Source organism: Streptomyces sp. NPDC043176 (genome assembly GCF_056436715.1).
In genome coordinates this window covers 336,371-392,825 of the sequence record NZ_JBWKCA010000003.1, presented here as the reverse complement: position 1 = coordinate 392,825, position 56,455 = coordinate 336,371, and the positions used below count along the sequence as shown (strand labels likewise).

Annotated in this window: 52 protein-coding genes (2 of these 52 cut by a window edge); 27 read left to right on the top strand and 25 right to left on the bottom strand. The window is 72.6% G+C overall.

The window, feature by feature from the left end:
- On the top strand, positions 1-619 hold the 3' portion of the coding sequence (locus AC067A_RS06830) for an MFS transporter (RefSeq protein ID WP_478615478.1). The gene continues 602 nt to the left of window position 1, outside the view; only the last 619 of its 1,221 coding nucleotides appear in the window; its start codon lies beyond the left edge, outside the window; it ends in the stop codon at positions 617-619.
- On the opposite strand, the gene AC067A_RS06825 is transcribed toward AC067A_RS06830, so the two are convergent.
- Positions 580-1,575, bottom strand: coding sequence for a GlxA family transcriptional regulator (locus tag AC067A_RS06825; RefSeq protein WP_478615476.1), 996 nt, complete (start codon positions 1,573-1,575; stop codon positions 580-582). The two genes, AC067A_RS06830 and AC067A_RS06825, sit on opposite strands and share 40 nt — an antisense overlap.
- 70 nt (positions 1,576-1,645) lie before the next feature.
- Between AC067A_RS06825 and AC067A_RS06820 the strand changes: the two genes are divergently transcribed.
- Both AC067A_RS06820 and AC067A_RS06815 read left to right on the top strand, forming a co-directional pair.
- Positions 1,646-2,899 (top strand): MFS transporter, encoded by a 1,254-nt coding sequence (locus tag AC067A_RS06820; RefSeq protein WP_478615473.1) that lies wholly within the window; start codon positions 1,646-1,648, stop codon positions 2,897-2,899.
- 238 nt (positions 2,900-3,137) lie between these two features.
- On the top strand, positions 3,138-4,454 hold the full coding sequence (locus tag AC067A_RS06815; protein ID WP_478615470.1) for an MFS transporter: 1,317 nt from the start codon (positions 3,138-3,140) through the stop codon (positions 4,452-4,454).
- 163 nt (positions 4,455-4,617) lie between these two features.
- Here the strand turns inward: AC067A_RS06815 and AC067A_RS06810 are convergent, their stop codons facing one another.
- The 4 genes from AC067A_RS06810 to AC067A_RS06795 all read right to left on the bottom strand — a co-directional run bounded on the left by AC067A_RS06810 (position 4,618) and on the right by AC067A_RS06795 (position 9,313).
- A complete protein-coding gene (locus tag AC067A_RS06810; protein WP_478615467.1) occupies positions 4,618-5,316 on the bottom strand; it encodes a VOC family protein in 699 nt (232 codons plus the stop codon).
- A gap of 81 nt (positions 5,317-5,397) precedes the next feature.
- Positions 5,398-5,994, bottom strand: coding sequence for a flavin reductase family protein (locus AC067A_RS06805; RefSeq protein ID WP_478615465.1), 597 nt, complete (start codon positions 5,992-5,994; stop codon positions 5,398-5,400).
- 131 nt (positions 5,995-6,125) lie between these two features.
- Positions 6,126-7,082, bottom strand: a complete 957-nt coding sequence (locus AC067A_RS06800; protein WP_478615463.1) for an enoyl-CoA hydratase/isomerase family protein — start codon at positions 7,080-7,082, stop codon at positions 6,126-6,128.
- Between the two features lie 8 nt (positions 7,083-7,090).
- Positions 7,091-9,313: an acetate--CoA ligase family protein gene (locus AC067A_RS06795; protein WP_478615460.1), complete on the bottom strand. Its 2,223-nt coding sequence runs from the start codon at positions 9,311-9,313 to the stop codon at positions 7,091-7,093.
- A 208-nt stretch (positions 9,314-9,521) separates the two neighbouring features.
- Between AC067A_RS06795 and AC067A_RS06790 the strand changes: the two genes are divergently transcribed.
- Positions 9,522-11,201, top strand: a complete 1,680-nt coding sequence (locus AC067A_RS06790) for an FG-GAP-like repeat-containing protein (protein WP_478615458.1) — start codon at positions 9,522-9,524, stop codon at positions 11,199-11,201.
- 53 nt (positions 11,202-11,254) lie between these two features.
- Here AC067A_RS06790 and AC067A_RS06785 read toward each other — a convergent pair whose 3' ends face one another.
- On the bottom strand, positions 11,255-12,412 hold the full coding sequence (locus AC067A_RS06785; protein WP_478615455.1) for a flavin-containing monooxygenase: 1,158 nt from the start codon (positions 12,410-12,412) through the stop codon (positions 11,255-11,257).
- Positions 12,413-12,564: 152 nt separating this feature from the next.
- Here AC067A_RS06785 and AC067A_RS06780 point away from each other — a divergent pair, with 152 nt between their 5' ends.
- Both AC067A_RS06780 and AC067A_RS06775 read left to right on the top strand, forming a co-directional pair.
- Positions 12,565-13,014 carry a DoxX family membrane protein gene (locus tag AC067A_RS06780; protein WP_478615453.1) on the top strand — a complete coding sequence of 150 codons (450 nt, stop codon included), beginning with the start codon at positions 12,565-12,567 and terminating at the stop codon, positions 13,012-13,014.
- Positions 13,014-13,520, top strand: a complete 507-nt coding sequence (locus AC067A_RS06775; RefSeq protein ID WP_478615450.1) for a Zn-ribbon domain-containing OB-fold protein — start codon at positions 13,014-13,016, stop codon at positions 13,518-13,520. The genes AC067A_RS06780 and AC067A_RS06775 overlap by 1 nt, the downstream gene beginning before the upstream one ends.
- Here AC067A_RS06775 and AC067A_RS06770 read toward each other — a convergent pair.
- The 6 genes from AC067A_RS06770 to AC067A_RS06745 form a co-directional block, all read right to left on the bottom strand.
- Complete coding sequence (locus tag AC067A_RS06770; protein ID WP_478615653.1) at positions 13,500-15,437, bottom strand: serine/threonine-protein kinase; 1,938 nt, start codon at positions 15,435-15,437, stop codon at positions 13,500-13,502. The two genes, AC067A_RS06775 and AC067A_RS06770, sit on opposite strands and share 21 nt — an antisense overlap.
- A gap of 170 nt (positions 15,438-15,607) precedes the next feature.
- Positions 15,608-17,869 carry an FG-GAP repeat domain-containing protein gene (locus AC067A_RS06765; RefSeq protein WP_478615448.1) on the bottom strand — a complete coding sequence of 754 codons (2,262 nt, stop codon included), beginning with the start codon at positions 17,867-17,869 and terminating at the stop codon, positions 15,608-15,610.
- A 62-nt stretch (positions 17,870-17,931) separates the two neighbouring features.
- Positions 17,932-20,184, bottom strand: a complete 2,253-nt coding sequence (locus AC067A_RS06760; protein ID WP_478615446.1) for an FG-GAP-like repeat-containing protein — start codon at positions 20,182-20,184, stop codon at positions 17,932-17,934.
- Positions 20,185-20,362: 178 nt separating this feature from the next.
- Positions 20,363-21,319 (bottom strand): FG-GAP repeat domain-containing protein, encoded by a 957-nt coding sequence (locus tag AC067A_RS06755; RefSeq protein WP_478615443.1) that lies wholly within the window; start codon positions 21,317-21,319, stop codon positions 20,363-20,365.
- A gap of 190 nt (positions 21,320-21,509) precedes the next feature.
- On the bottom strand, positions 21,510-21,800 hold the full coding sequence (locus AC067A_RS06750; protein ID WP_478615441.1) for a hypothetical protein: 291 nt from the start codon (positions 21,798-21,800) through the stop codon (positions 21,510-21,512).
- Between the two features lie 255 nt (positions 21,801-22,055).
- Positions 22,056-22,907, bottom strand: a complete 852-nt coding sequence (locus AC067A_RS06745; RefSeq protein ID WP_478615438.1) for a LysR family transcriptional regulator — start codon at positions 22,905-22,907, stop codon at positions 22,056-22,058.
- Between the two features lie 95 nt (positions 22,908-23,002).
- Here AC067A_RS06745 and AC067A_RS06740 point away from each other — a divergent pair, with 95 nt between their 5' ends.
- Positions 23,003-23,734 carry an SDR family NAD(P)-dependent oxidoreductase gene (locus tag AC067A_RS06740; RefSeq protein WP_478615435.1) on the top strand — a complete coding sequence of 244 codons (732 nt, stop codon included), beginning with the start codon at positions 23,003-23,005 and terminating at the stop codon, positions 23,732-23,734.
- Positions 23,735-23,806: 72 nt separating this feature from the next.
- On the opposite strand, the gene AC067A_RS06735 is transcribed toward AC067A_RS06740, so the two are convergent.
- Genes AC067A_RS06735 through AC067A_RS06725 form a run of 3 tightly spaced genes read right to left on the bottom strand, consistent with a single transcriptional unit; the run spans position 23,807 to position 25,535 of the window.
- The gene (locus AC067A_RS06735; protein ID WP_478615433.1) at positions 23,807-24,433 is read right to left on the bottom strand and encodes an HAD family hydrolase; all 627 of its coding nucleotides are present in this window, start codon (positions 24,431-24,433) and stop codon (positions 23,807-23,809) included.
- Positions 24,430-24,675, bottom strand: a complete 246-nt coding sequence (locus AC067A_RS06730) for a DUF397 domain-containing protein (protein ID WP_478615431.1) — start codon at positions 24,673-24,675, stop codon at positions 24,430-24,432. The genes AC067A_RS06735 and AC067A_RS06730 overlap by 4 nt, the downstream gene beginning before the upstream one ends.
- Positions 24,672-25,535 carry a helix-turn-helix domain-containing protein gene (locus AC067A_RS06725; protein ID WP_478615428.1) on the bottom strand — a complete coding sequence of 288 codons (864 nt, stop codon included), beginning with the start codon at positions 25,533-25,535 and terminating at the stop codon, positions 24,672-24,674. The genes AC067A_RS06730 and AC067A_RS06725 overlap by 4 nt, the downstream gene beginning before the upstream one ends.
- 91 nt (positions 25,536-25,626) lie before the next feature.
- On the opposite strand from AC067A_RS06725, the gene AC067A_RS06720 reads away from it, so the two are divergent.
- On the top strand, positions 25,627-26,040 hold the full coding sequence (locus AC067A_RS06720) for an ATP-binding protein (protein WP_478615425.1): 414 nt from the start codon (positions 25,627-25,629) through the stop codon (positions 26,038-26,040).
- Here AC067A_RS06720 and AC067A_RS06715 read toward each other — a convergent pair.
- The 5 genes from AC067A_RS06715 to AC067A_RS06695 form a co-directional block, all read right to left on the bottom strand.
- Positions 26,030-28,252, bottom strand: a complete 2,223-nt coding sequence (locus AC067A_RS06715) for an FG-GAP repeat domain-containing protein (protein ID WP_478615422.1) — start codon at positions 28,250-28,252, stop codon at positions 26,030-26,032. The two genes, AC067A_RS06720 and AC067A_RS06715, sit on opposite strands and share 11 nt — an antisense overlap.
- Positions 28,253-28,364: 112 nt before the next feature.
- The gene (locus AC067A_RS06710) at positions 28,365-30,656 is read right to left on the bottom strand and encodes an FG-GAP repeat domain-containing protein (RefSeq protein WP_478615419.1); all 2,292 of its coding nucleotides are present in this window, start codon (positions 30,654-30,656) and stop codon (positions 28,365-28,367) included.
- A gap of 95 nt (positions 30,657-30,751) precedes the next feature.
- A complete protein-coding gene (locus AC067A_RS06705; RefSeq protein WP_478615417.1) occupies positions 30,752-30,994 on the bottom strand; it encodes a hypothetical protein in 243 nt (80 codons plus the stop codon).
- A 157-nt stretch (positions 30,995-31,151) separates the two neighbouring features.
- On the bottom strand, positions 31,152-31,661 hold the full coding sequence (locus AC067A_RS06700) for a mycothiol transferase (RefSeq protein WP_478615414.1): 510 nt from the start codon (positions 31,659-31,661) through the stop codon (positions 31,152-31,154).
- 71 nt (positions 31,662-31,732) lie between these two features.
- Positions 31,733-32,140 (bottom strand): DnaJ family domain-containing protein, encoded by a 408-nt coding sequence (locus tag AC067A_RS06695; RefSeq protein WP_478615412.1) that lies wholly within the window; start codon positions 32,138-32,140, stop codon positions 31,733-31,735.
- A 224-nt stretch (positions 32,141-32,364) separates the two neighbouring features.
- Between AC067A_RS06695 and AC067A_RS06690 the strand changes: the two genes are divergently transcribed.
- The gene (locus AC067A_RS06690) at positions 32,365-33,201 is read left to right on the top strand and encodes a M23 family metallopeptidase (protein WP_478615409.1); all 837 of its coding nucleotides are present in this window, start codon (positions 32,365-32,367) and stop codon (positions 33,199-33,201) included.
- A 101-nt stretch (positions 33,202-33,302) separates the two neighbouring features.
- Here the strand turns inward: AC067A_RS06690 and AC067A_RS06685 are convergent, their stop codons facing one another.
- Entirely contained in the window at positions 33,303-33,506 is a 204-nt protein-coding gene (locus tag AC067A_RS06685; protein WP_015035453.1) for a cold-shock protein, read from the bottom strand.
- Between the two features lie 262 nt (positions 33,507-33,768).
- Between AC067A_RS06685 and AC067A_RS06680 the strand changes: the two genes are divergently transcribed.
- Positions 33,769-34,641, top strand: a complete 873-nt coding sequence (locus AC067A_RS06680) for a menaquinone biosynthetic enzyme MqnA/MqnD family protein (RefSeq protein ID WP_478615407.1) — start codon at positions 33,769-33,771, stop codon at positions 34,639-34,641.
- Here AC067A_RS06680 and AC067A_RS06675 read toward each other — a convergent pair.
- Positions 34,607-35,722, bottom strand: a complete 1,116-nt coding sequence (locus tag AC067A_RS06675; protein WP_478615405.1) for an alpha/beta hydrolase — start codon at positions 35,720-35,722, stop codon at positions 34,607-34,609. The genes AC067A_RS06680 and AC067A_RS06675 overlap by 35 nt on opposite strands.
- A gap of 129 nt (positions 35,723-35,851) precedes the next feature.
- On the opposite strand from AC067A_RS06675, the gene mqnC reads away from it, so the two are divergent.
- The 4 genes from mqnC to AC067A_RS06655 all read left to right on the top strand — a co-directional run bounded on the left by mqnC (position 35,852) and on the right by AC067A_RS06655 (position 39,822).
- Positions 35,852-37,051, top strand: a complete 1,200-nt coding sequence (gene mqnC / locus AC067A_RS06670; RefSeq protein ID WP_478615403.1) for a cyclic dehypoxanthinyl futalosine synthase — start codon at positions 35,852-35,854, stop codon at positions 37,049-37,051.
- A 7-nt stretch (positions 37,052-37,058) separates the two neighbouring features.
- Positions 37,059-37,658 (top strand): imidazolonepropionase-like domain-containing protein, encoded by a 600-nt coding sequence (locus tag AC067A_RS06665; protein WP_478615400.1) that lies wholly within the window; start codon positions 37,059-37,061, stop codon positions 37,656-37,658.
- A 74-nt stretch (positions 37,659-37,732) separates the two neighbouring features.
- On the top strand, positions 37,733-38,428 hold the full coding sequence (locus AC067A_RS06660) for a demethylmenaquinone methyltransferase (protein WP_478615397.1): 696 nt from the start codon (positions 37,733-37,735) through the stop codon (positions 38,426-38,428).
- Between the two features lie 107 nt (positions 38,429-38,535).
- The gene (locus tag AC067A_RS06655) at positions 38,536-39,822 is read left to right on the top strand and encodes a geranylgeranyl reductase family protein (RefSeq protein WP_478615394.1); all 1,287 of its coding nucleotides are present in this window, start codon (positions 38,536-38,538) and stop codon (positions 39,820-39,822) included.
- Positions 39,823-39,835: 13 nt separating this feature from the next.
- Here the strand turns inward: AC067A_RS06655 and AC067A_RS06650 are convergent, their stop codons facing one another.
- Both AC067A_RS06650 and AC067A_RS06645 read right to left on the bottom strand, forming a co-directional pair.
- Positions 39,836-40,768, bottom strand: coding sequence for a hypothetical protein (locus tag AC067A_RS06650; RefSeq protein WP_478615391.1), 933 nt, complete (start codon positions 40,766-40,768; stop codon positions 39,836-39,838).
- Between the two features lie 36 nt (positions 40,769-40,804).
- A complete protein-coding gene (locus AC067A_RS06645) occupies positions 40,805-41,218 on the bottom strand; it encodes a hypothetical protein (RefSeq protein ID WP_478615389.1) in 414 nt (137 codons plus the stop codon).
- A gap of 255 nt (positions 41,219-41,473) precedes the next feature.
- Between AC067A_RS06645 and AC067A_RS06640 the strand changes: the two genes are divergently transcribed.
- Genes AC067A_RS06640 through AC067A_RS06630 form a run of 3 tightly spaced genes read left to right on the top strand, consistent with a single transcriptional unit; the run spans position 41,474 to position 44,900 of the window.
- Complete coding sequence (locus AC067A_RS06640) at positions 41,474-42,886, top strand: peptidoglycan-binding protein (protein ID WP_478615388.1); 1,413 nt, start codon at positions 41,474-41,476, stop codon at positions 42,884-42,886.
- Positions 42,883-43,653: an ABC transporter ATP-binding protein gene (locus tag AC067A_RS06635; protein WP_478615386.1), complete on the top strand. Its 771-nt coding sequence runs from the start codon at positions 42,883-42,885 to the stop codon at positions 43,651-43,653. The genes AC067A_RS06640 and AC067A_RS06635 overlap by 4 nt, the downstream gene beginning before the upstream one ends.
- Positions 43,650-44,900, top strand: coding sequence for an ABC transporter permease (locus AC067A_RS06630; RefSeq protein WP_478615383.1), 1,251 nt, complete (start codon positions 43,650-43,652; stop codon positions 44,898-44,900). The genes AC067A_RS06635 and AC067A_RS06630 overlap by 4 nt, the downstream gene beginning before the upstream one ends.
- Positions 44,901-45,022: 122 nt before the next feature.
- Here the strand turns inward: AC067A_RS06630 and AC067A_RS06625 are convergent, their stop codons facing one another.
- Positions 45,023-45,880, bottom strand: coding sequence for a C40 family peptidase (locus AC067A_RS06625; RefSeq protein WP_478615380.1), 858 nt, complete (start codon positions 45,878-45,880; stop codon positions 45,023-45,025).
- 658 nt (positions 45,881-46,538) lie between these two features.
- Between AC067A_RS06625 and AC067A_RS06620 the strand changes: the two genes are divergently transcribed.
- The 10 genes in view from AC067A_RS06620 to AC067A_RS06575 are tightly spaced (at most 17 nt apart) and all read left to right on the top strand, a layout consistent with a single transcriptional unit that may run on beyond the window.
- Positions 46,539-46,898, top strand: coding sequence for an NADH-quinone oxidoreductase subunit A (locus AC067A_RS06620; protein ID WP_019888619.1), 360 nt, complete (start codon positions 46,539-46,541; stop codon positions 46,896-46,898).
- A gap of 17 nt (positions 46,899-46,915) precedes the next feature.
- Positions 46,916-47,470, top strand: a complete 555-nt coding sequence (locus tag AC067A_RS06615) for a NuoB/complex I 20 kDa subunit family protein (protein WP_017239455.1) — start codon at positions 46,916-46,918, stop codon at positions 47,468-47,470.
- Positions 47,467-48,198, top strand: coding sequence for an NADH-quinone oxidoreductase subunit C (locus tag AC067A_RS06610; protein ID WP_478615376.1), 732 nt, complete (start codon positions 47,467-47,469; stop codon positions 48,196-48,198). Before AC067A_RS06615 ends, AC067A_RS06610 begins: the two co-directional genes overlap by 4 nt.
- Complete coding sequence (locus AC067A_RS06605) at positions 48,198-49,520, top strand: NADH-quinone oxidoreductase subunit D (protein WP_478615373.1); 1,323 nt, start codon at positions 48,198-48,200, stop codon at positions 49,518-49,520. The genes AC067A_RS06610 and AC067A_RS06605 overlap by 1 nt, the downstream gene beginning before the upstream one ends.
- Positions 49,517-50,257, top strand: a complete 741-nt coding sequence (gene nuoE / locus AC067A_RS06600) for an NADH-quinone oxidoreductase subunit NuoE (protein ID WP_478615370.1) — start codon at positions 49,517-49,519, stop codon at positions 50,255-50,257. Before AC067A_RS06605 ends, nuoE begins: the two co-directional genes overlap by 4 nt.
- On the top strand, positions 50,254-51,606 hold the full coding sequence (nuoF, locus tag AC067A_RS06595) for an NADH-quinone oxidoreductase subunit NuoF (RefSeq protein WP_478615368.1): 1,353 nt from the start codon (positions 50,254-50,256) through the stop codon (positions 51,604-51,606). Before nuoE ends, nuoF begins: the two co-directional genes overlap by 4 nt.
- Positions 51,603-54,086: an NADH-quinone oxidoreductase subunit G gene (locus AC067A_RS06590; protein WP_478615365.1), complete on the top strand. Its 2,484-nt coding sequence runs from the start codon at positions 51,603-51,605 to the stop codon at positions 54,084-54,086. The genes nuoF and AC067A_RS06590 overlap by 4 nt, the downstream gene beginning before the upstream one ends.
- The gene (gene nuoH, locus AC067A_RS06585) at positions 54,083-55,447 is read left to right on the top strand and encodes an NADH-quinone oxidoreductase subunit NuoH (RefSeq protein WP_478615362.1); all 1,365 of its coding nucleotides are present in this window, start codon (positions 54,083-54,085) and stop codon (positions 55,445-55,447) included. The genes AC067A_RS06590 and nuoH overlap by 4 nt, the downstream gene beginning before the upstream one ends.
- The gene (gene nuoI, locus AC067A_RS06580) at positions 55,422-56,018 is read left to right on the top strand and encodes an NADH-quinone oxidoreductase subunit NuoI (RefSeq protein ID WP_189800459.1); all 597 of its coding nucleotides are present in this window, start codon (positions 55,422-55,424) and stop codon (positions 56,016-56,018) included. Before nuoH ends, nuoI begins: the two co-directional genes overlap by 26 nt.
- Positions 56,015-56,455, top strand: partial view of an NADH-quinone oxidoreductase subunit J gene (locus AC067A_RS06575; protein ID WP_478615360.1) — the 5' portion only. It continues 387 nt past the right edge of the window; only the first 441 of its 828 coding nucleotides appear in the window; the start codon lies at positions 56,015-56,017; its stop codon lies off the right edge, out of view. Before nuoI ends, AC067A_RS06575 begins: the two co-directional genes overlap by 4 nt.

Here is a 56,455-nt window from a genome sequence, read left to right as displayed (position 1 = left end):
GCGCATGCTGCTGCGGGCCTGGCCGGTGTACGTGCTGGGGGCCGCCGGCCTCACGCTGCTCGCGCTGGCCGAACTGGTGCTGCCCGCCCTGCTCGAACAGCGGGGGATCGGCATCGGGTGGGCGGGGCCGCTGCTCGCCGGGTTCTCCGTCGGCTCGGCGGCGGGCGGGTTCGTGTACGGCCTGCGGGGTCACTGGCCGGGGTCGCTGTCCACCCAGTCGACGGTGCTCGTGCTCGCGGTGGCCTCGGGCGTCGCGCTGGTCGCCGTACTGCCGTGGACGGCCGCGATCGCGGTGGTGCTGGTCGCCGCCGGGCTCCTCCAGGCGCCGTCGGGCCTGGCCCGGAACCTCGCCCTGCGGGAGATCCTGCCGCCGTCCGCGCTCGCCGCCGGGTACTCGGTGATGTACGCGGCGCTGGGCGTCGGTTACGCGGTCAGCGGCACCCTCGCGGGCGCGCTGCTCAAGGTGGTGGCGCCGTCGACGGCGATCCTGTGCGGGGTGGTCCTGACGGTGCTGCTCGCCGGGGCCGGCGCCGTGGGGGAACGGCGGCTGATCCGCCGCACCGCGGCGGCGGGCGGCGTTCAGGCGGCGTCGGCGCCGGTGCGGAAGGTGCGGCGGTAGGCGGTCGGGGTCACGCCGATCGCGGCCATCAGGTGGACGCGCAGGGACTGGGCGGTGCCGAAGCCGGCGTCCTGGGCGACGCGGTCGACGGGGAGGCCGGTGGACTCCAGGAGGTGTCGGGCGCGTTCGACGCGCTGCTGGGTGAGCCACTGGCCGGGGCTGATGCCGACCTCGTCGCGGAAGCGGCGGGTGAACGTCCGCACGCTCATCGACTCCTTCTCGGCCAGGTCCCGGAGCTGGATCGGCTCGTGGAGGTGGGCCAGCGCCCAGGCTCGCGCGGCGGTGGTGGTGTGGGTGCCCGCCTCGGGGATCGGGCGCTCGATGTACTGGGCCTGGCCGCCGTCCCGGTGCGGCGGTACGACGGTCCTGCGGGCGACGTCGTTGGCGACGGCCGTGCCGTGGTCGCGGCGCACGATGTGCAGGCACAGGTCGATCCCGGCCGCGACGCCGGCCGAGGTGAGGACGTCGCCGTCATCGACGAAGAGGACGTCCGCGTCGACCCGTACCGTCGGGAAGAGCTGCTGGAAGTGCGCGGCGGAGGACCAGTGGGTGGTGGCCGGGCGCCCGTCGAGGAACCCGGCGGCGGCGAGCACGTATCCGCCGGTGCAGATGGAGACGAGCCGGGTGCCGGGCCGGATGTGCGCGAGCGCGGCGGCCAGTTCCCCGGTGAGCCTGCCCTCCTCGTAGACGGGCCCCAGCTCGTACGAGGCGGGTACGACGACGGTGTCGGCGGTCGCGAGGATCTCCGGTCCGTGCTCGACGTACACGGCGAAGTCGGCGTCGGTGGGGACGGCGCCCGCGACCGGGGCGCAGGTGACGATCTCGTACAGGTGCCGCCCCTCGGTGTCCTTGGCGCGGCCGAAGATCCGGTGCGGGATGCCGAGCTCGAAGGGCAGGAGCCCGGGCAGCGCGAGGACGGCGACGCGGTGGGGGGTGGGGCCGGGCTGCGGCGGCACGGGGGTGCTCCCTTCGACGGGCGACGGAGGAAAAGGAGTGGTGGTCCAGACCAATTTCCGGTAGTTCTGCTTGTCCGTGACGGACAACACGTACAAGTCTGAGGCCGCCGAGCGGATTCCCGCCCCGGCCGAGCCGCCCGCACTGTGGAACCGTAACTTCCGGCTCTTCTTCGTCGCCCGCGCGGTCGCCGTCTTCGGCGAGGGCATGATCCCGGTCGCCTTCGCCGCCGGACTCCTCGGCGCCGGCCACCCCGGCTCCACCGTCGGGTACGCGCTCGGCGGCTGGACGGCCGCCTTCGCGCTCTTCGTGCTCTTCGGCGGCGTCCTCGCCGACCGGTTCACCGCCCGCCGCATGATGATCCTCGCCGACCTCCTGCGGCTGCCCGGCGCCGCCGTCCTCGCCGTCTCGTTCAGCCTCGGCAGCCCCCCGCTCTGGGCGGTCTACGCCCTCTCCGTCGCCGCCGGCACGGGCGCCGCGCTCTTCCAGCCCGGCGTCGCCTCCACCATCCCCCGCATCGCCCCCGACGTGCAGCGCGCCAACGCCGTCCTGCGGGTCGTCGAAGCCCTCATGACGATGGCGGGACCGGCCGCGGCGGGCCTGCTCGTCGCGGTCCGGAACGCGGGCGCGGTCTTCGCCGTCAACGGCGTGACGTTCGCGGTCAGCGCCCTCTGCCTCGCCCTGCTGCGCATCGCCCCGCTCCCCTCCGACTCCGCCCGCCGCGACTCCCTCGGCGCCGAACTCGCCGGAGGCTGGCGCGAGTTCCGGTCCCGTAGCTGGCTGTGGGGCGTCATATCCATCTGGACGGTGTACGGGCTGACCGTCGCCGGCCCCATGGTGCCGCTCACCGCGAGCCTCGTCACCGAGGACCACGGCTCGGCGACGTACGGCGTGCTCATGGCCGTCAACGGCGCCGGCAGCGCGGCCGGCGGCCTGCTCGCCCTCCGGCTCCGCCCGGACCGTCCCCTGGCCTCCGGCGCGGTCGCCCTCCTCGGCCTCTCCGCGAACCTCGCCCTGCTCGGCCTCGGCGCACCCGTCGCCCTCCTCGGCGCCGGCCAGTTCATCGGCGGCGCCGCCTTCGCCTTCTGGCTGGTCATGTGGTCCACCGCCGTCCAGACCCACGTCCCGCAGGAGGCCCTCAACCGCATGCACGCCTACGACGTGGCCGGCTCCCTCCTCATGATGGGCGTCGGCCGCACCCTGTCGGGCCCGGTGGCGGTGGCCGTCGGCACCCAGCGGGTGCTGCTCACGGGGGCGGGCATCGCGGTCCTCGTGGTGGCGGCGCTCCTCGCCGTACGCCCGATCAGGACACTGCCGCGGGCGTAGGGCGGGCGGGTAGGGGCGCGGGGCGGGCGTAGGGGGCGTGGAGCGGGCGTAGGAGGTGCTGCGGGCGTTCAGGGAGGGCGCCTCCGGGAGGCGCGGGCGTTTCGGGAGGGGAGTCTTCGGAAGGTGCGGCCGTTTCGGGAGGCGCCTCCGGGAGCGGCCGGGGCGTGTCCCGATCCTTTGGAAAGATGTCGTTCGGGCCAATGGTGGGGGCGGTGGCCCGAACGGGATGCTCGGTGGCATGGCCCAGACAACCGAGCGCCCCGCCGGACCCGCGTCCGACCGTCCCCCCGCCCCCGCCCGCGCCCCCCGCCTGCACCGCGCCTGGTTCGTCGCGGCGGTCACCTTCGTCACGATCATCGGCGCCGCGGCGTTCGCCTCGCTGCCGGGCCTGCTGATCGAGCCGCTGCACGCCGAGTTCGACTGGTCGCGCGGGACGATCGGCTTCGCCGTCTCGGTGAACCTCGCCCTCTACGGGCTCACGGCCCCCTTCGCCGCCGCGCTCATGGACCGGTTCGGCATCCGCCGGGTCGTGGCCGTCGCGCTGACGGTCATCGCCGTCGGCTCGCTCCTGACGGTGTGGATGACCGCGGCCTGGCAACTCGTCCTCTACTGGGGCGTCCTCGTCGGCCTCGGCAGCGGCTCCATGGCCCTCGCCTTCGCCGCCACCGTCACCAACCGCTGGTTCACCGCCCGCCGGGGCCTGGTCACCGGCATCCTCACCGCCGCCGGGGCCTCCGGCCAGCTGGTCTTCCTGCCGCTGCTCTCCTGGCTGGTCGAACACCACGGCTGGCGCCCCGCCGCCGTGACCGTCGCCCTCGCCGCCCTCGCCGTCGTCCCCTTCGTGTGGCTGCTGCTCCGCGACCACCCCGCCGACGTCGGCCTCGCCCCGTACGGCGGGGAGTACGCCGAGAAGCCCGCACCCGTCACCGGCGCCGCCCGCCGCGCCGTCGGCGTCCTGCTCAAGGCGGCCCGCACCGGCCCCTTCTGGCTCCTCGCCGGCACCTTCGCGATCTGCGGCGCCTCCACGAACGGCCTGGTCAAGACCCACTTCGTGCCCGCCGCCCACGACCACGGCATGCCCGTGACCGCGGCCGCCGGACTCCTCGCCGTCATCGGCGTCTTCGACGTCGTCGGCACCATCGCCTCCGGCTGGTTCACCGACCGCTTCGCGGCCCGCCGCCTGCTCGCCGTCTACTACGCGCTCCGCGGCGTCTCCCTGCTCTTCCTGCCGATGCTCCTCGCCCCCGCCGTCCACCCCCCGATGCTGTTCTTCATCGTCTTCTACGGCCTGGACTGGGTCGCCACGGTGCCGCCGACGATCGCCCTCTGCCGTGAGCACTACGGGGAGGACTCCGCGATCGTCTTCGGCTGGGTCCTCGCCTCGCACCAGGTCGGCGCCGCCGCCGTCGCCTTCGCGGGCGGTGTCGCCCGCGACCTCTTCGGCAGCTACGACGTCGTCTGGTACGCCTCCGGCGCCCTGTGTGCGGCGGCGGCCCTGATGGCCCTGGTCATCAGGCGCCCCCGGACGGAGTCGCCCTCTCCTGCCGCAGTCTGACGGGCGGCGCGGTGCTGTCGGCGGCCTACGGGGCGCCTTGCCGATCAGGCCGAATCAGCAAGACACCCCTTGGCTCTGGCCCGGCCCGGCCCGGCCCGGCCCGGCCTGGAGTCCGGCCCGGACTGAGGTCCTGCTCGGGCTCAGGCGCTCTCGGACCGGATGTTCACGGGCCTTCGACGGCCGGCTCGGGCGGGCCGGCCACGCCGACGCAGGCCTCGTTCCCCTCGGGGTCGGCCAGCACCCAGTCGGACGGCGCGTCGGCGTCGCTCACCAGGCGGCCGCCGGGCGCGAGCGCCGCGGCGATCCGGGCCTCGGCCTGGTCGTACGGCACCCACACGTCGACGTGGACCCGGTTGCGCTGCGGGCGCGGCGCGTCCATCCGCTGGAAGTGGAACGGCGCCCCGCGGCGGTGCGGGTCGATCAGGTCCTCGTCGTTGCCGGCGCGGTCCCGGTAGCCGAGCAGGGCACGCCAGAACGCCACCACGCCGGGACCGGCGAGGGCGTCGACGGTGACCTGGACGGTCTGCACGGCGGACGGGTCGGCCGGTACGCCCAGCGCGCGGGCCGCGGCCGAGATCAGCCGGGCCGGCTCGACGTGCCGCCCGGTCAGCCCGTAGTAGTCGTCGGTGACCGTGACGAGGCGTACGAACACGCCCTCCTGCCGCACGTCGACGTCCGGGTGGTCGTCACCGGCTCCCGGGATCTCGCTGATCGCCTGCACGAGCCGGGCGCCGGCCGCGAACGACCCGGTGCGGAAGTACGCGCACGCGCCTTCGCCCATCACCCGCCAGTCCTCCACGCCGACGGCCTCGTGGAACTGCCGCGGTCTCATGCGCTCCGTCGTGCTCTCCGCCTGGGGCATCCGCCCAACGTAGCGGGCGGTTCCGACAACCCCGTGCGACCGTGCGGCCCTTCGGGTGCGTACGCGTCCGGCAAGACGCCCCTAAGGGGTGAACCGTCCGAACCGTCCCCGGTGGAAGAGCAGCGGGTCGCCGTCCTCGGCCGCGCCCAGGGCGTCGACCCGGCCCACCACGATCAGGTGGTCGCCGCCCGTGTGGACGGCGCTGATCGTGCAGTCGATCCAGGCGGGCGCGCCGGACAGCCGGGGGGACCCGGTGACGGGCGCGGGCGCCCACTCCACCCCCGCGAACTTGTCCGCGCCGCTGACGGCGAAGGACCGGCACAGGGCGCCCTGTCCGGCGCCGAGGACGTTGACGCAGAAGGCGCCCGCGTCCGCGATCCGCGGCCACGTCGTCGACGTACGGGCGACCATGAACGCGACCAGGGGCGGATCGAGCGACAGGGAGGCGAACGACTGGCAGGCGAAGCCGGCCGGTCCCTCCCCGTCGACGGCCGTCACGATCGTCACCCCGCTCGCGAAGTGCCCCAGGACGCGGCGGAACTCCGCCGGGTCGACCGGTGGCCGTTCGTCCTCCCGGACCGCGCGCAGTACCGGCCGGGGCAGTGGTTCCACGGCCGTCGGCGAACCGGCCGCTCTCAGGTGTCGGACGACGGTGGCCGCCATCCCCGCGTGTCCCATCACACCGTCCATTGAAACTGACGGTTCGTCAGATTGGAAGCCCTCGGGACACCGAAGAGGAAGCCCCCGGGGCGACGGTCCGACCGTCGCCCCGGGGGCTTCCGACGAGCGCCCCTCGGAGGGGCACTCCGCTAACGCCCCTCGTACCGCGCCTCCCGGCGTTCCACGAAGCTCGCCACGCCCTCCTGGGCGTCCCTGGTCGTCATGTTGAGTTCCTGTGCCGTCGCCTCCGCCGCGAACGCGGTGACGCGGTCCGAGTCCAGGGAGGCGTTCACGAGCTGCTTGGTGAGGACGAGGGCGCGGGTGGGGCCCTGGGCGAGGCGTTCGGCCCACTCGCGGGCGGTCTTCTCCAGGTCGGCCGCCGGGACGACCCGGTTCACCAGGCCCAGGTCCTTCGCGTCGGAGGCCCCCACCGCGTCGCCGAAGAACATGAGCTCCTTGGCGCGCCGGGGCCCGACCAATCGGGGGAGGAGGTACGCGCCACCGCCGTCCGGGACGAGGCCGCGCCGTACGAACACCTCGATGAACCGCGCCGAGTCCGCCGCGATCACCAGGTCGCAGGCGAAGGCGAGGTGCGCGCCGATGCCCGCCGCGGTCCCGTTGACGGCGGCGACGACCGGCTTCTCGCAGTCCATCACCGCCCCGATGAAGCGCTGCGCGCCGAGCCGGATCATGCGGGCCACGTCCCCCGCGACCCGCTCGCCCGCGGCGGGCGCGCCGCGCAGGTCGGCCCCGGCGCAGAAGCCGCGGCCGGTGGCGGTCACCACGACCGCCCGGACGTCCGGGTCGGCGGACGCGTCCGCGAGCAGGGCGATGATCCGCTCCCGCTGGTCCCAGGTGACCGCGTTCATCGCCTCGGGGCGGTTGAGGGTGATCCAGGAGACGCCGTTCTCCACGGTGTGCAGGACGTCGTCCTGTGCGGCGCTGCCCGGGCGGCCGGGCGGAGCGTCGTCCTGTGCGGCGGCGTCCGAAAGGTCCCGTGCGGCCTTGTCCCGCGCGGCGCCGTCCGGAAGGTCCCGTGCGGCCTTGTCCCGCGCGGCGGCACCCTCCGAGCGGTCCTGCGCGGAGTCGTGCGGTGCGGCGGACATCGGGGCTCCTATCGGCAGACGGCGAGGGCGTCGAGGGCGACAGCGCCCTGGCCGCGGGGCAGCACCATCAGGGGGTTGATGTCGAGTTCGGCGAGGTCGCCGTCGAGTTCGAGGGCCATGCGCTGGACGCGGAGGACGACTTCGACGAGGGCGTCGACGTCGGCGGGCGGTGCGCCGCGGACGCCGTCGAGGAGGGCGTGGCCGCGGAGCTCGGCGAGCATGGAGCGGGCCTCGTGCTCGCCGAAGGGGGGAACGCGTACGGCGGTGTCGTTCAGGACCTCGACGAGGACGCCGCCGAGGCCGACGGTCACGGTCGGGCCGAAGAGGGCGTCGCGGGTGACGCCGACGACCATCTCGACGCCGCGCCCGACCATCTGGCAGACGAGGACGCCGTCGAGGTCGATCGACTCGAAGCGGGCGATGTCGGTGAGTTCGCGGTACGCGTCCCGTACCTGGCTGGCGGAGGTGAGGCCGACCTTCACCAGGCCCAGTTCCGTCTTGTGGGCGAGCTGGGCGCCCGACGCCTTCATCACGACCGGGTAGCCGACCAGCCCCGCGGCCCGGACGGCCGCCGCCGCGCTGGTGACGAGCTGTTCGCGCGGCACCCGTATCCCGTACGCGCGCAGCAGCTGCTTCGCCGCGTGCTCGCTGAGCCGCCGGCCGGGCCGCATGAGGGCCTGGGCCTTGCGGAAGGAGGGGGAGGGGGTGCGGGGGGCCTCGTCGAAGGGGGAGCGGTAGCCGGCCGTGAACCGGTGGTGGTCGAGGTAGGCCTTGACGGCCCCGATGCAGTTCCCGAAGGTGCGGAAGGTGGCGAGGCGGGAGGAGCCCAGGAGGGTCGAGCGGTACGCGTCCTCCGTTCCCACCGGTGAGCCCCAGACCACGCAGACCAGCTTGTCCGTGGCCTCGGCCGCGTCGACCAGGTCCTGGGCGAGCTTGTCGCTCATGGGCGGGAAGGGGCCGGTGATGGGACAGATCAGGACCCCGACCGACGGGTCCGCGAGGATCGCGTCGATGATCTTCCGGCCGCGCCAGTCGCCGACCGGGTGGCCGCCGTTGTCGACGGGGTTCGAGACGCTCAGGTACTCCGGTATCCACTGGTGCAGCTCGTCCTGCTTGGCCTGCGGGAGGGTGGGGAGCGCGAGTCCCGCCGCCGTGGCCAGGTCGGCGAAGTGGGCGCCCGTACCGCCGGAGATCGAGTAGACGACGACGCCGTCCGCGAGCGGCCGGCGCGCGCGGGCGAGCAGCGTCGCCGTGTCCTGGAGCTGGTCGAGCCCGTCGACCCGGATCACCCCGAACTGGCGCATGGCCGCGTCCACGACCCGGTCGGCGCCGGTGAGCTTCCCGGTGTGCGAGGCGGCCGTGCGGGCCCCGGTCTCGGTCCGGCCGACCTTCACGGCGACGACCGGCACTCCCCGGCGCGCGGCCCGGTCGGCGGCGAGCAGGAAGGACCGGCCGTCCTTCAGCCCCTCCACGTAACAGGCGATGGCCCCGACCTCGGGCCGCCCCGCGAAGTAGGAGATGAAGTCGGCGGTCTCCAGGTCGGCCTCGTTGCCGGTCGGCGCCCAGTGCGAGAGGCGGACGCCGAGCTCCTGGAGGGTGAAGACGGGCCTGCCCTGGTGGCCGGACTGGGTGATGAGGGCGACGGCGGGGCCGTCGAGGTCCTCGCGGAAGCGCTCGAAGGCGTTGAGGTTGGTGTTCGGGCCGAGGAGCCGGAGGCCGGAGCGGCGCACGGCCTCGCCGAGACGTTCCTGCGCCTCGGCCCCGGCCTCCCCGGTCTCGGCGAAGCCGGACGCGAACGCCACGGCGAACCGCACCTTCGCCTCGGCCAGCTCCTCGATCACGGGCAGCGGATCGGCGATGAGGAGGACGGCGAGGTCGACGGGTTCGGCGAGCGCGCCGACGGAGGGGACGCAGTCGATCCCGAACACGCTCGTGCGGGTCGGGTGCACGGGCACGAGCCTGGCGCCGACCCGCTCCGACCAGGCCAGCAGCTGCCGGGTGATCCCGGTGTTCGGCCGGCCCTCGGTGTCGGAGGCGCCGACGACGGCGACGGACTCGGGCCGGAAGAACCGGTCGAGGTCGGGTACGAGGGCGTGCAGCGGCCGTCCGCTGACGTCCTGGTCGCCGGGTGCGGCGGCGACGCCGTGCACGACGACCGGGGGCGCCTCTCCGCAGGCGACCACGCGGGCGCGGAGATCGGTGGTGAAGGTGCCGTGAGTCGATCCAAGCATGTGTTCCGCCCGCCCCTTCATCCATCCGTATACAGCTGACGCTTAGTCAGATTACAGAACTGACGGCCAGTCAGGAATGGGTGCGGTGAGTCCGATGTGAGACACCCGGAGCGAGCGCCCCGACCCCGTACAACCATTCGAAGGTCCGGACGGTCTCCTCTCCGGACGACGTGATCCACCGCGTCCGAGTCTCCTACCTGGGGGAAATGTGACCCGCTCCACCCGGCCCCGGGGCCGCCGCCGCGCCCTCGGCGCCGCCCTGGCCGTCCTGGTCTCCTCCGCAGCGCTCACCACGGCCGCGACGGCCCCGGCGCAGGCCGCCGAGGGCGTGCCGAAGCCCCGGGTGGCCTTCACCGAGTACAAGTACGTCGACGGCGTCCGCACCGGCGACACCCTCGTCACGGTCAACGCCGACGGCACCGACCGGCGCGCGCTCGTGCTCACCGGCCGGAACGTGCCCCCCCTGAGCAAGATCAGTGGCGTCACCTTCTCGCCCGACGGTCTGCGCCTGGCCTTCATCACCCCCGGCGGCAGCGTCTGGACCGCGAACGCCGACGGCACGAACACCCACCTGATCCGCTCGAACCTCGACAACCCCGACAGCACGCTCGACAGCCTCGACTGGACCGCCGACGGCCGGCAGCTCTACGCGAGCTCCTCGCTCAGGCCCGATGTCTACACCTCCCCCTCCATCCACCTCATCGACGTCGCCGATGGAGGTCTCCACGGCGCCCTCCCCGGGGGCACCCAGGTGGACGTGGCCTGGGACGGGCGGATCACCTTCGTCCGAGGCCAGAGGAGCGCCTCCGAGGTCCACCTCTGGGACCCGCGTGTCGGCGGCGAACCGACGCGCATCGCCGCGGGCATGTACCCGGCGTTCTCGCCGAACGGCGAGCAGATCGCCTTCTCTGCGAGTGGGTTCTCATGGGACGCGCGCGCCCACGTCCTCGACGGCGGTGGCGAGTACCCGCTGACCACGGGCGAGTACGCGGGGGCCGGCGCCGAGTGGTCCCCGGACGGCGGTCTGATCGCGTACGGCGTCGGCGGGCAGGCCGCCGTCAGGAGCGCCTCCGTGCCCGACGGCACCCGCACGGTCCTCTCGGCGCCCGGTACCGTCGCCGACGACATCTCCTGGATCGCGCCGCGCGGCTGGAACCCCCACGGCACCTTCCGCCACGACTACGGCGGCGACGGCCGCGCCGACGTCCTCGCCCTGGACGGCGCGGGTGTCCTCTGGCGCTACGACGGCACCGGCACCGGCGGCCTCCAGCCCCGGGAGAAGATCGGCTGGGGCTGGAAGGGCTGGCGCTTCACCGCCGCCGGCGACCTCAACGCCGACGGCCGTCCCGACGCGCTCGCCCAGGACGCCACCGGCGGCCTCTGGCGGCTCGACGGGACCGTGGGCGGCGCCTTCGGCGCCAAGGTGAGGATCGGCACCGGCTGGAAGGACTTCAGGCTCACCGGCGTCGGAGACCTGAACACCGACGGCTTCCCCGACGTCCTCGCCGTCGACGGGGCGGGTGCCGTCTGGCAGTACGCGGGCGACGGCCGCGGCGGCCTCCAGGCCCGCCTGCGGGTCGGCACCGGCTACACCGGCCAGCGTTTCACGGGCGTCGGCGCGTTCACGGACAGCGGCTACCAGAACCACCTCGGCCTGTTCCCGTCCGGCGACCTCTACCGCTACGAGCGGGGCGGCGCCGACAAGATCGGCTGGGGCTGGAAGGGCCTGACCCTGACCGGCGCGGGCGACCTCTCCGGCGACGGCGTCACCGACGTCCTCGCCCTCGACGCCGCCGGCGTGCTGTGGCGGTACGACGGCGACGGCCGGGGCGGCCTGAAGCCCAGGATCAAGGCGGGCTGGGGCTGGAAGGGCATCTCCCTGTTCTGACCCCCGGGAGACACCGCACGGCGCCCGTCCCCGCCCGGGGCGGGCGCCGTCCGTCACTTCGCCGACGACCGCGCGATCCGCCGCGCGATCTTCTCCGCGTCGATCGCCAGCTCGCGGAACATGCCGCTGATGGGGTTCGTGAACCCGGTGAAGTACAGGCCGGGGGCCTCGCGCGGGCAGCGCGCCCCGTGGACCGCCGGGCGCCCGCCGTCGTCCAGGACGCCGAGGTGGCCGAGGAGGGGTTCCAGGGCGCGCCGGTAGCCGGTCGCGGCGATCACCGAGTCGGGGGCGACGCGGGTGCCGTCGGCGAGCACGACCTCGCCGCCGTCGAAGGCCTCCACCGCCGCGACGACCTCGACCTTCCCCGCCCGCACCGCGTCGATGAGGCCCACGTCCTGGACGGGCACGGCGCCCTCGCGCTGGCGGGTGGCGACGCCGGTCGTGGGCCGGGGGAGGCCGTGGGCCGAGAGGTCGGGCACGGCGATCCGGCCCACGAGGTCGCCCATGCGGTCGACGAGGGCGACGGGCAGCCGCCGGACCATGATGCCGGTGCGCTGGGCGGGCCAGCCGGCGGTGGTGCGGCGGACGATGTGCGGGACGGTCCGTATCGCGAGCCGTACGCGCGCGGCGCCGCCTTCGGCGAGGTCGGCGGCGATCTCGGCGCCGGTGTTCCCGGCGCCGACGACGAGGACGTCCTTGCCCTCGTACGGCCCCGGATTGCGGTAGGTCCGCGCGTGGCTCAGCTCGCCCCCGTACGCGTCACGGCCGGGCCAGTCGGGGACGTGCGGGGTGTGGTTGTAGCCGGTCGCCACCACCACCGCGCGGCCGGTGAGCCGCCGCCCGCCCGTCGCGTGCAGGATCCAGTCCGCGCCGTCCCGCTCGACGCGGAAGACCTCGACCCCGGTCACGACCTCCAGCTCGTGCTTCTCGGCGTACTTCTCCAGGTAGCGCACGACGTCGGCGCGGGCCACCCAGCGGCCGAACGAGCGGGGCATCTTCAGGCCGGGGAGCGCGGAGAGCCGCCGGGTGGTGTGCAGGCGCAGCCGGTCGTAGTGGGCGCGCCAGGAGGCGCCGACGGCGTCGGACTTCTCCAGGACGACGGCCCGGACGCCCCGCGCGCCCAGGGCGGCGGCTACGGCGAGGCCGCCGGGGCCGCCCCCGATGACGTACACGGGGTGAGCGGGGGGTTGATGGGGGGTGGTGATGGCCATGAATGCTGAGCGTAATGACGTGTACACGCAGTGGGTCTCGGTCGAGACGGGTTTCGGTTGCGAATCGGTCACGCCGTACCGCCCCTTGCGGAGGAGGCCCGCTCTGCGCTGAACTGACGTACCGTCAGATATGGCTCTCCGAGGGGGCACGCATGCAGACCGTCTGGCTCACCGGCGCCGAATGGCTCGCCGTCCTCCGCATCGGCCTCGGCCTGTGGTGGCTGGAGAGCTGGCGCCACAAGGACAAGAAGGGCTGGTTCGAGCGCGGCACCGGCATCGCCTGGGCCGCCGACGTCGCCGGCAAGCACCGCTGGCCGCAGGTCAAGAAGGGCTTCGAGACCGTCGTGGCCCCCCGTCCCAGGCTCATGGCGTACGTCGTCGTCTACGCCGAACTCGCCCTGGGCCTCGGCCTGGTCGTCGGCCTCCTCACTCCGGTCGCCCTCGTCGGCGGCCTCCTCCTCAACCTCCTCTACCTCGTCCTGATGATCCACGACTGGGCCGAGCAGGGGCAGAACGCGATGATGGCCCTCATCTCCCTCGTCGCCCTCTTCGCCGTCTCCTGGCAGACCTGGTCCCTCGACTCCGCGATCGGACTCTTCTGATGACGGCGCAGCCCACGACGCCCGCGACCACCGAGGCCGCCCGGCCCGCGACGCCCCCGGCGGTCAAGCCCGCCACGGCCGCCACCCCCGACATCGACGCCTTCACCCGCCCCTACTGGGACGCCGCCGCCGAGGGCAGGCTGCTGCTGCGCCGCTGCGCGGCCTGCGACCGCGCCCACCACTACCCGCGCGAGTTCTGCCCCCACTGCTGGAGCGAGGACGTCCGGTGGGAGCAGGCGAGCGGCCGCGCCACGCTCTACACGTGGTCGGTCGTCCACCGGAACGACCTGCCCCCCTTCGGGGAGCGCGTGCCGTACGTCGCCGCCGTCGTCGACCTCGCCGAGGGGCCGCGCATGATGACGCAGGTCGTGGACGTGCCGGAGGGCGACCTCCGGATCGGGATGGAGCTGGAGGTCGCCTTCCGGGCGGAAGGGGCGGACGGGGAGGTCACCGTCCCCGTCTTCGGCCCGCCGGGCTCACCGCGCTCATCTGGTTCCCAGGGCTGAGATGTTCCGCCACAACTGTGCGCGGTTCGTGGAGTCGCAGGTGTAGGTCATCACGAACGGCGGACCGACCAGCAGGCACTGGCCGCTGTTCATGTTCTTGATCGTCCGCCCGGAGGACGTCGACGTGCCGGTCTTCCAGGCCTGGACGCTGGATCCGCTGCAGGCGGCGACCGTCACGCTGGAGCCGCTCGGTTGCAGGCAGTTCCCGGACTTCTTGCTGATGAGGCGGAAGGTGCCGTTGGCGCCGGGGGAGTAGGTCCAGGAGTACGCGAGGCTCCCGCCGTTGGTGGGCGCCGAGCCGCACTCGTAGGTGTTGACGAGGATGGCGTAGCCCGCGTCGTTCTCCGCCAGACACTGCCCGTTGGAGACGTTCTCGATGGAGTACGTCCCCGAGGGCGTCGAGCCGGTGGGCGGCGGGGGTGCGGGTGCCTTGGTCGTCGGCTTGGGGGCCGGGTCGGTCGTCGATCCGCCGGAGGAGCCGGAACCGCTGCCGGAGGCGGTGGAGCCACCGCCGGTGGAGCTCGACCCACCGCCCCCCGAGGCGGAGCCGTCACCCCCGGGCAGCGTCCCCGTGCCGCCCGCCCCGCCGCCCACGGCCCCGCCGCCCACCGCCCCGCCGTCGACGGGCGGGGGCGGAGCGCCGGGGGAGGAACCCGGCGGCTTCGAGGCGGGCGGCTTCGGGGCCGGGGCCTTCGAGGACGGGGAGCCGGGCGCGCTCGACGGCGGCACGGCCGCCGGCTGCGAGACGACGGCGGACGGGGAGGGCGAGGTGCTCGGGCCCGCCCCGAGACGGCCGATCTCGTACGGGCCGAGGGCGACGGTCAGGGTGGTGCCGGTGGCCACGACGACGGGCACGGCGAGCATGACGAAGCGGTTGCGGCGCTTGCGCTGCTCGCCGGAGGCGCCCCGGCCGGTCGCGGCCGGCCGGTCGGGGGAGGCGGTCGCGGGCTCCTTGCCGGGCTGCGGGGTCAGCGAGGCGGTGGCGACGTCCTCGGAGGGGTCGGCCTTCTCCAGCTCCGTCAGGTGCTCGGCGGTCGGGGCCCCGGCGGCGAAGACGGCGCGCTCGCCGATCCGCCCGGCGACGGCCGTCGGCCAGGCGGCGTCCGCGGCCCGCTCCTCGGTGAGTCCGACGAGCTCCTCGGCCGTCGGCCGGTCCGCGGGGTCCTTGGCGAGACACTTCCGTACGAGCTCCGCCAGCGCGGGATCGTCCTCGGTCAGCCGCCCGAACTCGGGCTCGGCGTGGACCACCCGGTACAGGAGGTCGGGGCCGGAGCCGTCGCCGAACGGGGGCCGCCCGTTCGCCGCGTACAGCAGGAGGCTGCCGAGGGCGAACACGTCGGCCGCGCCGGTGAGTCGCCGGTCGGCGACGGCCTGCTCGGGTGCCATGTAGGCGGGCGTGCCGATGACCATGCCGGTCTTGGTGAGCCGGCTCTGGTCGGCGGCGCGGGCCACGCCGAAGTCGATGAGGGAGAGGCCGTCGCCGGTCAGCATGACGTTGGACGGCTTCAGGTCGCGGTGCACCATGTCGGCGCCGTGGACCACCCGCAGCCCGTTCGCCGCGTCGCGGAGGAGGCGCCAGAGGGCGTCGCCGGTCAGCGGGCCGCCGTTGAGCCGGATGGCCTCGTTGAGGGTGATGCCGGGGATGAACTCGGTGGCGAACCACGGCGGCTTGGCCGTGCGGTCGCTCGCGAGGAGCTTGGTGTTCGCCCCGGCGGGAAGCCGGGCGAGGTTGTCCAGCTCGTGCCCGAAGTGGCTCAGGAAGTCGGGGTCCTCGGCGAGCACGGGAAGCACCCGCTTCACCGCCGCGAACGTGCCGGGCACGGCGCCCAGGTACACCCGGCCCATCCCCCCGGACCCGAGCACCCCGAGCAGCCTGAACGCCCCGATCCGCCGGGGATCCCCCGCCTCCAGCGGCATGGCCCCGCTGCCGATCAGCCCGCCGAAACTAGAGTTGTTTTCCGGTTCCCCCTGCATGGGCCACACACTAGCCGAGCCCCCTTCGGATCTGAATATCAATCAGGTGAAGGGGGATCGACGTCAACATATCGTCAATCGGGCCGAGTTGGCGCGAGACGTACGGGAATCTCCTAGAACCAGTCCCGGTCGGTCATCGAGTTCTGGAAGTAGTTCTCCAGACGCGGCTTGAAGGGCGCCTGCCAGTCCCCCGTCCCCCCGTACCAGTACATGCGGGCCGTGGGATCGGACTTGTCGAACGCCACGAGGTCGTTGCGGCCGTCGCGGTCGATGTCGCCGGTGCCGACGACCCGGGCGTACGTGTTCCAGCCGGAGCCGATCTTCGTGCGGGGCGCGAGGGTGCCGTCGCCCTTGCCGAGGTACTGCCAGAGGTTGCCGTCCTTGTCGCGGGCGACGAGGTCGCCGGCGGGGGCTCCGGCGATGTTGCCGGTGGCGGTGACCTGGTGGTAGACGCCCCAGCCGGTGCCGATCTGCTTGCGGGGCCCGAGCGGCGCGTTGTGGTTGCCGGTGGCGGGGTACAGCCACAGCCCGCCGGCCGTGTCCGTCGCGAGGACGTCGGGCCGGCCGTCACCGGTCAGGTCGCTGCCGCCGGCGATCTGGTCGTAGATCTGCCAGCCGGTCCCGATCCTCACCGGGGGAGCGAACGAGAAGGTGCCCGCGCCCGGGTGCATCCACAGCCCGCCGCTCTTGTCGCGGGTGACCAGCTCGGGCGCCGTGCTCATCCCCCCGAGGTCCCCGGGCGCGACGAACCGGTCGTAGGTGCCTCCCCAGCCGGGGAGCGTGGCGCCCTTGAACCAGTTGAAGCCCTGCTGGAGGGGAAGGTAGGAGCCTTCGAAGACCGACACGTCCCCGGTGGCGGAGTCGACCGCGAACAGGTCCGGCGAACCGTTGCCGGAGAAGTCGTGCGACTTCGGCGCGCGGACGACCTTCGTCGTGCCGCTCAGCCCCACGCCCTTGCCCACCCCGTCGAGGGGGGCGACGCTGACCTGCCAGACGTAGTCGCCGTTGGGGACGTCGCCCCACGGGGTGAGCCCACCCTCCCAGGCCGAGCGGTTCCCCTGCCACGTGAGGGTCATCTCCCCGGGGCCGGTCGGGCCCTCCGTGGGGCGGAGCTCGCTCGTCCACTCCGTGACCAGGGGCGTCTCCGCCTTCGAGATCATGACGGTCACCCGCACGTTGCGACGGCTCACGCCGATCGTGAACGGGACGACGCCCCGGTTCTTGTCGAGGTCGAGGACCGCCGGGATGTCCGGGCCGCTGGTCACGGAGACACCGGTCTTCTCCCCGGTCCCCGCCACCGGCTCCCGCGTGACCGAGGCGCCGCCCCGCACCCGGTACAGCCCCTCGCCCTCGGCCACGGACCCGCCGCGCACGAGCACCGAACCGTCCGGAGCGGCGGTCACGCTGGTCACGTGGTCGATCCACGGCTTCCACCCGGACGTCCCCGTCAGGCTGACGGCCCGCGGAGGGTTGCGGTAGTGGAAGGGGTCCGTGTCGTCCTCCCCGTAGACCACCCAGCCGTCGACGAGGCCGACCTTCACCGCGCCGCCGCCGGTGTTCAGCGTCGTGAGCTGACCGGACTTCCGGTCCGCCACGATCAGCTGGTCGTCGAAGTAGCCGTCCGAACGCGGCTTGCGGTGCACCCACGCCACGTGCGTGGCCGACAGCGCGGCGGACTGCGCGTAGTCGACCGGGCCCTGGTTGGCGTACGTCTCCGTCACCGCCCGCGTCGCCAGGTCGACCACCGCGAAGTGGCTCTTCCCGGCCGACCGGTAGCCGACGAGCGCGGTCCCGGGGATCCCGGCCGCGAAGGTGAGCGCGCTCGCGTCCGCCGGCAGCCCCGTCACGGCGTGGTTCCCGGTGCTGCCGTCGGCCTCGTGGGTCACGAGGTGCAGCAGGGTCCCGCCGTCGGCGGGGGCCACGCTCGTCAGGACGGTGCCACCGACCGCGCCGATCGGCGTGTGGACGCCGCCGCCCGGGAAGTTGATCGCGATGTCGACCGGAGCGGCCCCCGTCGCCATGTCCCTGAGCCGGACCGTGTTGATCCCGGGGCGCGTGACGACCACGTCGGACGCGGCCCCCAGGACCTCCTCCTGACCGAGGTCGCTCGTCGTCCCGTCGGCCAGCCGCGTCCACCGGTACTCCCCGGCGTCGCTCTTGCTCAGGAACCCGGTCTCACCCGCGCTGACCACCTCGGACGCGAGCGGGAAGGCGATCGGGGCCTCGGCGGTGACCGCCGGCGCCACGGCCGGGGTCCCGGCGACGGCGCCGGGGGCCGCCGCGACGAGGGTTCCGGCGGTGACGGCCAGGGTCGCGGCGACGGCGGCGGCGAGGAGTCTCGACCGGGACGGCGTGCGGTGCGCTGTACGGGGCAAGGCTCGGTTCCTGTTCCGTGAAGGGGACGAGGGAATGCGTCGTGGCGGGGGGAGCGGGGGCGCTAGAACACGAGGCGCGCGTCCTGCGCGGCCGCCCATTGCGCGGTCCGGGGACCGAAGGGCGCGCTCCAGACGCCCGTGCCCTTGTAGACGTAGACGTTCTTGCCCGGGTCGGACGGGGTGCGGACGTAGGCCATCAGGTCGTTGCGGCCGTCGTGGTCGAGGTCGCCGATGGCGAGGATCCGGCTGTACGCGCTCCAGCCGCCGCCGATCCTGGTGCGGGGGGCGAAGGTGCCGTCGCCCTTGCCGAGGTACTGCCAGAGGACGCCGTCCTTGTCGCGGGCGACGAGGTCGCCGGCGGGGGCTCCGGCGATGTTGCCGGTGGCGGTGACCTCGTTGTAGACGCCCCAGCCGGTGCCGACCTTCTTGCGGGCGCCGAAGGGGGCGTTGACGTTCCCGGTGCCGGGGTACAGCCAGAGGACGCCCGCCTTGTCGGTGGCGAGGAGATCCGCCCTTCCGTCGGCGTTCACGTCACTGCCGCCGGCGAGCTTGTCGTAGATCTGCCAACCGGTGCCGATCCGGGTGCGGGCCGAGAGCGGCTTGTCCGCCGTACCGCCCTGGTAGAGCCAGAGGTATCCGCTCCTGTCGCGGGCGACGACGTCGGGCTGCGTGGTGCCGCCGAGGTCACCGGGGACCGAGACGCGGTCGTAGATGCTCCAGCCGGTTCCCCAGCGGGTGTCCCAGCCGCGCGTGTCCTCGTTCCAGACGAGTTCGCCCGCCGCGTTGACGCTGAGCAGGTCGGGGACGGCGTTCTCCGTCCAGTCGTGCGGGCGGGGAGCGCGGGCGACGGTGAACGTGCCCCTCAGCTCCACCGCCTTCCCCACGCCGTCGGTCGGCCGGATCTCCGCCTTCCACTCGTACAGCCCGTTCGACGCCGTCCCGCTGGACCCGTAGTCGCCGGTGCCGTAGTCGTAGCTGCCGTCCCACCTGACGAGGAGGGATCCGGGCGTGCCGCTGGAGGAGCCGTTGCCCTGCCACATGTAGGAGTAGTGGTCGATCTGGCCGGGCGGCGAGATGATCATGTGCACCGCCGCGTCGGGCCGGTCCACGTCGAACGTGAACGCCGCGGGGCTGTTCTTGTCGGGGTCGACCACCTCCGGGGCGTCGTACCCCGTCACCGAGAGCTGGGTGACCTCGCCGCTGCGGGCCACCAGCTGCCGGCCCACCCCGTCCTCGCCCGCCGTGACGCGGTACAGCCCCTCGGCCTCGCCCTCCACGAGCGACCCGCCCCGGACGAGGAGCGTCCCGTCGGGCGCGACGGCGAGGCTCGTCGCGTGCTCCAGGAGCTCCTCGTCCGGGTCGGAGCCCAGGGACCGGGCGACGAAGGGGAGTCGTGCGTTGTGGGGATCGGTGGCGTCCTCCCCGTGGACCACCCATGACCCAGTCAGGCCGACCCTGAGCCCGGTGGCCTCCCCGACGGCGAAGCGCCGTGTGACACCGGGCTGCTTCCGGTCGGCGACGACCACGGCCTGCTGCAGCCGCCCGTACGCGTCCACGGTCTGCTCGACCCACGCCACGTGCGTCGCCGAGAGGGCGAGGGACTGGGAGCCGCGGCTCGGCTTCGGGTTCTCGTACGCCTCCACGACCGCGGCCGCCGCCAGGTCGACGACGGCGTACCGGGTCTTCCCCCCGGACCTGTACGAGACCAGCGCCGTCCCGGGGATCGCGGACCGCAGCGTGAACTGCGTGCCGTCCACCGGCAGTCCGGTCACCGCCCGGTTCAGCAGCGTCCCCTCGGCGTCGTGCGAGACGACGTGCAGCTCCTCGGCACCGGTCTCCATGTGCACGCCCGTCAGGACGGTCGAACCCACGGCGCCGATCGCGATGTCGACCCCTTCGCCGAGCTTCCGGAGATCGACCTCCACGGGCGCCGCACCCGTGGCCATGTCCCGGATCCGCAGCACGTGGTCGGCGGTCTGTGCGACCACGACGTCCGAGACCCCGCCCAGGACCGGCCCCGAACTCTCGACGACCGTCGAGACCCCGTCGGAGTAGCGGGTCCAGCGGTACTCACCGGCGTCGCTCTTGCTCAGGAAGCCGGTGGCGCCCGCGCTGACGATCTGCGACGCCTTCGGGAAGGCGATCACCTCGCCGTCGGCGGGGGCGGCCGCGGCGGCGGACACCGGCACCACGGCCGGGGCCGCGGCGCCGGCGACAGAGGCCGACGCCAGCGTCCCCGCGGTCACGGCCAGCGAGACGGCGACGGCCGCCGTCAGTCGCCGGGACCGTGAAGTGACACTCGATACGTAGGACAACGCCGGCTCCCTGCAGGTCCGTGAGGGCGCGAGGCGCGCCACACCCAAACAGACATGCGAGGGAGCCGAGGGGTTGTACGGAGATCCACTTCGGTCTCTGCCGACTGCCGACTGCCGACTGCCGACTGCCGACTGCCGACTGCCGACTGCCGATCGCCGACTGCCGGCCCGCGCGCCGCTACAGCAGGTTGTAGACCTGGAAGCCGTAGCCGATCTTGACCGGCGGCTTGTAGAGGGCGCCCGACGCGCTGCCCGTCCCCGAGTACCGGAACAGCTCGCCGTCGGGCTTGCGCGCGATCAGGTCGGACACGCCGTCCTTGTCGAGGTCGCCGACGGAGAGGATCCGGTCGAACGCGTTCCAGCCGCCGCCGACCCTCGTGCGGGCCGTGAAGGGGGCCTTGTAGTCGCCCGTGCCCTTGTACAGCCACAGGACGCCGGAGGTGTCGCGGGCGACGATGTCGGGCTTGCCGTCACCGGTGAGATCACCCTGGCCCTCGACCTGCGTGTACTGACCCCAGCCGCCGCCGAGGCGCTGGCGCGGGGTGAGCTTGCCCTCCGGGTAGGAGAGGTACTGCCACAGGACGCCGGCCTTGTCGACGGCGATGAGGTCGGCCTCGGGGGCCCCACCCAGGCTGCCGGGGGAGAGCACCTTGGTGTAGATGTTCCAGCCCGTGCCGATGTCGTACCGATGACTCTCGAGTTCGTCGTCGATCCAGCTGTACGTCAGCCGGCCGTCGGTGAAGAGGCTCCAGCCGCCGTCGCTCCAGCCGTCGCCGTCGACGTCGACGCTGATCGAGTCGGCGAAGCCCGCGAAGCTGACGCCCACGTCGTACCGGGGATCGAAGCCGCCCGCCTCGTCGGCGAAGTACAGGTACAGATTGCTCGTCCGCTTGTCGACGGCCGACATCGAGAAGGTCGGCGTCAGGACCGGGGCGTCGGCGTCGGCGAGGGCCCGCGCGCCCGGCGCGCCCTCCGCCCGCCGCTCGGCCTCCGCCTCTGCCCGCGTCCGCTCGGCCGCCGCGCCCGGGTCGCCGGCCGCGAAGGCCGTCCCGGCGGTGGCCGCCATCGCGACGGCGACGGCGGCGGTGCCGACGGCGCGGCCGATGGCGCGCCGACGTCGGTTGATCGTGCTCATGAGATGTTCCCCCCTGCGCTCGCCCCGCGGCCGGATGCTGGTCATGGCTCTGCCTGTTGCCGCAGGTGTTCCAGGTGTCCGGAAGCCTCTCACGTGCCTCTGACAGGAGAGGGTCGGGGGCCGTGACACCGGCTTCGTCCGCCTCAAGCTGCCCATCCGGTGGGGCAGTTACTGACCCGCGCCGCGGGGATCAGGCCGAGCGGCGGGCGCGGAGCAGGCGGGCGCCCTTCACGGCGTGGACGGCGGCCATGAGCGCCAAGCCGGCAAGGCCGAGCCAGATCCAGGACTCCGCCGCCACGAGGTTCGACAGGAAGCCCCCGAGGAGCAGCAGGGTGCCGACCGTCTCCAGCAGGTCGAGGCGCGCTTGGGAACGCACCGCGGGGTCCGGGCCGCGCATCCGGCGGCCGACAGGGACGAGGGCGAGGGCCTGCAGGACGGCCACGCCGAGGGCGATCCAGACCAGCCAGTCGGGTATGTCCACGGCGTGGACTGTACCGCCCGCGGCTGCCGGCCTCCGAGGTGATCCAAAAGAAGCGCCCTGGAGGAATGATGCGAAGGGGTGGGAGTGATCGGGACGGGCGTCCCTGACCGTGCGGACCGACACCCGCCGCGTGCACCCACCGCGATCTGCCGCCTGAGCAGGGCCACGAGGGGTGGAACCGGGCCACGAGGGGTGGAGCCTGGCCACGAGGGGGAGCCCGGCCGCGAGGGGGGAGCCCGGCCGGGCGGGTAGGGGCTACGGGAGACGTGTCGCGGTCCGGACGAGGTCGGCGACGGCTCTGGACCGGCTGTGCGGTGGCCAGGCGATCACGGTGGTGACGGTCGGCGCGTCCAGTACGGGCACGGCGGCGAGGTCGTCGTGCAGTTGGGCCCGGCACGACTCCGGTGAGACCGCACAGGCCCGGCCGAGCGCGACGAGCTGCAACAGCTGCGCGTGGTCGCGGACCTGCGGGCCGGGGCCGGGCGGGTAGGTGCCGTCGGGGTCGGGCCAGCGCGGCAGGGGCAGGCCCGGCAGCCCGGTGATGTCGGCCATGTGCACATGGGCCCGGGCGGTGAGCGGATGCCCGGCCGGCAGGACCACGACCTGGCTCTCCGTGCTGAGCTCTTCGGTGTGGAATCCGGCCGTCGAGTCGAACGGCCGGTGCAGCAGCGCCACGTCGGCCCGGCCCTCGCGCAGGAGTCGTTCCTGCTCGGCCGGACCGCACAGGATGACGTCGACGGGGACCGCGCCGGGTTCGGCGGCGTACGCGTCGAGCAGTCTCGCCAGCAGTTCCCTGGACGCGCTGGCCTTCGTGACCAGGACCAGGCCGGGGCGGCCGGTCGCGGAAAGGGCGGCGCGGCGGGTCCGACGCTCGGCGGCCTCGACCGCGTCGAGCGCCGCCCGGCCCTCGACCAACAGCACCGAGCCGGCCTCGGTCAGCGTGACAGAGCGACCGGACCGATCCAACAGCACTGCCCCGAGCCGGCGTTCGAGCCGCTGGATCGCCCGTGACAACGGCGGCTGCGCGATCCCGAGCCGCTGCGCGGCACGCCCGAAGTGCAGCTCTTCGGCGACAGCGACGAAATACCGCAGTTCCCGGGTCTCCATCCGGCCACGCTATCCCGGATCGATACCCTGGAGGTATCGGTGCGCACCCGATCGGTCTTGGACCCCCGCCGAGGTCCGAAGGCAGCATCGTCCCCATGACTGAACGGACGATCGCGCTGGTCACCGGCGCGAACAAGGGAATCGGCTACGAGATCGCAGCGGGCCTGGGCGCCCTCGGCTGGAGCGTCGGCGTCGGCGCCCGCGACGACCGGCGCCGAAGCGCCGCGGTGGAGAAACTGCGCGCCGCCGGCATCGACGCGTTCGCCGTACCGCTGGACGTGACCGACGACGCGAGCGCGACCGCCGCCGCCCGGCTGATCGACGAACGGGCCGGACGCCTCGACGTGCTCGTCAACAACGCCGCCATCACGGGCGGCATGCCCCAGGAGCCCACCCGGGTCGACCCCGCCACCCTCCACACGGTCGTGGACACCAACGTGATCGGCGTCATCCGCGTCACCAACGCGATGCTGCCGCTCCTGCGCCGCTCCGCCGCCCCACGGATCGTGAACATGTCCAGCAGCGTCGGCTCCCTCACCCGGCAGTCAGGACCCGCCGCCGAGCAGACGACAGGACCGGTGTCAGCGGCGTACGCGCCGTCGAAGACGTTCCTGAACGCCGTCACCCTCCAATACGTCCGGGAGCTGAGCGGCACCGACATCCTGATCAACACCGCCTGTCCCGGCTACGTCGCCACCGACCTCAACGGCTTCCGCGGCGTGCGCACCCCCGAACAGGGCGCGGCGATCGCCATCCGCCTCGCGACCCTGCCCGACGACGGCCCCACCGGCCGGTTCTTCGACGACGCCGGCGCAGTGCCCTGGTGATGTGCCCGGCGGCCCTCACCCGCCAGGCCGACGCCGCCGCGCCCGAAGCCAGGGCCGGCCCGCATCGTTCCTCTAGATCGCTCCGGCCCGCTCCAGGATGTGCGGCGCCGCCTCCGCCAGGGACGCGAAGTGCCGGTGCGCGCCCACGTCGGCGGACCCGTTCACGGACCACACGGTCATCCCGGCCGCCCGTCCCGACCGCACCCCGGACGGAGCGTCCTCGATCACCAGACACTCCGCCGGGTCCGCCCCCAGCTTCTCGGCGGCCATGAGGTACGGGACGGGCGACGGCTTCCCCTCGGACACGGACGCCGCGTCCACGATCAGCCCCGGCAGCGGCAGCCCCGTCCTCTCGAACCGCCCCCGCACCCGGTGCTCGTAGTTCGACGTCACCAACGCCCACCGGCCACCAGGCAGCGCCTTCAGAAGCTCGGCCGCCCCCTCGAAGGCCCCGTACGTCCCCGTCCGGACGTCCTCGTCCTCCAGCTCGTGCAGCAGGGCGAGGCACTCCTGCGGATCCGCCCCCGGCACCACCGCCGCGAACGTCTCCACCGGGCGCGTCCGCAGCGCCGTCGCGTACACCTCCGCCCCGTCGAGCCCGTACCGCGCCGCCCACTGGTGCCACATGCGCCGCTGGTTCTCGACGGCGTCCATCAAGGTGCCGTCGACGTCGAAGAGAACGAAGTCCTTTGAGGTCACGCCCGGGATGCTACGTCCACGAACACGGCCCAGGAGGAGGGGGATACGGCGAGCTGGGGGCCGTGGGGGTCCTTGGAGTCGCGGATGTGGATGAGGGCGGGGTGGGCGGCGATCTCTACGCAGTTGCCGCCTTCGGGGCCGCTGTAGCTGGACTTGCGCCAGTCGTAGGCGACTTCGATGCACTCGCCGCCTTCGCCGTCGCTGTAACTGCTCTTGAACCAGACCAGATCCGCGGTGCTCATAGCTCTCCCAGCATCTTCTCGATCCGCTCCAGGGACTCGCGGGGTGTGAGTGCCTGCGCCCGGATGATCCCATAGCGCTCGGTGTACATGCGGACCTCCTCCGGGTCGGTGAACAGCCGGGCGTGTCCATAGATCTCGGTGTACGCGACCTCCCGCCGTCCCTTGGGAGTGAGCAGGGTGAACGCGCCTCCCAGCCCTGGGTGTTCATCGGGATCGTTCGGCATGATCTGGAAGTGCACGCTTCTCAGATGGGCGACCTCGGCGATCCGCCGCAGCTGCTCCCGAAAAGCGTCCCGGCCGCCCAGCGGGCGACGCAGTACCGACTCCTCGATGACGAAGCTCATGGTCGGGCCGGGCCATTTGTCGAAGATCACCTGGCGAGCCAGCCGGTCGGCCAACCGCTTCTCGATCGTCTCCTCGTCATAGAGCGGGCGCCGGTAGCGGAAGACGGCCTCCGCGTAAGCGGGCGTCTGGAGAATGCCCGGCACCGCCTGCACGGCGTAATAGTGCAGGGCCACCGCCTCCGCCTCCGCCCTCGCGAAGCTCCGGAACCAATCCGGATGCCGCACCCGAACCCGCGCCAACGCCTCCCGCACGTCGTCCACCGCCGCCGCCAGCACGCCCCCAGCCCCCAGCGCCGGGTCGGCCCGCAGCAGGAAGTCCGGTTGGGGCGTCCGTACTCCCCGCTCGATCGAGGACACCAAGTCCTCGCTGCAATGCGTGATCTCCGCCAGCTCCGCCTGGCTCAGCCCCGCGTTCTTCCGCAGCACCTTGATGATCTTCCCGAGCGCACGGAAGAGGTGCGCCGTCCCGTCCACCTCGGAGGGCCGTTCCGGCCGCTCCTCCTCGTTCCCCGACATCCGTACCGCCCTCGTGGCGCACCCGTACAGTTACCCAGCGTCGTCGTGTCGCTGCTGGTCAGGGTACGGCTGGGGGGCCAGGGTCGGGGGCATGAAATCCGAAACGTCCACTCCGACAGGTGAGTTCACGCTCCGGCTCTCGGCGACGCGCCGGGGCGCGCGGCTGGCGCGGTTACTGGCCGTGCGGCAGCTCCAGGAGTGGGGGGTGACCGGGCCCGCCGCCGAGGCGGCGGAGCTGGTGGTCGCCGAGCTCGCGAACAACGCGGCACTGCACGGCAGGGTGCCGGGGCGGGACTTCGAGGTGCGGATGGAGCGGGGTGACGGCCACGTGCACATCGAGCTGTCCGACGCGCGCGGGGAGCGGCGCCCGGAGCCGCCCCCACACCCCCGCCCGGAGCCCGCCGAGGGCGGCTACGGGCTGCTGCTCGTGGCCGCCCTCGCGACCGCGTGGGGGGTGAAGGGGCGGTGTGTCGGCAAGACGGTGTGGGCGGTTGTCAGAACCTGACGTCCGAAGCGTCGCCCAGTCTTTCGTCGAGCTCGCGGGCGGGGCCGAGCGGCCGGCGCCAGTCGCCGGTTCCCGGGTACCGGCGTACGACGTCGGTGTGGTCGACGGCGAGCAGGTCGTTGAGGCCGTCGCGGTTGGTGTCGCCGATGCCGATGACGTCGCGGTACGTGTTCCAGCCGGTGCCGATCTTCGTGCGGGGGGCGAAGGTGCCGTCGCCCTTGCCGAGGTACTGCCAGAGGTTGCCGTCCTTGTCGCGGGCGACGAGGTCGCCGGCGGGGGCTCCGGCGATGTTGCCGGTGGCGGTGATCTGGTGGTAGACGCCCCAGCCGGTGCCGACCTTCTTGCGGGCGCCGAAGGGGGCGTTGACGTTCCCGGTGCCGGGGTAGAGCCAGAGGGCGCCCGCCTTGTCGGTGGCGAGCAGATCGGTTCTGCCGTCACCGGTCACGTCGCTGCCGCCGGCGATCCGGTCGTAGACCTGCCAGCCGGTGCCGACCTTCACGCGGGCACCGAGGGAGTGGCCGGCGCCCGGGTAGAGCCAGAGGAGCCCGCCGGGTTCGCGGGCGATCACGTCGGCATGGGGTGTGCCGCCGAGGTCGCCGGGTGCCGCGAGACGGTCGTAGATCTGCCAGCCGGTGCCGAGCCGTGAGATCTCCCGCGAGTAGACGGTGTCGGTGAGGAGCTGGCGGACGTCGTACGACTTCAGCTGTCCCGTGTAGTCGCGGGTGAGGAGGTCGGGCGTGCCGCTGTCGGAGAAGTCGTGCGGTGCGGGCGGGTTCGCCAGCGTGAACCGGCCGGTCCGTTCGGTGGCCGGTCCGATGCCGTTGCCGGGGACGGCCGTGATGCGCCAGGTGTATTCACCGTTGAAAGCGGCGACGCCGGTCGTGAAGGTGCCGTTCCAGTCCACCCAGCGGTCGACGCTGCCGGAACGGGGCTCGCTGGACCACGTCCTTCCTGACGCCACATGGGTCAACGAGATGCTCGACTCGGGGGACCACCGGTTGAGGGACCACCGGAGGGCGGCGGTCCTGCCGCTCTTGCCCAGGCCGACGACGGTGGGGACGTCGGTGCTCACGATGTCGGTGGCGGTCGACTCGCCGGTGGTCGCCAGGAGCGTCGTCTCCGGCCTGCCGCCCTCGCCGACGGCGACGCGGTAGAGGCCCTCGTTCTCGGTGAGCGATCCTCCGCGTACGGCCTGGGTGTCGTCCGGTCCGATCGTGGAGCTGACGACGTGGTCCAGGAGCGGGAATGTCTCGCCGGTCTTCAGGGAGCGGGCGGTCAAGGCGTAGAGGGGATTGGGCACGACGTGGTCGATGCCGTTCGGCACCGCGTACGTCACCCAGTCGCCCACCAGGTCGACGACGAGCTTCGCTCCGCGCCCCACCGCGATGTGCTCGGGCGCGGTGCCCGGGGCTTCCTCCCACCCCGCGACGGCGACCGACAGGTCCCTGTTCCCCCTCCCGTCGGGCGCGGACGCCTCCACCCAGGCGAGGCGCGTGTCCGACACGGTGAGGTTGGTCAGCGCTCCGGGGGCGGGCGATTCGCGGTCCCGGGTGATCGCGCCGGAGGCGACGTCCACCAGCGCGACGCGGTGGTGTGGTGCGCCGTCGACGGTTCCCGCGTACTGGACGACCAGGGTGTCCGGGGCGGCCAGGGCGACGGAGTCGAGTACGGCGTCCGCCGGGAAGCCGGGGACCGTACGGTCCCGGAGGGTGCCGACGGGGTTGTCCACGAGGTGGAGGTCGGTGCCGCCGGTGGCGTTGGGGGCCGTCATGGCGAGGGTGGTGCGTGAGGTGGCGCGGATCCGGTAGGACGCGAGCGGGCCGCCGACGTCGATGGGGACGGGGGCGGCGCCGGTCGACAGGTCGTACAGCTTGTGGGTGGTCCCCTCCACCGTCTTGACGATGTCGGTCCCGCCGGCCACGCCGATGCGGGCGGGGAACACGGTCGTGGCGCCGTCCGAGTAGCGCGTCCAGCGGTACGTCGTCTGCGTCGGACCGGGTTCGGCGGTGGCGAAGCCGGTGGGTCCGGCGCTGAACAGCGTGCCCCCCACGGGGAAGGGTGCGGGCACCCCGTCCGCCGCCGTGTCGGCGGCGACCGGGCCGCTGCCCGGCACGGCCGCCACCGCCGGTGCCGCCAGGGGCCCGGCGGTGACGACGAGGACCGCCGCGATGGCGGCGGCGAGGCGCCGGTGGGACGTGCGCGTGTGGTCCAAAGGGTGTTCCTTGCCGGGAAGCGTGGGGAAGCGTGGGGAAGCGTGGGGAAGCGGTGAATGAAGGGGGCGCCGTCGATGACGAGGCGCCCCCGGACGTCGAGAGACCCTTGGGTCAGAAGACGATGGTGTTCACGCCGGTGTTGTTCAGGACCTCGGTGCCGGTGTTCGGTGCCAGGGGGGCGTTCAGGTTCCCCGTACCGGCGTAGAAGCCGGAGCGGAACGTGAAGAGGTCGTTGAGCCTGTCCCGGGTGGCGTCGCCGAGGGGGACCAGCTCGCCCTGCGACTGCCAGCCGGTGCCGATCTTCGTGCGGGCGCCGAGGGGGGCGTTGGCGTTGCCGGTGCCGGGGTAGAGCCAGAGGCCGCCGGTGGTGTCCGTGGCGATGACGTCGCCGGCGGAGGTGCCGCCGATGTTGCCGGTGGCGCCGATGTGGTTGTAGATGCCCCAGCCGGTGCCGATCTTCGTGCGGGCGCCGAGGGGGGCGTTGGCGTTGCCGGTGCCGGGGTAGAGCCAGAAGCCGCCGGTGGTGTCCGTGGCGAGGATGTCCGACTTGCCGTCGTTGGTGAGGTCGGAGCCGCCGACGATGTGGTTGTAGATGCCCCAGCCGGTGCCGATCTTCGCCCGCGTGGCGAAGCCGCCGTCGCCCTTGCCCTGGTAGAGCCAGAGGTTGCCGTTCTTCTCCCGGGCGAGGACGTCGGGGGCGGACGTGCCCGCCACGTTGCCGACGGACTCGATCCGGTCGTAGACCTGCCAGTCGGTGCCGACGACGACCGGCTGACCCGCCGCGAGCAGGCGCTTCGTGCCCGGGTCGTAGGTGGTGTCGATGCGGCGCAGGACGCCGGCGCCGTCCCGGGTGAAGAGGTCGGGCGAGCCGTTGTCGTCGAAGTCGTGGGACTTGGCGGTGCGGACGACCTTGAAGGCGCCGGACTGGGTGACGTCGGGGCCGATGCCGTTCTGCGGCTTCGCCCGGAGGGACCAGGTGTAGTCGCCGTTGTGGGCGGACTTCGCGGCCTCCCCCACCGGTGCGTCGAAGACGCCCGCCCAGCGCAGGCCGAAGGTTCCGTCGGTCGCGGGGTCGAGGGCGAGCTCGCGGGTGTAGGTCCGGCCCGTGCGCTGGTGGGTGAGCGTGACCGTGACGTCGGCGTTGCCGCGCGACAGCTGCCACGTGAGGTCGACCTGGCGGGTGACGTCGAGGTCGATGACGGGCGGGACCTGCGCGCCGACGTAGGTGAGCGCGGTCGGCCGGTTCGTCGTGGCGACGAGCTCGGCGGCGGGCTCGCCGCCCGTGCCCGTCGCGACCCGGTAGAGGCCCTCGCCCTTGTCGACCGTGCCGCCGCGCACGAGGAGGGTGCCGTCGGCCGCCGCCGCCGTGGAGGAGGCGTAGTCCGTCAGCAGGACGGGGTCGCTGACGGGAACCGGATCGGTGGCCTCGTTGGCCGCCAGGTCGAGGGCCGTCAGCTGCGTGTCGGGGAACGTCCCGGGCTCGGTGAGCTTGCTGGGCACGCCGTACACCAGCCAGTTCTTCACCAGGCCGAGGTGGTACCCGTCGGCGGCGTTCGCGGCGATCCGGCTGACCTTCTTCGTCGCGCGGTTCACCGTGACGACGGCGGTCCCGTCCGGGCCGGAGTCCATCCAGGCGACATGGCTGGCCGACAGGGCGAGACCACTGCTGAGGTAGCCGGCCGTGGCGGCGGGGTACGTCTCCACGACCGCGCCGGTCTCCAGGTCGATGACGGCCCGTGCGGCCGTCGGCTCCTCGAAGGTGCCGGCGGAGTAGCCGACGATCACCTTGCCGTCGACGGCGGGCGCGTTGGTGAAGAAGCCGTACGCGGTGCCGGGCAGCCCGGTGACGGCGCGCTGGTGCTTCGTCCCGTTCTCGTCGGTGACGATCAGCAGCCGCTCCGTGTCGAGCTCCGTCGGCTGCTTGGCGAGGACCGTCCTCGGCCCGACCGCCTTGACGTACGTGGCCCACAGCGAGCCCAGGTCGAACGAGACGGAGCCGGCGCCGGGGTTCCCGAGGTCCCTCAGCGTCACCGAACGGAACTGCCGCGCCGGGGACATGTCCCCGCGCACGAAGACGTCCGTCCCCGTGGTGTCGTATCCGGCGTTCGCCGACGTGAAGTCGGTCGGCTCGCCGCCGTCGTACGGCGTCCAGCGGAACTGCGTGTTGCCGTACTGGTCGTTGGCGCCCTTCGACAGGAAACCGGTGGTCCCGGCGCCCTCTATCTCCGCGTCCACCGGGAACGGGACCGGCGTCGCGGCCTCCGTGCCCCCCGTGACGACGGCGACGGACGACGAGGTGGCCGCGAAAGCGGCCGGGGCGGCGGCCGGAACCCCGGCGGTGACCGCGAGAACTGCGGTGACGGCTACGGCGAGACGGCGGCGCGAGGGCAGTGCGGAAGGCAAGGGCTTCCCTTCGATGGACCGAGCGATGCGCACAGGTGTGCGCATCGCTCGGTGGGACTCTTGATCGGCGGAGAGGGTTGTACGGGGTGAGGAGGTCACCCGTAGAGGTTGTAGAAACGCTCGCGGCCGTCGCTCATCACGCCGACTGTCTCCCGTGCCCGGAAGGGGGCCTTCCAGGAGCCGGTGCCCTTGTAGAGGTACGTCTCGCCGCCGTCGTACGGCCCGGAGACGTACAGGTCCGGACGGCCGTCGTGGTTCGCGTCGCCGGGCTCGTAGAGGTGGAGGTCCCTGTCCCCGCTGCCGTTCGCGGTCGACATGAGGAGGGTCGAGCGGTCCATCGAGCGGTCCCTCCCCAGGGGCGGCCGCCGCGTCGTGGACGCGCGGCCGTGACGCATGGAGGCGGCCGGTGGTACCCCCCCGCCGGGACATCGCCCCGCATGAAGATCGCGAAGATCGCCCGGAGGCCACCAGCCGCCGCTGACACGCGTCACGGGGTCAACCCCGGCGCTCCACCACACCCCGCGCGTACGCCGCCTGGCCCGCGTGCTGGAGGTCGTCGGCGATGACGGAGACGAGGCGGACGCCGAGGGTGACCGGGGGGTCCCAGGAGGTGTCGACGACGCGGTCGAGGTCGGCGTCGGTGACGGCGGAGACCAGGTCGACGGTGCGGGCGTGGACGGCGTCGTGATAGCCGAGGAGGAGGTCGGCGGGGACGCGGACCTCGCCCACCTGGGCGGAGGTGTGGGCGTAGCCGGTGGCGCGGTCGGGGAAGGGCAGGCCGAACCGGGCGGACCAGCCGTCGGAGGACCAGAGTTGCCCGGTGGCGAAGGCGTCCGCGAGGTGGTCGTCCTGGATGCGGGTGAGGTGCCAGACGAGCCAGGCGACGGTGTTGGCGTCGGGGTCGACGCGGGCGGTGAGCGCTTCGTCCGTGAGGCCCTCCACGGCCTCGTGGACGACCTCACGGATCCGGCCGAACGAGTCGACCAGCAGGGCGGCGCTGTTCATGGGGGCTCCTCTGGGTGGGACTCGGCGGAGACCCGATCGGCCCTCCCGGCGGAGGGCCGATCGGGGGAGGCCTACGCCCGGTCGGCCCGCTCGGCGCGCCACCGTTCGACCGTCGCCTCGACGTCGAAGAGCGTCAGGTTCAGCGGCGGGCCGGCCGGCGGGCGGCGGAGCGCTTCGGCGATCTTGGTGTTGATCTCGTCGAGGATGCGCCGGACCTGGCGCTCGGAGACGGCTGCGGACACCGCGGCCTCGGCGTCCTCCGCCTCCTTGCGGAGGGTGAGGGAGGGCGGGAGGACGGACGCGCCCTCGCTGTGCATCTTTCCCTTGATCCACCACAGTTCGTCGTACGGGGCGGAGTCGTCGGCGAGGGGCTTGCCGAAGCCCGCGAGGCGCTGGAAATCGCCCCGCTCAGAGGCCTGGCGGATCTGCCGGTCCACGAACGACTCGAAGTCGACGCCGGGCGGTTTCCGTTCGGTCATGTGTCCAGCCTACGTAACCGCGGCCGTACGAGTGTGGGTTCGGCGGGCTATTGCCGTAGGCGATCTTCCGGCACGCTGTGGTGCGTCCGGCGTCCGGTCGACGCGCGTCGACCCTTGTCCCGCCTCGTCGTCCCGGCTCCTCGTCGCGCTTCCGTTCCGCCCCGTTCCGACCTCGTTCCGCCTTGTCGTCCGTCTCCCCGACCCCCACCTTCACCGGAGGACGCATGCGTGCACGGATCACCCCCCTGGGCACTCTCCTCGCGCTCGTCGCGGGCCTGCTCACCGCGCTCGTCACCACCACCCCGGCCCAGGCGGCCCCGCTCTTCAAGGCGCCGTACCCGTGCGGCCAGACCTGGACGTACAGCCACCACTCGGCGGAGGTCCGCCTGGCGCTGGACTTCGTCCGCTCCGACGGCGGTACGACGGCCGGCACGCCGGTCCTCGCCTCGGCGTCCGGCACCGCCCGCCGCTACTCCCAGCCGACGGGCGCGGGGAACTACATCGTGATCGACCACGGCGGCGGCTGGAAGACGTACTACTTCCACCTCAACGCCTACTCGGTCGCCGACGGCGCCTGGGTCTCCCAGGGACAGCAGATCGGCACCACCGGCACCACCGGCAACAGCTCCGGCGCCCACATCCACTACGAGCAGCTCTACAACGGCGTCGGCCAGACCATCGCGATCAACGGCGTCTCGCTCGCCCCCTACCCCGGCTCCTACGGCTCCAAGTTCCTGACCAGCGACAACGGCTGCTCGGGCGGCGGTGGCGGCAAGTACTGGGTCGACACCTTCGCCAACGCCACCGGCTACGCCCAGGCGAACACGAACGACCCGCAGGGCGTGCTGTACGCGGGCACGAACTACGTCTACTGCAAGGTCTGGGGCCAGGAGATCCGCGACGGCTCGGGCAACTACAACCACTGGTGGCTGAGGACCGACCTCGACTCCGTCCACGCCGGCAAGAACGGCAACGGCGCGTACGTCTCCGCCTACTACCTGTCACGCTGGGGCAACGACGAGGCCCGCGACAACAACGGGACCGTCATCCCGAACTGCTGACGGGGCCCGGAAAAGGGCAGGAGCCCCGCTCGTGCCGTGCGGCACGGAGCGGGGCTCCTTGGGTACTGCTCTAGTCGTGCGTGTTCGCCGACCCAGGCACCTTAGGCCGGGGAGACGTTCTCCGCCTGCGGGCCCTTCGGGCCCTGCGTGACGTCGAAGGTCACGAGCTGGTTCTCCTCGAGCGAACGGAAGCCGTTCGCGTTGATCGCGGAGTAGTGGACGAAGACATCCGGGCCGCCGCCGTCCTGGGCGATGAAGCCGAAGCCCTTTTCAGCGTTGAACCACTTCACGGTTCCGGTAGCCATGAGCCCTCCTATGGGCCAAAGGGTCGCCCTGCTCCAGAACCTGCAAACAAGTCTGAAAACTACAAAAGCCTGCGGGTTACATGCTCCGCAGGCTCTGTACTGCAAGGGAAACCAAACTGCAACTTGCGTTGAGCGTAGCACGCAGGACGCTCGCGGCGGTAGAGGGAAAGATCACGTCACCCGCATGTTTGATCTTCCCTCGCGTGCTGACGCGGGTGGCCCCGGCGATGCCCACAGTGCGAGACGGGTCTAGCCTCACGATGTGGACAATGCAACCGACGACCACCAGCGCAGCCGGCCCCGCGTCGGACACATCCAGTTCCTGAACTGCCTCCCCCTGTACTGGGGGCTCGCGCGGACCGGGACGCTCCTCGACCTGGAGCTCACGAAGGACACCCCGGAGAAGCTCAGCGAGCGGCTCGTCGCGGGCGGCCTCGACATCGGGCCCATCACCCTCGTCGAGTACCTCCGCAACGCGGCGGACCTCGTGGCCCTCCCGGACATCGCCGTCGGCTGCGACGGCCCCGTCATGTCCTGCGTGATCGTGTCGCAGCGGCCCCTGGAGGAGCTGGACGGCGCGCGCGTCGCCCTCGGCTCCACCTCGCGCACCTCCGTACGCCTCGCGCAGCTGCTGCTCTCCGAGCGGTTCGGGGTCGAGCCCGCCTACTACACCTGCCCGCCGGACCTCGGCCTGATGATGCAGGAGGCGGAGGCGGCCGTCCTGATCGGCGACGCGGCGCTCCGGGCCTCGCTGCACGACGCGCCGCGGCTCGGCCTCCAGGTCCACGACCTGGGGCTGATGTGGAAGGAGTGGACGGGCCTGCCGTTCGTCTTCGCCGTGTGGGCGGCCCGCAAGGACTTCCTCGCGCGCGAGCCGGAGACCGTCCACGAGGTCCACCAGGCGTTCCTGGCCTCGCGCGACCTCTCCCTCGAAGAGGTCGCCAAGGTCGCGGAGCAGGCCGCACGCTGGGAGACCTTCGACGCCGAACTCCTGGAGCGGTACTTCCGTACGCTCGACTTCCGCTTCGGCCCCGAGCAGCTGGCCGGCGTCCGCGAGTTCGCCCGCAGGACCGGCGCCACCACCGGATACGCGGCGGACGTCACCGTCGAACTGCTGCCGCCCGCCCACCGGTAGGAGGCGCCTGGCGGTCCGGCACCGGGGGCTGGAGCTGTCTGCTGATCCACTCGATCGAGCCGGCCTCCAGTCCTCGCACGTACGTACGGGCGTTGTGGCCGCCGCCCGGCACGACCTGGAGCCTGCTCTTGACCGGCCCCCTGGTGTACGTACGGATGAACCGCCGCACCTTCGGGCCGATCCCGGTCTCCCGCGAGCCGAGCTGGAAGGCCAGGTACACGACGTTGCGGGGCAGGTCAGGCCGCCGCCCCAGGGCCGCCGCGAGCCGCCCGGGGTCGTTCGCCCGCCGCTCGCGCTCGTGCCCCCGCCACAGCGGCGAGTCGGGGACGGTGTCGGGCCCCGACGCTATGACGGCCTTGAAGCGGTCCGGGTGCTGGAGCACGGACTTGAGGCCCACGAAACCGCCCGACGAGGACCCCATGAACGCCCAGCCGTCGCGTGACGCGAAGGTCCGGAAATTCGCGCGGACGAAATCGGGCACGTCCTCCGCGATCCAGGTCCCCATTCTCGGCCGGCCCGGAATATCACTGCCGTCGTAGTAGTGGTCGAAGTCCGGATTGAGGACGGGCATCGCGACGATGAACGGAAGGCTCTTTCCCGACCGGGACCACCGGGAGATGCCGTCCTGGAGTCCGAGATCCGTCGCCCGCCAGTAATTCCCCGGATATCCGTGCCCGCCCGGGAGCGCCACGAGGACGGGGAAGCCGCTGTGCGCGTACTTCGGGTCGAAATACTGCGGCGGCGCCCACACCCACACCTTGCCCGTGAAGCCGGACTTCCGGCCCGTGAGCGTCGTGACCCCGATGCCGGTGCCGTCGGCCACCCGCCCGGCGACCGTGAACCGGGCCGGTGGGCCCGTCGGGTAGACGGTCACCGGCTGCCCCGGCGCCGCCTTCGGTCCCGACAGCGGCCCGCCGAACACGAGCGGTTCGCCCCCGGCGCCGTCACGGGCCCCGAGCAGGGCCAGCGGCACCGCCAGGGCGAGGGCGAGGGCGACGGAGCGGACGGGGCCGGCCCGGCGGGGCCTTCCGGACGGGGCGGGCCTCCGGTGGCGGGACCTCCAGGACGACGGGCGTGTCATGGTGCGACTCCGGTTCCTTCGGGACAGATCAGGTGATTCCGAAGGGAGAGAGGGGTCAAGCACCCGGGTGGTTGCGCTGGGCGTAGGCTGGTTCGGTCGATCAGAACCCCTCCGAAAGGGACGCACCCGGTGACCGAGAAGGCCGCACTCCAGTCTGTTCTCGACCGCGCCGCCGCGGGTGGCCGGATCACCCCCGAGGAGGCGCTCGACCTGTACCGTTCCGCGCCCCTGCACGCGCTCGGCGCCGCCGCCGACGCCGTGCGCCGCCGCCGGTACGCGGGAACCGAGCACATCGCGACGTACATCATCGAGCGGAACATCAACTACACGAACGTCTGCGTGACGGCGTGCAAGTTCTGCGCGTTCTACGCCGCGCCGAAGGACACCAAGAAGGGCTGGACCCGCGACCTCGACGACATCCTGCGCCGCTGCGCGGAGACCGTGGAGCTCGGCGGCACCCAGATCATGTTCCAGGGCGGCCACCACCCGGACTACGGCGTCGAGTACTACGAGCAGCACTTCGCCGCCATCAAGAAGGACTTCCCGCAGCTGGTCATCCACTCCCTCGGCGCCTCCGAGGTCGAGCACATGGCCCGCATCTCCGGCGTCTCCGTCGAGGAGGCGATCACCCGCATCCACGCCGCCGGCCTCGACTCCTTCGCGGGCGCCGGCGCCGAGCTGCTCCCGGAGCGGCCGCGCAAGGCGATCGCCCCGCTGAAGGAGAGCGGCGAGCGCTGGCTGGAGATCATGGAGATCGCCCACAAGCTGGGCGTCGAGTCCACCTCCACCATGCTGATGGGCACCGGCGAGACCAACGCCGAGCGGATCGAGCACCTGCGCATGATCCGTGACGTACAGGACCGGACGGGCGGCTTCCGGGCCTTCATCCCGTACACCTACCAGCCCGAGAACAACCACCTCAAGGGCCGCACGCAGGCCACGCTGTTCGAGTACCTGCGGATGATCGCGATCGCGCGGCTCTTCCTCGACAACGTCGCCCACATCCAGGGCTCGTGGCTCACCACGGGCAAGGAGATCGGCCAGCTGACCCTGCACTACGGCGCGGACGACCTCGGCTCGATCATGCTGGAGGAGAACGTCGTCTCCTCGGCGGGCGCGAAGCACCGCTCCAACCTGCGCGAGATGATCGACATGATCCGCACCGCGGACCGCGTCCCGGCGCAGCGCACCACCACGTACGAGCACATCGTGGTCCACGACGACCCGGCGAACGACCCGGTCGACGAGCGCGTCGCCTCGCACATCTCGTCCACCGCGATCGAGGGCGGCACGGCCCACCCCGAGCTGAAGCTCCTCGACGCGAACTGACGAGCCCGTGCTGACCATCCACGTCGCCGAGGCGACGCCCGAGACGGCCGTCCTGGTCGACGGCGACCGCATCGCCGCCGTCGGCCCGTACGACGACCTGGTCGCCGTACGGCCCGAGGCGCGGGTGCGGCGCTGGCCCGGCATCCTCACACCCGGGCTCCTCAACCCGTTCGGGCCCGAGCTGCTGGAGGGCATGTACCACCCGGACCCCCGGGAGGCCGCGGGGTTCGGCACCGAGCCGATCACCGGCGAGCGGGCGCAGCGGATCTTCCGCATGGACGCCTCGCGGCGGGGCGCGTCCGCGCGCCGCGGCGTCCAGCGGCTGCTGGCGCACGGGACGGTGGCCGTCGCCGGCGAACTGCGCGACCGGGCCGCCCTGGACGCCGTGCGCCGGGCCGGTCTGGCCGTCGGGCGGCGCCCCGAGAAGCTGCCCGGCACCCCGTCGTTCTCGCCGGTGCCGCTGATCCTGCTGCCGGGGCTGATCCCGGGGGCCCCGGCCCGCTTCGCCGTCTTCGACGTCCCCGACCGGGCGGCGCTGGTCCGCCTCGGCGCGTCGACCTGTGTCGCCACCGTCCTCGGCGGCCGTCTCGTCCACCGGGCCCGCTGAGCGGTTTCCGGCACCCACGCTGAGACAATGAACCCGCCCGCCCGTCACCCCCGATTCTGCGAGGCCGAACGCCAGTGACCCGCGCCACCCTGGACAAGCAGCCGCACGAAGTCGCCACCATGTTCGACGACGTGGCGGCGAACTACGACCTCACGAACGACGTGCTCTCCCTCGGGCAGGACCGCCGCTGGCGCAAGGAGGTCGCGAAGGCGGTCGACGCGCGCCCGGCCCAGCGGATCCTCGACCTGGCGGCGGGGACGGCCACCTCCTCGCAGCCCTTCGCCCGCGCGGGCGCGTACGTGGTGCCCTGCGACTTCTCGCTCGGGATGCTCCGGGTCGGCAAGAAGAACCACCCGTGGATGCCGTTCACGGCGGGCGACGGCACGAAGCTGCCGTTCCGCGACGACGTCTTCGACGCGGTGACGATCTCCTTCGGGCTGCGCAACATCCAGGACACCGACAAGGCGCTGCGCGAGCTGTACCGGGTGACGAAGCCCGGCGGCCGGGTCGTCATCAGCGAGTTCTCGCACGCCACCTGGGCCCCGTTCCGCACGGTGTACGAGGAGTACCTGATGCGCGCGCTGCCGCCGGTGGCCCGCGCGATCTCCTCGAACCCGGACGCGTACGTGTACCTGGCCGAGTCCATCCGCTCCTGGCCGGACCAGCCGACGCTGGCGGGCATGCTCCAGAAGGCCGGCTGGTCGAAGGTGGCCTGGCGGAACCTGTCCGGCGGCATCGTCGCGCTCCACCGGGGCTTCAAGGCCGTCTGACCGAGCGGCGGGGCGGCCGGCGGTCCGACCGACCCTCCGTTTCGCCCCGCCACGCCCGCCATAGACTGCGACACGTCCTCATCGCCGAACTTCCGGGAGACTCCGCCGTGACCGAGCAGCCCCTCTCCGAGCACACCGCAGATGTGATCGTCGTCGGGGCGGGCCCGGCGGGCTCCACCACCGCGTACTACCTGGCCAAGGCGGGGCTCGACGTCCTGCTCCTGGAGAAGACCGCGTTCCCCCGCGAGAAGGTCTGCGGCGACGGCCTCACCCCCCGTGCCACCAAGCAGCTGGTCGCCATGGGCATCGACATCTCCGAAGAGGCCGGCTGGCTGCGCAACAAGGGCCTGCGGATCATCGGCGGCGGCGTCCGCCTGGAGCTCGACTGGCCCGAGCTCGCCTCGTACCCCGACTACGGACTCGTGCGCAAGCGCGACGACTTCGACGAGCAGCTCGCCCGGCAGGCGCAGAAGGCCGGCGCCCGGCTGTACGAGCGCTGCAACGTCGGCGCCCCGGTCGTCGACGACCGTACGGGCCGGATCACCGGCGTCCACGCCAAGCTCGGCGAGGACAAGCGCGAGGTCACCTTCCACGCGCCGCTCGTCGTCGCGGCCGACGGCAACTCCACCCGGCTCTCCGTGGCCATGGGCCTGCACCGGCGCGAGGACCGCCCGATGGGCGTCGCCGTGCGGACGTACTTCACCAGCCCCCGCCACGACGACGACTACCTGGAGTCCTGGCTGGAGCTGTGGGACAAGCGCGGCGCGCAGGACCGGCTGCTGCCCGGCTACGGCTGGATCTTCCCGATGGGCGACGGCACCTCCAACGTCGGCCTCGGCATCCTCAACTCCTCGTCCGCCTTCAAGGAGCTGGACTGGCGCGAGGTCCTCAAGGCCTGGTGCGCCTCGATGCCGGAGGAGTGGGGCTACACCCCGGAGAACATGACGACGCCGATCCGCGGCGCCGCCCTCCCCATGGCGTTCAACCGCCAGCCGCACTACACCAAGGGCCTGCTGCTGGTCGGCGACGCCGGCGGCCTCGTCAACCCGTTCAACGGCGAGGGCATCGCGTACGCCATGGAGTCCGGGCAGATCGCGGCCGACGTCATCGTCCAGGCCCACGCCCGCGCCACCCCGGCCCAGCGCGAGCTGGCCCTGCGCAACTACCCGCAGGTCCTCAAGGACACCTACGGCGGCTACTACACCCTCGGCCGCGCGTTCGTGAAGCTCATCGGCAACCCGAAGATCATGAAGCTGGCGACCCAGCACGGGCTCACCCACCCGCTCCTCATGAAGTTCACGCTCAAGATGCTCGCGAACCTCACGGACCCGACGGGCGGCGACGCCATGGACCGCATCATCAACGGCCTGTCGAAGGTCGCGCCGAAGGCCTGAGTCCGGGGCGCGGTCAGCCGTTCCGCGCCGCCGCCAGCCTGATCCGGGCGTCGAGTTCGGACCTCGTCCGGGTCAGGGTCTCGGCGTGCCGCTCGACGGCGCGCTCCTGGAGGCCGACCTCGGCCGCGTACCAGACGCCGACGAGGCGGGTGCGTTCCTTGCAGGCCACGTCCTGCACGGCGGCGGCGATCGCCCGCGGGCCGCCGGCCGTGTCCGGGGACAGCCCGAGGTCCTGCTGCGGGCTGACCGGGTCGTCGGTCCGGTAGCCCTTCTCGGCCATGCAGCGCGACCACCGCTCGACGGCCTTCGCCACCCGCGGGTCCTGCCGGGCCCGGGAGAAGGCCTCCGCTTCGAGGCGGAAGACGAACAGGGCGTCGACGGCGCCCTCCCGGGGCGCGTACATCCGCAGGAAGCCCTCGCGGCCGCAGCCGCCGACGGGCACCTTCAGGCCGTTGACCCTCCGGCCGCTGTCGGTCCGCTCCGACTCCGCCAGGCTCATCGGGATCCGGCCGTCGACCGGCGGTCCGCCCAGGGCGAGTTCACCCGTCGGCCCGAGGTCCTGCGCCGCGGCCTTGCCCGGCGGCCGCGCGCCGCCGCGCGGGGCGTAGCCGTACCGGGAGGCGGTCGACGCGTCGGTGAGGCCGTAGCGGGACGCGGTGCCGGTGGGGGCCGGCCGGGGCTGCTCCGGCGGCCGGTACGCGAAGCCGAACCGCTTCATGCAGTCGGCGGTCAGCAGCGCCTGCGCCCGCTCGATGCCCCGGCTCTCCCCGTCGGTGGGCTTGTAGCCGTCCAGCGGGTACGTGAGCCGCGCCGCGTCCGTCACCGCGGCGGGCGGGGCGGGCGCGGCCGGGGTGACGGGCCCGGTCCCGCCGGGGGCGCAGGCGGTGAGGAGCGCCGCGCCCAGCAGGAGGAGGGCGGCGGCGGTGTGCGGGACGCGGGGGCGCATGGCTCTGCTCCGGTGGTCGTGCGAACGGCGGTGGGGTCAGCGGGCCTTGTAGTGGTACGCGGAGGAGACCTGGTTCTTGAACGTCAGGGAGGCGTTGCCGTAGTAGCCGGCCGGGATGCTGCCCTCGATGCCGCCGGCGTACGAGCCGGTGTAGACGAACCAGACGACCCGGTCGCGGTTGAAGTACGAGGCGGCGTTGTTGTCCACGATCTCCCCCTGGCCGGAGCCGTAGCCGGGGAAGCGGTCGTCGGCGAGGTTGGAGTCCGCGAGGTACAGGTCGAAGACCGATCCCATCAGGGAGGAGTTGTAGAACAGGCCGAACTCGCGGTACTCCAGCTCGCCGTCCTTGGTCCCGGCCGCGGCGGTGCCGCCGCCGGCCAGGACGCCCGCGCCGAGGGCGGTGAGGGCGATCGCCGTGCTGATGGCGCGCCGGACGAGCGTGCTCTGCATGCCGTTGCCTTTCGGGGGCGGGGACCGGGGCGAGGGGGGAGCGGGGACGGAACGGAGCCGTGTGTCGCGTGGGGCCCGTGCGGGGCCGATTGAGAAGTACACGTCATGACGGGGTCCCGGTCTACGGCCCTTCGAGCCAGAGAACCCAAACCATCCGGACCGCAACTGGCGTGATTTCACCGTCTGTTGATCTCGCCTCCGGGCCTCCCCGCGAATGGCTAGGGTTCGCGGGAACCTCCCCGGAAGGACCGCACGATGAGACGCCCCCTGGCCGCCCCCCTGCTCCTCGCCACGCTCGTCGTCGGGGCCGTGTCCCTCACCGGAGCCGGTGTCGTCGCCGGCACGCTCATCAGCTCGCCGGCCGGCCTCGCCGCGGACGCCGCCCCACCGCCGCCCGACGTGCTCACCGCGCCCGTCGAACACCGCGTGCTCCACGAGACCGTCGTCCTGCGCGGGACGGTCGTCGCCGGGCAGACCGTGCGGGTCGTGCCGCCCGCCCCCGGCGGCGAGGGCGCGTCCGTCGTCACCAAGGTGCCGGTCGCCGCCGGCGCGGCCCTCCGCCCCGGACAGGTCGTCCTGGAGATATCGGGCCGCCCCGTCGTCGTGCTCAGGGGACGGCTGCCCGTCTACCGCGACCTCAGGCCCGGCGCCACCGGCGACGACGTCGCCCAGCTCCAGGACGCCCTGGCCGCCCTCGGACACGACCGGGGCGACGACCCCCGGGGGACCTTCGGCGCCGGGACCAAGGACGCGGTGACGGGCTTCTACTCCGCCGCCGGGTACGCCCCCCGGCCGGCCGTGGCCGACGACGGGGCCGCGGTCGACGGCGCCAGGGCGGCGGCGACCGCCGCCGGACGGGCCGCCGAGGACACCCGGGACGCGCTGCTCGACAACCGCGACGCCACCCGGACCAAGGACCTCCGCAAGGCCCGCGACCGGGCCGCCGCCGACCTGGCCGACGCCCGGGCCGCGCTGGCCCGGGCGCGGGCCGCCGCCGGACCCATGGTCCCGGCCGGCGAGGTCGTCTACGTGGAGCGCTTCCCCGCCCGCGTCGCCTCCGTCGGCGTCGTGCCCGGCTCCCCGGTGACGGGCTCCCCGATGACCCTCTCCTCCGGACGGCTCGTCGCCCGAGGACACCTCCACGACCACCAGAAGGGCATGGTCCGGCCCGGCCAGAAGGTACGGATCCTGGACGAGGAGACCGGCGACGAGGTCACCGCCGACGTGGTGACGGTCGCCGACCGGGCCACCCCGCGGCGCACCGGCGCGCCGGAGGACGCCGCCACCGGCGGGGGAGAGGGCGCCGGAGAGGGCGACGGCGACCGGCCGCCCGGCTACCTCCCCGTCGGCTACCTCCTCACCGCCGCGCCCGACGAGGACCTCCCACCGGGCCTCGCCGGCAGGGAGGTCCGGCTCACCGTCGAGGCCGCCTCCACCGACGGCGAGGCCCTCGTCGTCCCCGTCACCGCGGTGTCCGCCGGCGCGGACGGCCGCACGGTCGTCACCGCCGTCCGCGCCGGCCGCCGCCAGGACCGGATCGAGGTGCGCACCGGCACCCTCGGCGACGGCTACGTGGAGGTCGTCCCGCTCACCCCCGGCCACCTCGCGGCGGGCGACGAGGTCGTCACCGGCGCGGCCGCCCCCACCACGCCCCGGGAGACGCCGTGATCCGGTCCGTACGGGAACGGGCGCGGCGGCCACGACGGCCCGCCCCGGGCGCCCCCGAGGCCGCCGGTGTCCCCGTCGTCGAGTTCCGCGGCATCGGCCTCGGCTACCCGGGACCGCCGCCCGTCCAGGCCCTGCACCCCTGCGAACTCATCATCCGGAGAGGCGAGTTCGTGACCGTCGTCGGCCCCTCGGGCTCCGGCAAGTCCACCTTCCTGAACGTGATGGGACTCCTCGACGCCCCCACCGAGGGCACCTACCTCCTCGACGGCGTCGACACCGGCGCCCTCCACGACGGCGACCGCACGGCCCTGCGCGGCCGCCGCATCGGCTTCGTCTTCCAGGCCTTCCACCTGCTCCCGCACCGCAGCGCCGCGGAGAACGTCATGCTGTCGACGGTCTACGCGGCCGTGCCCCGCGCCGAACGCCGCGCCCGGGCCCTGGACGCCCTCGACCGCGTCGGACTCGCCCACCGGGCCGACGCCCTCCCGTCCCGGCTCTCCGGCGGAGAGCGCCAGCGCGTCGCCATCGCCCGCGCGCTGGCCGGCCGGCCGTCGCTGCTGCTGTGCGACGAGCCGACGGGCAACCTCGACTCCGACAACGCGGACGCGGTCCTCACCCTCCTCGACGGGCTCCACACCGCCGGCATGACCATCGTCGTCATCACCCACGACCACGACGTCGCCGCCCGCGCGGACCGCACGGTGACCATCCGGGACGGCGTACTCGACGAACGCCCCCGACCGGAACGGGAACGGACCCCCGGATGAAGCGCGCCCGGCTCCGGCCCCCGCGCCCCCGCCTCGTCGAACCGTCCCGCCTCACGCCCGGCGACGCGCTCGCCGAAGCCGTCGCCGCCATGCTGCGCCGCCCCGGACGGTCGGCCCTCACCGCGCTCGGCACGGTCCTGGGCGTCGGCGCCCTCGTCGCCGTCCTCGGACTGACGGCGACGGCGTCCTCCCGGATCGACTCCCGGTTCGACCTGCTGACCGCCACCGAGGTCACCGTCGAGGACATCGCCCGGGAGCGGGACGAGTTCGCCGGCCCCGGCTTCCCCGCCGACGCGGACGCCCGGATCCGGCGGCTCGGCGGAGTCACGGACGCGGGCGTCCTGTGGACGGTCCGGCTCGCCCCGGGCACCACCGTCCGCGCCGCCCCGGTCGGCGACGGGGCGGACGGCGAGCGGTTCGACGTCGTCGCCGCCTCGCCGGGCGCCCTGCGCGCCGCCGGCCCCCGGCTCGCACAAGGCCGCCTGTACGACGAGTTCGCCTCGTCGACGGCGCAGCCGGTGGCGGTCCTCGGCGCCTCGGTCGCCGCCCGGCTCGGCATCACCACCCTGGAGACGCGGCCCGCCGTGTTCATCGGGGACGAGCCGTTCGTGGTGGCCGGGATCGTCGACGACGTACGCCGCCGGGCCGACGTCCTGATGTCGGTGACGGTGCCCCGCACCACGGCCGAGCGGCTGTGGGGTCCACCGGAGAGCGGCGCGGCGACGATGCTCGTCGCGACGGAGACCGGAGCGGCCCGGCAGATCGCGGCCGAGGCGCCGGTGGCGCTCCGCCCGGACCACCCGGAGTACCTCAAGGCGGTCCCGCCGCCGGACCCGAGGGCCCTGCGGGCCGGCGTCACCGGCGACCTCGACCGGCTGTTCCTGCTGCTCGCCGGGGTCTGTCTGGTGATCGGGGCGGTCGGCATCGCCCACACCACCCTCGTCGCGGTCCTGGAGCGGACCGCCGAGATCGGCCTGCGCCGCGCCCTGGGAGCCAGGAGCCGCCACATAGTGATCCAATTCCTCACGGAATCAGGCGTTCTGGGAGGAATCGGCGGTCTCGTCGGCACGGCGGCGGGCGTCTGCGCGGTGGTCGGGGTGGCGCTGGTCCGGCACTGGACCCCGGTCCTCCACCCCGCGACCGTCGCCGCCGCCCCGGCCCTCGGCCTCGCCACCGGCCTGCTGGCCGGCCTCTACCCGGCCCTGCGGGCCGCCCGCACCGCACCGGCCGAGGCGCTGCGGCACTAGGGCCTGTCTGACAACTCCCGTCGGATCAGCCCCTGGATCCCGTCCGGCGGCCGTCCGGACGCGACGAAGGGCCGTCTCTCCCCCGAGGAGTGACGGCCCTTCGCCGGACGACCGCGGAGCGGTCAGAGGATGCGGACGGCGCCCGAGGGCATGTCCCAGTCCAGGGAGCGCTCGACCACACCGGTGGAGGAGTTCTGCGCGCCGACGTACTTGCCGCCGCCGACGTAGATGGCGACGTGGTACGAGCCGCTGCGGCTGCCCCAGTAGAGGATGTCGCCCGGCTGCAGGTTGCTCAGGGAGACGGACGTGCCCATGCTCGACTGCTGGTACGAGATGCGGGGCAGGTCGATGCCGGCCTGGCGGTACGCGGCCTGGACGAGGCCGGAGCAGTCCCAGGAGTTGGGGCCGGTGCCGCCGGTGACGTAGGCGTCGCCGACCTGGGCGCGGGCGAAGGCCACGATCGCGGCGGCGGAGCCGGAGGGGGCCTGCGTCTGCTCGTCCGCCGAGGAGTCGCCGGTCGAGTCCGAGGAGTCGTCGCCGGTGCTGGCGAGCTGGGTGCGCACGCTGTCGCGGGAGGCGCGGGCGGCCGCGTCCTTGCGCTCCTGCTCGGCCTTGGCGCGGGCCTTCTCGGCGCGCTCGGCCTCGGCCTTGCGGTCCGCCTCGGCCTTCGCCTTCCTGGCGTCCTTGGCGGCCTTCTGCAGGGCCAGGTTCTCCTGGGTCTCGAGGCTCTGGTCGAGGGCCTCCTGCTGCGACGCCTCGGCGGAGGCGGCGACGGCGCTCGCGAGGCCGGCGCCGGCGTCGAGCGAGCCCAGGGTGGGCATTTCGATGGTCTCGGTCACCGGCTCGGCATTCGCCGGCCCGGCAGCACCGGCCACCGCGATGGTGCCGAGGAAGCCACCGGCAACTCCTGCCCGCAGGGCGAGCTTCGAGGCGCTGCGGCGGGGCTTCCGGTGGCTGGGTATGTGAGCGGTGTGGGACATGGGAACAACCGCTATCAGGGGTTCGTGGTTCCCATCAAGAAACGTGGGTTGCGCCACAGTTACGTTCGGAACCACTCAATCCGCTTCCCTGTCGCCCTTATTGACGCCGTAACGGGCAAATCGGGCACGCATCACTTGGCCCTTGATCACGGGTTTTCATTGAAACGCCCGAATTGCCCGACGCTTACCACCTCTTGACGCCGATGGCCAAGCCCCGCTTTTTTCCGGGCTTCGCGATGTGACACAGGTCACATCCCCGCTCGTGAACGCGCGCACGCGTCCATCGCCGTACGCCGGACTCCCCGACCGGGCGACGGGCGGTTCCTTTATCACCCGTTCGCATCCATCACCAATTTGCTTGCATGGGGCATCACTTGATAGTGCGACACCCCCTCCGAGCAGCGGTTTCCGGTCCGGATGTCACATCTGGTGATCACCTGGGCGCTTCGCGCAACAAGATCACCGCTCATCCGACTTCATGATCCTTCGTCAGGTGGTGGAGATCACAAACTCCTTGCCGCACCCCGTGTCGCAGATCACAGAGGGGCGGGCATAAGATGCGGGGCAGCCGGGCTTGTGAACTGCCTCACATGGGGGCGATCTTTCACTGCCGGCGGTGCGGTCCAACGGTCAAGGACGACTGGAAGGAGCGAGGAGCGTGAATGCGTACGCGCCCGTCCTCGTGCTCGGTGCCCTGGGTGCGGGGTTTGCGATCTTCTCCGTGGTCATGGCCACGCTTATCGGGCCAAAGCGGTACAACAGGGCAAAGCTTGAGGCGTACGAGTGCGGCATCGAACCGACGCCCACTCCCGCCGGAGGCGGTCGCTTCCCGATCAAGTACTACCTGACGGCGATGCTCTTCATCGTCTTCGACATCGAGATCGTCTTCCTCTACCCCTGGGCCGTCACCTTCGACGCCCTGGGGCTTTTCGGGCTCGTGGAGATGCTGCTCTTCGTGCTCACCGTCTTCGTCGCCTACGCGTACGTGTGGCGGCGCGGCGGCCTGGAATGGGACTGAGGGGCTGAGGGGCACCTATGGGACTCGAAGAGAAACTCCCGAGCGGCTTTCTGCTGACGACGGTCGAACAGGCCGCGGGCTGGGTGCGCAAGGCGTCCGTGTTCCCCGCGACGTTCGGCCTCGCCTGCTGCGCCATCGAGATGATGACCACCGGAGCCGGCCGGTACGACCTGGCCCGCTTCGGCATGGAGGTCTTCCGCGGCTCGCCGCGCCAGGCCGACCTGATGATCGTCGCCGGACGGGTCAGCCAGAAGATGGCACCCGTCCTGAGGCAGGTCTACGACCAGATGCCCAACCCCAAGTGGGTCATCTCCATGGGCGTCTGCGCCTCCTCGGGCGGCATGTTCAACAACTACGCGATCGTGCAGGGCGTCGACCACATCGTGCCGGTCGACATCTATCTGCCCGGCTGCCCGCCCCGCCCCGAGATGCTGCTCGACGCGATCCTCAAGCTCCACGAGAAGATCCAGGGCTCCAAGCTCGGCGTGAACGCCGAGGAGGCGGCCCGCGAGGCGGAGGAGGCGGCGCTGAAGGCGCTGCCGACCATCGAATTGAAGGGTCTGCTCCGGTGAGTGACGAGACACCCAACCCCGAGAGGGAGCTGAGCGCCCAGAACCTGCCGGGCCAGCGCGGGGACCACGGCGAGGAGGTACGCCTCCAGCGTGGCATGTTCGGCGCGAACAACGGCGGCGACACCACGGGCTACGGCGGCCTCGTCCGCTCCGTCCGCCTCCCCGGCCCGGCCGTCCGCCCGTACGGAGGCTGGTTCGACGAGGTCGCCGACGAACTCGAAGGCGCCCTCGAGGAGCAGGGACTGCTCCCCGAGAACGCCATCGAGAAGACGGTCGTCGACCGCGACGAGCTCACCTTCCACATCGAGCGCGAGCACCTCGTCCGCGTGGCCCGCACCCTGCGCGACGACCCGGCACTCCGCTTCGAGCTCTGTACCGGCGTCTCCGGGGTCCACTACCCGGGCGACAAGGGCCGCGAGCTGCACGCCGTCTACCACCTGCGCTCGCTGACCCACGGCCGGCTGATCCGCCTGGAGGTCTCGGCCCCGGACGCCGACCCGCGCATCCCGTCGCTCGTCGCCGTCTACCCGACGAACGACTGGCACGAGCGCGAGACGTACGACTTCTTCGGCATCGTCTTCGACGGCCACCCCGCCCTCACCCGGATCATGATGCCGGACGACTGGCAGGGCCACCCGCAGCGCAAGGACTATCCCCTCGGCGGCATCGCGGTCGAGTACAAGGGCGCCCAGATCCCGGCTCCGGACCAGCGGAGGTCGTACAGCTGATGTCCACCTCAGAAGCGTCTCCCCGCGAGACGACCGAAGGCACCGTCTACACGGTGACCGGCGGCGACTGGGACGAGGTCGTCCAGTCCGCGGCCAAGGCCGACGACGAGCGGATCGTCGTCAACATGGGCCCCCAGCACCCGTCCACCCACGGCGTGCTCCGCCTCATCCTGGAGATCGACGGCGAGACCGTCACCGAGGCCCGCTGCGGCATCGGCTACCTCCACACCGGCATCGAGAAGAACCTCGAGTACCGGACCTGGACGCAGGGCACCACCTTCGTCACGCGCATGGACTACCTCACCTCGTTCTACAACGAGACGGCGTACTGCCTCGGCGTGGAGAAGCTCCTCGGCATCACCGAGCAGATCCCCGACCGGGCGAGCGTCATCCGGGTGCTCCTCATGGAGCTCAACCGGCTCTCCTCGCACCTGGTGTGCATCGCCACCGGCGGCATGGAGCTCGGCGCCACGACGATCATGATCTACGGCTTCCGGGACCGCGAGATGATCCTGGACCTGTACGAGCTGATCACCGGCCTGCGCATGAACCACGCGTTCATCCGCCCCGGCGGCCTCGCCCAGGACCTGCCGCCCGGCGCCGTCGACGCGCTGCGCGAGTTCGTGAAGACCATGAAGAAGAACCTGCCGGAGTACGACAAGCTCGCCACCGGCAACCCCATCTTCAAGGCCCGCATGCAGGACGTCGGCTACCTCGACCTCACCGGCTGCATGGCCCTCGGCGCCACCGGACCGATCCTGCGCTCCGCGGGCCTCCCGCACGACCTGCGCAAGACCGACCCGTACTGCGGCTACGAGAACTACGACTTCGACGTCCCCACCGCCGACACCTGCGACTCCTACGGACGCTTCCTCGTCCGCCTGGAGGAGATGCGCCAATCGCTCCGGATCGTCGAACAGTGCCTCGACCGCCTGGAGCCCGGCCCCGTCATGGTCGGCGACAAGAAGATCGCCTGGCCCGCGCAGCTCGCGCTCGGCCCCGACGGCCTCGGCAACTCGCCCGACCACATCGCGAAGATCATGGGCACCTCCATGGAGGCCCTGATCCACCACTTCAAGCTGGTCACCGAGGGCTTCCGGGTCCCCGCCGGACAGGCGTACGCGGCCGTCGAGTCCCCCAAGGGCGAGCTCGGCGTGCACGTCGTCTCCGACGGCGGCACCCGCCCCTTCCGGGTCCACTTCCGCGACCCGTCCTTCACCAACCTCCAGGCCATGGCCGCGATGTGCGAGGGCGGCCAGGTCGCCGACGTCATCGTCGCCGTCGCCTCCATCGACCCCGTGATGGGAGGCGTCGACCGATGACGGAGAACGTCAGCCTGGGGATGCCCCAGCTCCCCGCCCCCGCGTACCCCGACGAGGTCCGCGCCCGCCTGACGGAGGACGCCCGGGCGATCATCGCCCGCTACCCGGACTCCCGCTCGGCGCTCCTTCCGATGCTGCACCTCGTGCAGTCGGAGGAGGGCCACGTGACCCGCACCGGCATGGCGTTCTGCGCCGACCTCCTCGGCCTGACCACCGCCGAGGTCACCGCCGTCGTCACCTTCTACACGATGTACCGGCGCAAGCCCTCCGGCGACTACCAGGTCGGCGTCTGCACCAACACGCTCTGCGCGGTCATGGGCGGCGACGCCATCTTCGAGGAGCTCAAGGCCCACCTCGCCGTCGGCAACAACGAGACCACCGACGACGGCAAGGTCACCCTCGAGCACATCGAGTGCAACGCGGCCTGCGACTTCGCACCGGTCGTGATGGTCAACTGGGAGTTCTTCGACAACCAGACCCCCGCCTCCGCCAAGCAGCTGGTGGACGACCTGCGGGCCGGCCGGACCGTCGAACCCACCCGCGGCGCCCCGCTCTGCACCTTCAAGGAGACCGCCCGCATCCTGGCCGGCTTCCCCGACGAGCGCCCCGGCGCCGTCGAGGCCACCGGCGGGGCCGGCCCCGCCTCCCTCGTCGGCCTGCGTCTGGCCAAGGGCGAGCAGCCGCACCACCGAATCGTCCACCCGCGCGGTGAGACCTCCGGTCAGGAGGGGGAGTGATGACCTTGGCCGCCGAGATCGACAACAGCAGCCCCGAGAAGCTGCTCGCACCCGTCCTCTCCGCCTTCTGGGACCAGCCCGGCTCCTGGACCCTGGCGACCTACGAGCGCCACGAGGGGTACCAGGGCCTCAAGCGGGCCCTCGCGATGAGCCCCGACGACCTCATCGCGTACGTCAAGGAATCCGGGCTCCGCGGACGCGGCGGCGCCGGCTTCCCCACCGGCATGAAGTGGCAGTTCATCCCGCAGGGCGACGGCAAGCCGCACTACCTCGTCGTCAACGCCGACGAGTCCGAGCCCGGCACCTGCAAGGACATCCCCCTCCTCTTCGCCAACCCGCACTCCCTCATCGAGGGAATGATCATCGCCTGCTACGCGATCCGCTCCGAGCACGCGTTCATCTACCTGCGCGGCGAGGTCGTCCCCGTCCTGCGCCGCCTCCACGAGGCGGTCCGCGAGGCCTACGCGGCCGGCTACCTCGGCCGGAACATCCTGGGCAGCGGCCTGAACCTCGAACTCACCGTGCACGCCGGCGCCGGCGCGTACATCTGCGGCGAGGAGACCGCGCTCCTCGACTCCCTCGAAGGGCGCCGCGGCCAGCCCCGGCTACGTCCGCCCTTCCCCGCGGTCGCCGGTCTGTACGCCTGCCCCACCGTGGTGAACAACGTCGAGTCCATCGCGTCCGTTCCCGCGATCCTCAACCGGGGCAAGGAGTGGTTCACGTCGATGGGCAGCGAGAAGTCCCCGGGCTTCACGCTGTACTCGCTGAGCGGGCACGTCGCCTCGCCCGGCCAGTACGAGGCCCCGCTCGGCATCACCCTGCGCCAGCTCCTCGACATGAGCGGCGGCATGCGCCCCGGTCACCGCCTCAAGTTCTGGACCCCCGGCGGCTCCTCCACCCCGATGTTCACCGACGAGCACCTCGACGTGCCCCTCGACTACGAGGGCGTCGGCGCCGCGGGCTCCATGCTCGGCACCAAGGCCCTCCAGTGCTTCGACGAGACCACCTGCGTCGTCCGGGCCGTCACCCGCTGGACCGAGTTCTACGCCCACGAGTCCTGCGGCAAGTGCACCCCGTGCCGCGAGGGCACCTACTGGCTCGTCCAGTTGCTCCGCGACATCGAGGCGGGCCGCGGGCAGCTGTCCGACCTCGACAAGCTGAACGACATCGCCGACAACATCAACGGCAAGTCGTTCTGCGCCCTCGGCGACGGCGCCGCCTCCCCGATCTTCTCCTCGCTGAAGTACTTCCGCGCCGAGTACGAGCAGCACATCACCGGCCGGGCCTGCCCCTTCGACCCGGCCAAGTCGACCGCCTGGGCGGACAACCACAAGGAGGTGACCGCATGACCGTCATCGCGTCCACCCCCAGTGGCGGCGGCAGCGCGCCGGTGCCGCCCGAGGACCTCGTGACGCTGACCATCGACGGCGCCGAGATCTCCGTCCCCAAGGGGACGCTCGTCATCCGCGCCGCCGAACAGCTCGGCATCGAGATCCCGCGCTTCTGCGACCACCCGCTCCTCGACCCCGCCGGCGCCTGCCGCCAGTGCATCGTCGAGGTCGAGGGCCAGCGCAAGCCGATGGCCTCCTGCACCATCACGTGCACCGACGGCATGGTGGTGAAGTCCCAGCTGACCAGCCCCGTCGCCGAGAAGGCCCAGCACGGCGTGATGGAGCTGCTGCTCGTCAACCACCCGCTGGACTGCCCGGTCTGCGACAAGGGCGGCGAGTGCCCCCTGCAGAACCAGGCCATGTCCCACGGACAGGCCGAGTCCCGCTTCGAGGGCGTCAAGCGGACGTACGAGAAGCCGATCCCGATCTCCACCCAGGTGCTGCTCGACCGCGAGCGGTGCGTGCTCTGCGCCCGCTGCACCCGCTTCTCCAACCAGGTCGCGGGCGACCCGATGATCGAGCTGATCGAGCGCGGCGCGCTCCAGCAGGTCGGCACCGGCGAAGGCGACCCCTTCGAGTCGTACTTCTCCGGCAACACCATCCAGATCTGCCCCGTCGGCGCCCTCACCTCCGCCGCCTACCGCTTCCGGGCCCGCCCCTTCGACCTGGTCTCCACGCCGTCGGTCTGCGAGCAGTGCGCCGGCGGCTGCGCCACCCGCACCGACCACCGGCGCGGCAAGGTCATGCGGCGGCTCGCCGCCGAGGACCCGGAGGTCAACGAGGAGTGGATCTGCGACAAGGGCCGCTTCGGCTTCCGGTACGCCCAGCAGCGCGACCGGCTCACCACCCCGCTCGTCCGCAACGCCGAGACCGGTGAGCTGGAGGCCGCCTCCTGGCCCGAGGCCCTGGAGGCCGCCGCCCGCGGTCTCGTCCGCGGCCGCACCGGCGTCCTCACCGGCGGCAGGCTGACCGTCGAGGACTCCTACGCGTACGCCAAGTTCGCCCGGGTCGCCCTCGACACCAACGACATCGACTTCCGGGCCCGGATCCACTCCGGCGAGGAGGCCGACTTCCTGGCCTCCGCCGTCGCCGGACGCGGCCGCGACCTGGACGGCACGGGTGTCACGTACACCTCGCTCGAAGCCGCGCCCGCCGTGCTCCTCGTCGGCCTGGAGTCCGAGGAGGAGGCCCCCGGCGTCTTCCTGCGGCTCCGCAAGGCCTGGCGCAAGCACGGCCAGAAGACCTACGCGGTCGCCGCCTTCGCCACCCGCGGCCTGGAGAAGTCCGGAGGCACCCTGCTGCCGGCCGCCCCCGGCACCGAGACCGAGTGGCTGGACGCGCTGACCTCCCGGGTCGGCCTGGACGGCGACGGCCTCGCCGCCGCCGAGGCCCTCCGCCAGGACGGCTCCGTCATCGCCGTCGGCGAGCGCCTCGCGGGCGTGCCCGGCGCGCTCACCGCCGCCCTGCGCGCCGCGACCGCCACCGGCGCCCGGCTCGTCTGGATCCCGCGCCGCTCCGGCGAACGCGGAGCCGTCGAGGCGGGCGCCCTGCCGACGCTGCTCCCCGGCGGCCGGCCCGCGACCGACCCCCGCGCGCGTGAGGAGGTCGCCGCCGCCTGGGGCGTCCGCGAACTCCCGCACCGCTACGGACGCGACACCGGCCAGATCGTGGAGGCCGCCGCCACCGGCGAGCTCGGCGCGCTGCTCGTCGCCGGCGTCGACGTCGTCGACCTGCCGGACCCGGCACGCGCGCGCGAGGCCCTCGACGCGGCCTTCGTCGTCTCCCTGGAGCTGCGGCCCGGCGAGGTCACCGAGCGGGCCGACGTGATCCTCCCGGTCGCCGCCGTCGCCGAGAAGGCCGGCACCTTCCTCAACTGGGAGGGCAGGGCACGGCTCTTCGAGGCCGCGCTCAAGCCCGAGCAGATGACCAGGCCGCTCGCGCCGAGCGACGCCCGCGTGCTCCACATGCTGGCCGACGCCCTCGACGCCCACCTCGGCCTGCCCGACCTGCGGTCGGCCCGCCGGGAGCTCGACCGGCTCGGCGGCTGGACCGAGGAGCGGGCCGGCGAGCCCGGCGAACCGGGTCAGGCGGCGCCCCGGCCCGGCGACGGCGAGGCCGTCCTCGCCGGACACCGCCTCCTGCTCGACCTCGGCAGGCTCCAGGAGGGCGACACCGCGCTCGCCGGAACCCGGCACGCGGCCGTCGCACGGCTCTCCGCCGCCACCGCCGCCGACACCGGCGTCAAGGACGGCGACGTCCTGGAGGTGACCGGCCCGGCCGGTTCCGTGGCACTCCCGCTCCAGGTCACCGAGATGCCCGACCGCGTCGTCTGGCTCCCGCTCAACTCGACCGGCCGCGGCGTCCTCTCCGACACCGGCGCCCGCCCCGGCGCCCTGGTCCGCATCGGCCCGGCGACCCCGCAGGAGGTGCAGGCATGACCGCGAACGTCCTGGCGGCCGAGGACCTGTCCATGTTCGGCACGGACCCCTGGTGGCTCGTCCTGATCAAGGCCGTCTTCTGCTTCGCCTTCCTGATGGTCACCGTGCTCTTCTCCATCGTGTGGGAGCGCAAGGTCGTCGCCTGGATGCAGCTGCGCATCGGCCCCAACCGGCACGGCCCCTGGGGCATGCTCCAGTCCCTCGCGGACGGCATCAAGCTGATGCTCAAGGAGGACGTGATCGTCAAGAGGGCCGACAAGGTCGTCTACGTCCTCGCCCCGGTCATCGCCGCGATCCCCGCGTTCATGGCGATCGCCGTGATCCCCTTCGGCCCGGCCGGCGACGAGGTCTCGATCTTCGGCCACCGGACCGCGATGCAGCTCACCGACCTGCCGATCGCGATGCTGTACGTCCTCGCGGTCGCGTCCGTCGGCATCTACGGCATCGTCCTCGCCGGCTGGTCCTCCGGCTCCACGTACCCGCTGCTCGGCGGACTCCGGTCCTGCGCGCAGATGATCTCGTACGAGATCGCCATGGGCGCGGCCTTCGCCTCCGTCTTCCTCTACTCCGGGTCGATGTCGACCTCGAGGATCGTCGAGGCGCAGGCGGACCGCTGGTTCGTGATCCTGCTGCCGGTCTCGTTCATCATCTACATCGTCACGATGGTCGGCGAGACGAACCGCGCCCCCTTCGACATGCCGGAGTCCGAGGGCGACCTCGTCGGCGGCTTCAACACCGAGTACTCGTCCATCAAGTTCGCGATGTTCATGCTCGCCGAGTACGTGAACATGGTGACGGTCTCGGCCGTGTCGGTGACCCTCTTCCTGGGCGGCTGGCGGGCCCCGTACCCGATCTCCACCTTCTGGGAGGGTGCGAACCACGGCTGGTGGCCGATGCTCTGGTTCGTCCTCAAGGTCCAGCTGCTGCTGTTCTTCTTCATCTGGCTCCGCGGCACCCTGCCCCGCGTCCGCTACGACCAGCTGATGAAGCTCGGCTGGAAGGTCCTCATCCCGGTCTCGGTGGTCTGGCTGATGCTGGTCGCCACCGTCCGGGCGATGCGGAACGAGAACATCGCCTTCTCGAACATCGTCCTGTACGTGGCCGGTGCCGTCCTCGGACTGCTGCTGCTCTCCTTCGTCGTGGACCTGTTCCGCGACCGGAAGGAGAAGGCCGCCACCGCCGCCCCCGAGACGGAGCGGGCCTTCGACGCGATGGCCGGCGGCTTCCCCGTACCGCCCAAGCCCGGACAGTCCCTGCCGCCCGTGCCCCGGCGCAGGCCGCGGCACGACCGGGACCTCGTTGTCAGTGGCGCCCCCGATACCGCTACTTCGAGTGATGGAAAGGAGACGGACGGTGTCTGACTTCCAGAATCCGGTGGCCGGTTTCGGCGTGACCTTCAAGGCCATGTTCAAGAAGCGGCTGACCGAGCAGTACCCGGAGCAGCAGAAGACGACGGCGCCCCGCTTCCACGGCCGGCACCAGCTCAACCGTCACCCCGACGGTCTGGAGAAGTGCGTCGGCTGCGAGCTGTGCGCCTGGGCCTGTCCCGCCGACGCCATCTACGTGGAGGGCGCGGACAACACGGACGAGGAGCGCTACTCGCCCGGCGAGCGCTACGGCCGCGTCTACCAGATCAACTACGCCCGCTGCATCCTGTGCGGCCTGTGCATCGAGGCGTGCCCGACGCGCGCCCTGACGATGACCAACGAGTTCGAACTGGCCGACTCCTCCCGCGAGAACCTGATCTACACCAAGGAGCAGCTCCTCGCGGGCCTGGAGGAGACCATGGTCGACTCGCCGCACGCGATCTTCCCCGGCATGACCGAGCAGGACTACTACCGGGGCCTGGTCACCGAGGCCGCGCCCGGCACCGTCCGGCAGGTCGCCGTCTCCAAGGGCGAGAAGGGCGAGCCGGAGGGGGCGGACGCATGAACGCCACCCTCGCGGCCTACGCGACCTCGACCGGTGAGGCCTTCCAGTTCTGGGTCCTCGGCACCGTCGCCGTCATCGGCGCGCTCGCCACGATCCTGATGAGGAAGGCCATGCACAGCGCCCTGTCGCTGGCCGGCACGATGATCGTCCTCGCGGTCTTCTACCTCGCCAACGGCGCGTACTTCCTCGGCATCGTCCAGATCGTCGTCTACACCGGCGCGATCATGATGCTCTTCCTCTTCATCGTCATGCTGGTCGGCGTCACGGCCGCGGACTCGCTGAAGGAGACCATCAAGGGGCAGCGCTGGTGGGCCGCCGCATGCGGCCTCGGCTTCGGCATCCTGCTGATCGCCGGCATCGGCCAGGCGTCGCTCACCGAGTTCGCCGGCCTCGGCGCCGCCAACACGGCGCACGGCGGGAACGTCGAGGGCCTCGCC

Excerpts from the sequence above, each read along its gene's own strand:
- AC067A_RS06810 (WP_478615467.1), bottom strand. The coding sequence starts at position 5,316 with ATGCCCCAGGCGGAGAGCACGACGGAGCGCATGAGACCGCGGCAGTTC.
- AC067A_RS06650 (WP_478615391.1), bottom strand. The coding sequence starts at position 40,768 with ATGCGCCCCCGCGTCCCGCACACCGCCGCCGCCCTCCTCCTGCTGGGC.
- AC067A_RS06690 (WP_478615409.1), top strand. The coding sequence starts at position 32,365 with ATGCGTGCACGGATCACCCCCCTGGGCACTCTCCTCGCGCTCGTCGCG.
- AC067A_RS06755 (WP_478615443.1), bottom strand. The coding sequence starts at position 21,319 with ATGAGCACGATCAACCGACGTCGGCGCGCCATCGGCCGCGCCGTCGGC.
- AC067A_RS06720 (WP_478615425.1), top strand. The coding sequence starts at position 25,627 with ATGAAATCCGAAACGTCCACTCCGACAGGTGAGTTCACGCTCCGGCTC.
- AC067A_RS06630 (WP_478615383.1), top strand. The coding sequence starts at position 43,650 with ATGAAGCGCGCCCGGCTCCGGCCCCCGCGCCCCCGCCTCGTCGAACCG.
- AC067A_RS06645 (WP_478615389.1), bottom strand. The coding sequence starts at position 41,218 with ATGCAGAGCACGCTCGTCCGGCGCGCCATCAGCACGGCGATCGCCCTC.
- AC067A_RS06685 (WP_015035453.1), bottom strand. The coding sequence starts at position 33,506 with ATGGCTACCGGAACCGTGAAGTGGTTCAACGCTGAAAAGGGCTTCGGC.
- AC067A_RS06640 (WP_478615388.1), top strand. The coding sequence starts at position 41,474 with ATGAGACGCCCCCTGGCCGCCCCCCTGCTCCTCGCCACGCTCGTCGTC.
- AC067A_RS06745 (WP_478615438.1), bottom strand. The coding sequence starts at position 22,907 with ATGGAGACCCGGGAACTGCGGTATTTCGTCGCTGTCGCCGAAGAGCTG.
- AC067A_RS06780 (WP_478615453.1), top strand. The coding sequence starts at position 12,565 with ATGCAGACCGTCTGGCTCACCGGCGCCGAATGGCTCGCCGTCCTCCGC.
- AC067A_RS06725 (WP_478615428.1), bottom strand. The coding sequence starts at position 25,535 with ATGTCGGGGAACGAGGAGGAGCGGCCGGAACGGCCCTCCGAGGTGGAC.
- AC067A_RS06730 (WP_478615431.1), bottom strand. The coding sequence starts at position 24,675 with ATGAGCACCGCGGATCTGGTCTGGTTCAAGAGCAGTTACAGCGACGGC.
- AC067A_RS06605 (WP_478615373.1), top strand. The coding sequence starts at position 48,198 with ATGTCCACCTCAGAAGCGTCTCCCCGCGAGACGACCGAAGGCACCGTC.
- AC067A_RS06700 (WP_478615414.1), bottom strand. The coding sequence starts at position 31,661 with ATGAACAGCGCCGCCCTGCTGGTCGACTCGTTCGGCCGGATCCGTGAG.
- AC067A_RS06795 (WP_478615460.1), bottom strand. The coding sequence starts at position 9,313 with ATGCTTGGATCGACTCACGGCACCTTCACCACCGATCTCCGCGCCCGC.
- AC067A_RS06590 (WP_478615365.1), top strand. The coding sequence starts at position 51,603 with ATGACCGTCATCGCGTCCACCCCCAGTGGCGGCGGCAGCGCGCCGGTG.
- AC067A_RS06740 (WP_478615435.1), top strand. The coding sequence starts at position 23,003 with ATGACTGAACGGACGATCGCGCTGGTCACCGGCGCGAACAAGGGAATC.
- AC067A_RS06615 (WP_017239455.1), top strand. The coding sequence starts at position 46,916 with ATGGGACTCGAAGAGAAACTCCCGAGCGGCTTTCTGCTGACGACGGTC.
- AC067A_RS06675 (WP_478615405.1), bottom strand. The coding sequence starts at position 35,722 with ATGACACGCCCGTCGTCCTGGAGGTCCCGCCACCGGAGGCCCGCCCCG.
- AC067A_RS06805 (WP_478615465.1), bottom strand. The coding sequence starts at position 5,994 with ATGGGACACGCGGGGATGGCGGCCACCGTCGTCCGACACCTGAGAGCG.
- AC067A_RS06695 (WP_478615412.1), bottom strand. The coding sequence starts at position 32,140 with ATGACCGAACGGAAACCGCCCGGCGTCGACTTCGAGTCGTTCGTGGAC.
- nuoE (WP_478615370.1), top strand. The coding sequence starts at position 49,517 with ATGACGGAGAACGTCAGCCTGGGGATGCCCCAGCTCCCCGCCCCCGCG.
- AC067A_RS06770 (WP_478615653.1), bottom strand. The coding sequence starts at position 15,437 with ATGCCGCTGGAGGCGGGGGATCCCCGGCGGATCGGGGCGTTCAGGCTG.
- nuoI (WP_189800459.1), top strand. The coding sequence starts at position 55,422 with ATGGAAAGGAGACGGACGGTGTCTGACTTCCAGAATCCGGTGGCCGGT.
- AC067A_RS06775 (WP_478615450.1), top strand. The coding sequence starts at position 13,014 with ATGACGGCGCAGCCCACGACGCCCGCGACCACCGAGGCCGCCCGGCCC.
- AC067A_RS06785 (WP_478615455.1), bottom strand. The coding sequence starts at position 12,412 with ATGGCCATCACCACCCCCCATCAACCCCCCGCTCACCCCGTGTACGTC.
- nuoH (WP_478615362.1), top strand. The coding sequence starts at position 54,083 with ATGACCGCGAACGTCCTGGCGGCCGAGGACCTGTCCATGTTCGGCACG.
- AC067A_RS06800 (WP_478615463.1), bottom strand. The coding sequence starts at position 7,082 with ATGTCCGCCGCACCGCACGACTCCGCGCAGGACCGCTCGGAGGGTGCC.
- AC067A_RS06815 (WP_478615470.1), top strand. The coding sequence starts at position 3,138 with ATGGCCCAGACAACCGAGCGCCCCGCCGGACCCGCGTCCGACCGTCCC.
- AC067A_RS06705 (WP_478615417.1), bottom strand. The coding sequence starts at position 30,994 with ATGGACCGCTCGACCCTCCTCATGTCGACCGCGAACGGCAGCGGGGAC.
- AC067A_RS06625 (WP_478615380.1), bottom strand. The coding sequence starts at position 45,880 with ATGTCCCACACCGCTCACATACCCAGCCACCGGAAGCCCCGCCGCAGC.